Annotated in this window: 53 protein-coding genes, 1 tRNA gene and 1 pseudogene (1 of these 55 running past the window's edge); 35 read left to right on the top strand and 20 right to left on the bottom strand. The window is 70.6% G+C overall.

What is annotated here, in order from left to right:
• The first annotated feature begins 246 nt into the window (after nt 1-246).
• Nucleotides 247-420, top strand: coding sequence for an SMR family transporter (locus tag GT007_RS22800; RefSeq protein ID WP_160121846.1), 174 nt, complete (start codon nt 247-249; stop codon nt 418-420).
• Here GT007_RS22800 and GT007_RS11950 read toward each other — a convergent pair.
• From GT007_RS11950 to GT007_RS11990, 9 genes and pseudogenes are all read right to left on the bottom strand, one after another.
• Nucleotides 386-658, bottom strand: a pseudogene (locus tag GT007_RS11950) (IS3 family transposase); the annotation flags it as partial. The gene GT007_RS22800 and the pseudogene GT007_RS11950 sit on opposite strands and share 35 nt — an antisense overlap.
• Nucleotides 659-685: 27 nt before the next feature.
• Nucleotides 686-1261: a TetR/AcrR family transcriptional regulator gene (locus GT007_RS11955; protein WP_160121847.1), complete on the bottom strand. Its 576-nt coding sequence runs from the start codon at nt 1259-1261 to the stop codon at nt 686-688.
• 5 nt (nt 1262-1266) lie between these two features.
• Entirely contained in the window at nt 1267-1863 is a 597-nt protein-coding gene (locus GT007_RS11960; protein WP_160121848.1) for a TetR/AcrR family transcriptional regulator, read from the bottom strand.
• Nucleotides 1864-1922: 59 nt separating this feature from the next.
• The gene (locus tag GT007_RS11965; RefSeq protein ID WP_160121849.1) at nt 1923-4322 is read right to left on the bottom strand and encodes a xanthine dehydrogenase family protein molybdopterin-binding subunit; all 2400 of its coding nucleotides are present in this window, start codon (nt 4320-4322) and stop codon (nt 1923-1925) included.
• A gap of 6 nt (nt 4323-4328) precedes the next feature.
• Nucleotides 4329-5270: an ABC transporter ATP-binding protein gene (locus GT007_RS11970; RefSeq protein ID WP_160121850.1), complete on the bottom strand. Its 942-nt coding sequence runs from the start codon at nt 5268-5270 to the stop codon at nt 4329-4331.
• Nucleotides 5267-6256: an ABC transporter ATP-binding protein gene (locus GT007_RS11975; RefSeq protein WP_160121851.1), complete on the bottom strand. Its 990-nt coding sequence runs from the start codon at nt 6254-6256 to the stop codon at nt 5267-5269. The genes GT007_RS11970 and GT007_RS11975 overlap by 4 nt, the downstream gene beginning before the upstream one ends.
• Nucleotides 6253-7086, bottom strand: coding sequence for an ABC transporter permease (locus GT007_RS11980; protein WP_160121852.1), 834 nt, complete (start codon nt 7084-7086; stop codon nt 6253-6255). Before GT007_RS11980 ends, GT007_RS11975 begins: the two co-directional genes overlap by 4 nt.
• Nucleotides 7086-8063: an ABC transporter permease gene (locus tag GT007_RS11985; RefSeq protein WP_160121853.1), complete on the bottom strand. Its 978-nt coding sequence runs from the start codon at nt 8061-8063 to the stop codon at nt 7086-7088. Before GT007_RS11985 ends, GT007_RS11980 begins: the two co-directional genes overlap by 1 nt.
• A 7-nt stretch (nt 8064-8070) precedes the next feature.
• Entirely contained in the window at nt 8071-9678 is a 1608-nt protein-coding gene (locus GT007_RS11990; RefSeq protein ID WP_160121854.1) for an ABC transporter substrate-binding protein, read from the bottom strand.
• Nucleotides 9679-9971: 293 nt separating this feature from the next.
• Between GT007_RS11990 and GT007_RS11995 the strand changes: the two genes are divergently transcribed.
• From GT007_RS11995 to GT007_RS12020, 6 genes are read left to right on the top strand one after another with little or no spacing between them, the layout of a single operon-like run.
• Nucleotides 9972-10625 carry a TetR/AcrR family transcriptional regulator gene (locus GT007_RS11995; RefSeq protein WP_160121855.1) on the top strand — a complete coding sequence of 218 codons (654 nt, stop codon included), beginning with the start codon at nt 9972-9974 and terminating at the stop codon, nt 10623-10625.
• A complete protein-coding gene (locus tag GT007_RS12000; protein ID WP_160121856.1) occupies nt 10622-11848 on the top strand; it encodes a metal-dependent hydrolase family protein in 1227 nt (408 codons plus the stop codon). The genes GT007_RS11995 and GT007_RS12000 overlap by 4 nt, the downstream gene beginning before the upstream one ends.
• Nucleotides 11848-12672: an ABC transporter permease gene (locus GT007_RS12005; RefSeq protein ID WP_160121857.1), complete on the top strand. Its 825-nt coding sequence runs from the start codon at nt 11848-11850 to the stop codon at nt 12670-12672. The genes GT007_RS12000 and GT007_RS12005 overlap by 1 nt, the downstream gene beginning before the upstream one ends.
• 3 nt (nt 12673-12675) lie before the next feature.
• A complete protein-coding gene (locus GT007_RS12010) occupies nt 12676-13731 on the top strand; it encodes an ABC transporter ATP-binding protein (RefSeq protein ID WP_160121858.1) in 1056 nt (351 codons plus the stop codon).
• A 24-nt stretch (nt 13732-13755) separates the two neighbouring features.
• Nucleotides 13756-14796 (top strand): ABC transporter substrate-binding protein, encoded by a 1041-nt coding sequence (locus GT007_RS12015; protein WP_160121859.1) that lies wholly within the window; start codon nt 13756-13758, stop codon nt 14794-14796.
• A 34-nt stretch (nt 14797-14830) separates the two neighbouring features.
• Entirely contained in the window at nt 14831-15685 is an 855-nt protein-coding gene (locus GT007_RS12020) for an ABC transporter permease (protein WP_160121860.1), read from the top strand.
• Between the two features lie 25 nt (nt 15686-15710).
• Here GT007_RS12020 and GT007_RS12025 read toward each other — a convergent pair whose 3' ends face one another.
• Nucleotides 15711-17285, bottom strand: coding sequence for an ABC transporter substrate-binding protein (locus GT007_RS12025; protein ID WP_160121861.1), 1575 nt, complete (start codon nt 17283-17285; stop codon nt 15711-15713).
• A 138-nt stretch (nt 17286-17423) separates the two neighbouring features.
• Between GT007_RS12025 and GT007_RS12030 the strand changes: the two genes are divergently transcribed.
• Nucleotides 17424-18701, top strand: a complete 1278-nt coding sequence (locus tag GT007_RS12030) for a Zn-dependent hydrolase (RefSeq protein WP_201451898.1) — start codon at nt 17424-17426, stop codon at nt 18699-18701.
• On the opposite strand, the gene GT007_RS12035 is transcribed toward GT007_RS12030, so the two are convergent.
• Complete coding sequence (locus GT007_RS12035) at nt 18682-19650, bottom strand: Bug family tripartite tricarboxylate transporter substrate binding protein (protein WP_160121863.1); 969 nt, start codon at nt 19648-19650, stop codon at nt 18682-18684. The two genes, GT007_RS12030 and GT007_RS12035, sit on opposite strands and share 20 nt — an antisense overlap.
• Nucleotides 19651-19777: 127 nt before the next feature.
• Nucleotides 19778-20773, bottom strand: a complete 996-nt coding sequence (locus tag GT007_RS12040; RefSeq protein WP_160121864.1) for an NAD(P)H-dependent flavin oxidoreductase — start codon at nt 20771-20773, stop codon at nt 19778-19780.
• Nucleotides 20774-20891: 118 nt separating this feature from the next.
• Here GT007_RS12040 and GT007_RS12045 point away from each other — a divergent pair, with 118 nt between their 5' ends.
• The 9 genes from GT007_RS12045 to GT007_RS12085 all read left to right on the top strand — a co-directional run bounded on the left by GT007_RS12045 (nt 20892) and on the right by GT007_RS12085 (nt 29445).
• Entirely contained in the window at nt 20892-21764 is an 873-nt protein-coding gene (locus tag GT007_RS12045) for a LysR family transcriptional regulator (protein WP_236571634.1), read from the top strand.
• A 48-nt stretch (nt 21765-21812) separates the two neighbouring features.
• Nucleotides 21813-22367: an NADPH-dependent FMN reductase gene (locus tag GT007_RS12050; RefSeq protein WP_160121865.1), complete on the top strand. Its 555-nt coding sequence runs from the start codon at nt 21813-21815 to the stop codon at nt 22365-22367.
• 14 nt (nt 22368-22381) lie between these two features.
• Entirely contained in the window at nt 22382-23137 is a 756-nt protein-coding gene (locus GT007_RS12055; protein ID WP_160121866.1) for an alpha/beta hydrolase, read from the top strand.
• A gap of 44 nt (nt 23138-23181) precedes the next feature.
• A complete protein-coding gene (locus GT007_RS12060) occupies nt 23182-24510 on the top strand; it encodes an LLM class flavin-dependent oxidoreductase (RefSeq protein WP_236571635.1) in 1329 nt (442 codons plus the stop codon).
• Between the two features lie 414 nt (nt 24511-24924).
• The gene (locus GT007_RS12065; protein WP_160121867.1) at nt 24925-25554 is read left to right on the top strand and encodes a 50S ribosomal protein L25/general stress protein Ctc; all 630 of its coding nucleotides are present in this window, start codon (nt 24925-24927) and stop codon (nt 25552-25554) included.
• Nucleotides 25555-25557: 3 nt separating this feature from the next.
• Nucleotides 25558-26130 (top strand): aminoacyl-tRNA hydrolase, encoded by a 573-nt coding sequence (gene pth, locus GT007_RS12070; protein WP_160121868.1) that lies wholly within the window; start codon nt 25558-25560, stop codon nt 26128-26130.
• Nucleotides 26130-26561, top strand: a complete 432-nt coding sequence (locus tag GT007_RS12075; protein WP_160121869.1) for a hypothetical protein — start codon at nt 26130-26132, stop codon at nt 26559-26561. The genes pth and GT007_RS12075 overlap by 1 nt, the downstream gene beginning before the upstream one ends.
• A gap of 24 nt (nt 26562-26585) precedes the next feature.
• Nucleotides 26586-27680, top strand: coding sequence for a redox-regulated ATPase YchF (ychF, locus tag GT007_RS12080; protein ID WP_160121870.1), 1095 nt, complete (start codon nt 26586-26588; stop codon nt 27678-27680).
• Nucleotides 27681-27759: 79 nt separating this feature from the next.
• Nucleotides 27760-29445 (top strand): methyl-accepting chemotaxis protein, encoded by a 1686-nt coding sequence (locus GT007_RS12085; RefSeq protein ID WP_160121871.1) that lies wholly within the window; start codon nt 27760-27762, stop codon nt 29443-29445.
• Nucleotides 29446-29454: 9 nt separating this feature from the next.
• On the opposite strand, the gene GT007_RS12090 is transcribed toward GT007_RS12085, so the two are convergent.
• The 5 genes from GT007_RS12090 to GT007_RS12110 all read right to left on the bottom strand — a co-directional run bounded on the left by GT007_RS12090 (nt 29455) and on the right by GT007_RS12110 (nt 33486).
• Nucleotides 29455-30177: a 2OG-Fe dioxygenase family protein gene (locus GT007_RS12090; RefSeq protein WP_160121872.1), complete on the bottom strand. Its 723-nt coding sequence runs from the start codon at nt 30175-30177 to the stop codon at nt 29455-29457.
• 1 nt (nt 30178) lies between these two features.
• Nucleotides 30179-30961: a (Fe-S)-binding protein gene (locus GT007_RS12095; protein ID WP_160121873.1), complete on the bottom strand. Its 783-nt coding sequence runs from the start codon at nt 30959-30961 to the stop codon at nt 30179-30181.
• A 169-nt stretch (nt 30962-31130) separates the two neighbouring features.
• Nucleotides 31131-31298, bottom strand: a complete 168-nt coding sequence (locus GT007_RS12100; protein WP_160121874.1) for a hypothetical protein — start codon at nt 31296-31298, stop codon at nt 31131-31133.
• A gap of 185 nt (nt 31299-31483) precedes the next feature.
• Nucleotides 31484-32446 carry a Bug family tripartite tricarboxylate transporter substrate binding protein gene (locus tag GT007_RS12105; protein WP_160121875.1) on the bottom strand — a complete coding sequence of 321 codons (963 nt, stop codon included), beginning with the start codon at nt 32444-32446 and terminating at the stop codon, nt 31484-31486.
• A gap of 62 nt (nt 32447-32508) precedes the next feature.
• Nucleotides 32509-33486: a tripartite tricarboxylate transporter substrate binding protein gene (locus GT007_RS12110; RefSeq protein ID WP_160121876.1), complete on the bottom strand. Its 978-nt coding sequence runs from the start codon at nt 33484-33486 to the stop codon at nt 32509-32511.
• Between the two features lie 334 nt (nt 33487-33820).
• On the opposite strand from GT007_RS12110, the gene GT007_RS12115 reads away from it, so the two are divergent.
• The 16 genes from GT007_RS12115 (at nt 33821) to GT007_RS12190 (ending at nt 45614) form a co-directional block, all read left to right on the top strand.
• Nucleotides 33821-34855, top strand: a complete 1035-nt coding sequence (locus GT007_RS12115; RefSeq protein WP_408015545.1) for a glycosyl hydrolase family 8 — start codon at nt 33821-33823, stop codon at nt 34853-34855.
• 1 nt (nt 34856) lies between these two features.
• On the top strand, nt 34857-35120 hold the full coding sequence (locus tag GT007_RS12120) for a hypothetical protein (protein ID WP_160121878.1): 264 nt from the start codon (nt 34857-34859) through the stop codon (nt 35118-35120).
• A gap of 10 nt (nt 35121-35130) precedes the next feature.
• Nucleotides 35131-36648, top strand: coding sequence for a dihydrolipoyl dehydrogenase (gene lpdA, locus GT007_RS12125; RefSeq protein WP_408015546.1), 1518 nt, complete (start codon nt 35131-35133; stop codon nt 36646-36648).
• Between the two features lie 243 nt (nt 36649-36891).
• The gene (locus GT007_RS12130) at nt 36892-37533 is read left to right on the top strand and encodes a carbonic anhydrase (protein ID WP_160121880.1); all 642 of its coding nucleotides are present in this window, start codon (nt 36892-36894) and stop codon (nt 37531-37533) included.
• Between the two features lie 8 nt (nt 37534-37541).
• Nucleotides 37542-38732 carry an MFS transporter gene (locus GT007_RS12135; protein WP_160121881.1) on the top strand — a complete coding sequence of 397 codons (1191 nt, stop codon included), beginning with the start codon at nt 37542-37544 and terminating at the stop codon, nt 38730-38732.
• A gap of 93 nt (nt 38733-38825) precedes the next feature.
• Nucleotides 38826-38966, top strand: coding sequence for a hypothetical protein (locus GT007_RS12140; RefSeq protein ID WP_160121882.1), 141 nt, complete (start codon nt 38826-38828; stop codon nt 38964-38966).
• A gap of 111 nt (nt 38967-39077) precedes the next feature.
• The gene (locus GT007_RS12145) at nt 39078-39224 is read left to right on the top strand and encodes a hypothetical protein (RefSeq protein WP_160121883.1); all 147 of its coding nucleotides are present in this window, start codon (nt 39078-39080) and stop codon (nt 39222-39224) included.
• Between the two features lie 121 nt (nt 39225-39345).
• Nucleotides 39346-39678, top strand: coding sequence for an Hpt domain-containing protein (locus GT007_RS12150; RefSeq protein ID WP_160121884.1), 333 nt, complete (start codon nt 39346-39348; stop codon nt 39676-39678).
• Nucleotides 39679-39690: 12 nt separating this feature from the next.
• On the top strand, nt 39691-40251 hold the full coding sequence (locus GT007_RS12155; RefSeq protein ID WP_160121885.1) for a response regulator: 561 nt from the start codon (nt 39691-39693) through the stop codon (nt 40249-40251).
• A complete protein-coding gene (locus GT007_RS12160; RefSeq protein WP_160121886.1) occupies nt 40248-41729 on the top strand; it encodes a sigma-54-dependent transcriptional regulator in 1482 nt (493 codons plus the stop codon). The genes GT007_RS12155 and GT007_RS12160 overlap by 4 nt, the downstream gene beginning before the upstream one ends.
• Nucleotides 41730-41792: 63 nt before the next feature.
• Nucleotides 41793-42125, top strand: coding sequence for a ferredoxin FdxA (gene fdxA / locus GT007_RS12165; RefSeq protein WP_160121909.1), 333 nt, complete (start codon nt 41793-41795; stop codon nt 42123-42125).
• A gap of 115 nt (nt 42126-42240) precedes the next feature.
• On the top strand, nt 42241-43419 hold the full coding sequence (locus GT007_RS12170; RefSeq protein WP_160121887.1) for a cysteine desulfurase family protein: 1179 nt from the start codon (nt 42241-42243) through the stop codon (nt 43417-43419).
• 7 nt (nt 43420-43426) lie between these two features.
• Nucleotides 43427-43741, top strand: a complete 315-nt coding sequence (locus tag GT007_RS12175) for a ferredoxin family 2Fe-2S iron-sulfur cluster binding protein (protein ID WP_160121888.1) — start codon at nt 43427-43429, stop codon at nt 43739-43741.
• 7 nt (nt 43742-43748) lie between these two features.
• Complete coding sequence (locus tag GT007_RS12180; protein ID WP_160121889.1) at nt 43749-44438, top strand: TenA family protein; 690 nt, start codon at nt 43749-43751, stop codon at nt 44436-44438.
• Nucleotides 44435-45547 carry a tRNA 2-thiouridine(34) synthase MnmA gene (gene mnmA, locus GT007_RS12185; protein WP_160121890.1) on the top strand — a complete coding sequence of 371 codons (1113 nt, stop codon included), beginning with the start codon at nt 44435-44437 and terminating at the stop codon, nt 45545-45547. The genes GT007_RS12180 and mnmA overlap by 4 nt, the downstream gene beginning before the upstream one ends.
• A tRNA-Met gene (locus GT007_RS12190) sits at nt 45538-45614 on the top strand. Before mnmA ends, GT007_RS12190 begins: the two co-directional genes overlap by 10 nt.
• A 68-nt stretch (nt 45615-45682) precedes the next feature.
• On the opposite strand, the gene GT007_RS12195 is transcribed toward GT007_RS12190, so the two are convergent.
• The 3 genes from GT007_RS12195 to GT007_RS12205 all read right to left on the bottom strand — a co-directional run bounded on the left by GT007_RS12195 (nt 45683) and on the right by GT007_RS12205 (nt 54762).
• Complete coding sequence (locus GT007_RS12195) at nt 45683-46024, bottom strand: hypothetical protein (protein ID WP_160121891.1); 342 nt, start codon at nt 46022-46024, stop codon at nt 45683-45685.
• Between the two features lie 211 nt (nt 46025-46235).
• On the bottom strand, nt 46236-53462 hold the full coding sequence (locus GT007_RS12200) for a type I polyketide synthase (protein ID WP_160121892.1): 7227 nt from the start codon (nt 53460-53462) through the stop codon (nt 46236-46238).
• Between the two features lie 37 nt (nt 53463-53499).
• On the bottom strand, nt 53500-54762 hold the full coding sequence (locus tag GT007_RS12205; RefSeq protein ID WP_160121893.1) for a glycosyltransferase family 4 protein: 1263 nt from the start codon (nt 54760-54762) through the stop codon (nt 53500-53502).
• A gap of 201 nt (nt 54763-54963) precedes the next feature.
• On the opposite strand from GT007_RS12205, the gene GT007_RS12210 reads away from it, so the two are divergent.
• Together GT007_RS12210 and GT007_RS12215 are read left to right on the top strand one after the other, a co-directional pair.
• Nucleotides 54964-55389 carry a PaaI family thioesterase gene (locus GT007_RS12210; RefSeq protein ID WP_160121894.1) on the top strand — a complete coding sequence of 142 codons (426 nt, stop codon included), beginning with the start codon at nt 54964-54966 and terminating at the stop codon, nt 55387-55389.
• Nucleotides 55390-55595: 206 nt separating this feature from the next.
• Nucleotides 55596-55829 carry the 5' portion of a cysteine hydrolase family protein gene (locus GT007_RS12215; RefSeq protein WP_160121895.1) on the top strand. It continues 471 nt past the right edge of the window, so only the first 234 of its 705 coding nucleotides appear in the window; the start codon lies at nt 55596-55598; its stop codon lies off the right edge, out of view.

Below are 55829 nucleotides of genomic sequence, written 5' to 3' on the forward strand. Positions count from 1 at the left end.
GAGCAGCCCGGTAGCTCGTCAGGCTCATAACCTGAAGGTCACAGGTTCAAATCCTGTCCCCGCATCCATATCCAACACACAACACCCGCTCACCTCATGGTCAGCGGGCGTTGCGCGTTACAGGGCCGGTCCCGATCAGCACACGCCATGCTCCACACCGCGGTGCAGAAAGGTCCCGCTTCAAAAAAATAATGACGCTCGGCGCCGCCGGCCGCACCTTCATCTTCTCGCAATGAGGAAGTCCCGATGACGTGGGTCTATCTTCTGATCGCCATCATGGCCGAAGTCCCTGCCACTTCGGCGTTGCGGGCTTCGCAGGGCTTTACGGTGCTGCTGCCGTCGCTGGTCGTGGTCTGGCCTGCTGCCGGTTCGATGTACACCGAGTTTAGCCTGAACTGGCCAAGCGCTCGAACTCCATAGGGCTGAGATACCCGATGGTCGAGTGCCGTCGCCTGGGGTTGTAGAAGCGCTCGATGTAGTCGAACACGTCGGCCCGGGCCCGGGCCCGGGCCTGGTCGCGATTGCGATAGACGCGGGCTCTGACGCGTTCGGTCTTGAGCGACGAGAAGAAACTCTCCATCGCGGCGTTGTCCCAGACATTGCCTGATCGGCTCATCGAGCAGGTGATGCCATGATCGGCCATCAGGCGCTGGAACTGGCCATTTTATTCAAGCCAACACGACACTCACACCACAGACAGCCAGGACAACACGCGCCGGCGAATGCCGGCGGCATCCAGCGGCACCCCTTCCAGCCCCAGCAGCCCCACAGCGATCGGCCCAAAGCACAATTCGCCATGCAGGGCCCAGGCCAGTTCCATGGCGTATGGACGTGGCGCCGTCCCGGCACGGTCCAGGGCCATGGCGATGGGGGTGATGATCCGGTCCCGCACGCCGGCCATATAGTGCTGGCTGGCCGCCTCCCCGCGCAGGCCGGAAAAAGCGAAGATCCGCAGCCAGGGCCCATCCTCCAGCGCCCGCAGATAGGCCGCGTAGAACTGGGTCAGGCGCTCGGCCAGGGGCAGGGTCTCGTCGCGCAGCAGCCCATCCCAGGCACCGTGCCAGCGCGAGGTATAGAACTCGCCATACACGCGCTCGATCAGCGCCTCCTTGGTCGCGAAATACCGGTAGAACAACGGGTGCGAGATCCCCAGATGCGCCGCCAGGTCCCGCATCTGCGCATCCATGCCGTGCCGCGCGAAATAATCGATCGCGCCCTCCACGATATGCCGTTCCCGTTCGGCGGGCGGCAGGCGCCGCATGGCCTTCATGCCGGGCGCGCCGCGGCATGGCTGCGGATGGCCACCTCCAGCGCTTCCTCCAGGCTGCGCGGGCCGGCACCCCGCCAGACAGCCAGCCGCATGCCGGTGTAGAAGACCCGCCCATGCAGGGCCCAGGCCGCGGCTTCGCTCCCCAGGACCGAGGCCAGGGGCCGGATGATGCGCTCCCGCAACAGGGCCGTCAGGCCCAGGGCCTCTCCGCGCCCGGCCATCCCCACGAACAACGCCAACCGGATCCATTCGGGCGACAGGATCAGCGTCGCGGCCTGGCGGTAGAAACGCAGCAGCCGTTCTTCCAGCGCCAGGGCGGGCGCGTGCAGCGCCTGCTCCCATTCCGGCTGCCAGCGGCGGCGGAACATCTCCTCGCACACGGCCGCGATCAGCCCATCCTTGCTGGGAAAATGGCGGTACAGCACCGAATGGGAGATACCGAGCGACTGCGCCAGCAACCGTGTCTGCCCCTCCAGCCCGTGCTCGGCGAAGAAGGGGATCGCGGCCTCCAGGATCATCCGCTCGCGCTCGGCCGCGGGCACGCGCGGGCGGCGCGGCGTGGCGGTTGCGGGGGCGGCACTGAGACCGGACATACGGCTTCCTTCGCGGGCGCGCCTTATTGCCATGCGAATCACGCCCGGCCCAGCGGAACCTATGCGTCGGCGGTATTGCTCCGCGCGGCGCGAATGGCCTGCCAGACGGCAAGCGGCGTGGCGGGCATGGCGATGTCCCGCACCCCCAGCCCGGCCAGCGCATCCAGCAGCGCGTTCACGATGGCCGGCGGCAACCCCACGGAGCCCACCTCGGCGCAGCCCTTGGCCTTCAGCGGGTTGTGCTCGCAGGGCGTGCCATGGGTCAGCACGGTGTAGCTCGGCAGGTCGCTGGCCCGGGGCAGCGCGTAGTCCTGGAAACTCGCGGTCAGCATCTGGCCCGCCTCGTCGAAGCGGCATCCCTCCAGCAGCGCCTGGCCCGCGCCCTGGGCCAGCCCGCCATGGATCTGCCCATGCACGATCAACGGGTTGATGATGGCGCCCAGGTCATCTACCGCGACGATCTTCTCCAGGAACACCTCGCCGGTCTCGGGGTCCACCTCCAGCTCGCAGATGTGGCAGCCGCCGGGGAAGGTCCAGTTCTTGGGGTCGTAGAAGGCGGTCTCGTCCAGGCCGGGCTCGATCTCCTCGATCGGGTAGTCGTGCGGGGTATAGGCCGCGCGCGCCACCTGGGCGAAGGTGATGGTGCGGTCGGTCCCGCTCACGCGGAACAGGCCGGGCTCGAAGGCGATGTCCTCCAGCGCCGCTTCCAGCCGGTGGGCCGCGATGCGCCGGCCCTTGGCGATCACCTTCTCCATCGCCGCCACGATCGCCGACCCGCCCACCACGAGGGAGCGCGAGGCCGCGGTGCCGCGCCCGAAGGGCACCTGGTCGGTATCGCCCTGCACCACGCGCACGCACTCGAACGGCACGCCCAGCCGGTCGGCGACGATCTGCGCGAAGGTGGTCTCATGCCCCTGGCCATGGCTGTGCGCGCCGGAGAACACGGTGACGGCGCCGCTCGGGTGCACCCGCACCTGCGCCGATTCCGACCGCCCGCCACGCCCGCCCAACTGCCCGACCACCTTGGAAGGCGTGCCGCCCGCGATCTCGACATAGGTGGAGATGCCGAGGCCCCGCAGGCGGCCGCGCCGGCGCGCTTCCTCCCGCCGGGCCGGAAAGCCGCCGATATCGGTCGCCTCCATCGCGATCCGCAGCGTGGCCTCATGGTCCCCGGAATCGTATTCCAGGCCCAGCGGCGTGGCGTAGGGGAACTGGCCGGCCTGGATGAAGTTGCGCCGGCGCAGCTCCACCCGGTCGATGCCGGTCAGCTTCGCGGCCTCATCCACCAGCCGTTCCAGCACATAGCTGGCCTCCGGCCGGCCGGCGCCGCGATAGGCATCGACGCTGACGGTGTTGGTGAAGGTGAGCTTCACGTTGCACCAGATCGCGGGGGTCCGGTACACGCCCGGCAGCAGCGGCGCGTAGTAGTAGGTCGGGATGGCCGTGGCGCCCCCGGTCAGATAGGCGCCGACATTGGCCAGCGTGACCACGCGCAGCCCGGTGAAGTGCCCTTCGGAATCCAGCGCCAGCTCCGCCACGGTGCGGTGGTCGCGGCCCTGCACATCGGTCAGGAAGGCCTCGGTGCGGTCGCTGACCCAGCGGATGGTGCGGCCGATGCGCCGCGCCGCCCAGGTCAGGGTGGTTTCCTCCGGATACAGGAAGATCTTGGTGCCGAAGCCGCCCCCCACATCGGGCGAGATGACGCGCAGGTCGGTTTCCGGGATGTCCAGCAGGCCGCACAGCGTGCCGCGCACCGTGTGCGGGTTCTGGCTGGTGGTCCACAGGGTGGTGGTGCCCATGGCGGTGTCATGCGCGGCCACGGCCGCGCGCGGCTCCATCGGGGCGGGCACCAGCCGGTTGTTCACCAGCTCGAGCCGCACGCGATGGGCGGCGCTGGCGAAGGCGGCATCCACCGCCCCGGCATCCCCGATCTCCCAGTCGCAGCAGAGATTGCCGGGCACATCGTCCCACACGCGCGGCGCGCCGGGGTCGAGCGCGGTGCCCAGCTCGCCCGCCGCGTCCAGCACCGCGTATTCCACCGCGATGGCTTCCGCCGCGTCGCGGGCCTGGGCCTTGGTCCCGGCGATGACCACGGCCAGGGGTTCGCCCACATGGCGCGCCTTGTCCACGGCCAACGGATAGTGCGGGGGTTCGGCGTTCGGCTTGCCGTGGCGGTCGCGCACCACCCAGCCGCAAGGCAGGCTGCCGACATGGTCCGCGCGCTGGTCGGCGCCGGTGAAGATGGCGACCACGCCCGGCATGGCCCGCGCCGCGGCGGTGTCGATCGCCACGATCCGCGCATGGGCGTGGGGCGAGCGCAGGAAGGCGGCCTCCAGCGCATCCGGCACGGCCAGATCCGCCACATAGCGCCCCTGGCCGCGCAGCAGGCGCTGGTCCTCTCGCCGGCGGACGGATTTGCCCACGCTGGTGGTGCCGAAATGTTCAGTGCTGTCGGGCATGGGTGCTCAATCGGCCAGGTGGCAGGCGGCGGCGTGGCCGCCAGCGAGTTCGCGCATCGCCGGCACCTCGGTGCGGCAACGCTCGACAGCCAGCGGGCAGCGCGGGTGGAAACGGCAGCCGGCGGGCGGGTTCAACGGGCTCGGCGGCTCGCCGGTCAGGGACTGGCGTTGGGCCTTGCCGCCGCCCCGCCCCGGCAGGGCGGAGAACAGCACGCGGGTATAGGGGTGGCGCGGCCCGTTCAGCAGCGCGGCCCTGGTCCCGATCTCCACGATCCGGCCCAGATACATCACCGCGATCCGGTCCGAGAGGTACCCCACCACCGCCAGGTCATGGGAGATGAACAGGTAGGACAGCCCGAATTCCCGTCGCAGGGAGCGCAGGAGGTTCACGATCTGCGCCTGGATCGAGACATCGAGCGCGGAGACCGCCTCATCGCAGATCACCAGGCTGGGGCGCAGCGCGATGGCGCGCGCGATGCTGATGCGCTGGCGCTGCCCGCCGCTGAACTCGTGCGGGTAGCGGTCCACATCGGTGGCGCGCAGGCCCACGCGCTCCAGCAGGGCGGCGGCCATCTGGCGGCGTTCGGCGCGGGTGCCCACGCCATGCACCCGCAGCGGGTCCTGCAGGATCGCGCCCACGGTGCTGCGCGGGTTCAGCGACCCGAACGGGTCCTGAAACACCATCTGCATCTCCCGCCGGTGCGGGCGCAGGGCACGGCGGCCGAGCCCCACCAGCTCCGCGCCACGGAACTGGATGGAGCCATCATCGGCCGGGTCCAGCCCGTTCAGCGCGCGGCCGAGGGTGGATTTGCCGCAGCCCGATTCCCCCACCAGCCCCAGCACCTCGCCGGCGGCGATGTCGAAATCCACCCCATCCACCGCATGCACGGTGCCGGAGGCGGTGCGATGCCGCTTCACCAGGCCGCGCACGCTCAGCAGCGCGCTCATGCCGGCAGCCTTTCGCGGCGCGCCACATGGCAGGCGACCAGGCGGCCGGCGCTCACGGCCTCCAGCTCCGGGCGGGTCTCGGCGCAGACGGGCTCGGCCCGCGCGCAGCGCGGCGCGAAGGCGCAGCCCGGGGGCATGGCGGCCAGGGCAGGCACCACGCCCGGAATTTCCAGCAAGGGGGCGTCGGATTCCTGCCAGGGGTCGGGGCGGCAGGCCAGCAGCGCCGCCGTGTAGGGGTGCGCCGGGTCTGCCAGCACCTGCTCCGCCGGGCCTTCCTCCACCTTGCGCCCGGCATAGACGACCGCGACGCGCTGGGCGTGTTCGGCCACCAGGCCCAGGTCATGGGTGATCAGCACCACGCCCATGCCCAGCTCCTCCTTCAGGCGGTCGATCAGGTCCAGCACCTGGGCCTGCACGGTCACGTCCAGCGCGGTGGTGGGTTCGTCGGCCAGCAGCAGCGCGGGCCGGCAGGCCAGGGCCATGGCGATCACCACGCGCTGGCGCATACCGCCCGAAAGCTGGTGCGGGAATTCGTCGATGCGCCGCTCGGGGGCGGGAATGCCCACCAGGCGCAGCAGGTCCAGCGTGCGGGCGCGGGCCTGGGCAGCTGAAACGCCCGCCTCATGCAGCAGGATGGATTCCGCGATCTGCGCGCCCACCGGCATCAGCGGGTTCAGGCTGGTCGAGGGTTCCTGGAACACCATCGAGATCTCCCGCCCGCGCACCTGGCGCATGGCGGGCTCGTCGAGCGCCATGATGTCCCGCCCGCCGATCTCGATGCGCCCGGCGGCCAGCCGGCCCGGCGGGTCGATCAGCCGCATGATGGAATAGGCGAAGGCGCTCTTGCCCGAGCCGCTCTCGCCCACCACCGCCACCGTTTCCCCGCCATGCACCACGAGGTCCATGTCGGCCACGGCCGCGATCACGCCGCGCGGGGTGCGGAATTCGGTGCGCAGGCCCGTCACGCGCAGCACTTCCGGGTTCATGCCCGGCCTCCGGCGCGGGGGTTCAGTGCCTCGTTCAGCCCATCGCCCACCAGGTTGATGGACAGCACGGTCAGCAGGATGGCGATGCCGGGGATGCCGCACATCCACCAGGCGGTGCGGATGGCCGCGCGCCCGGCGCCGATCATCAGCCCCCAACTCATGACATTCGGGTCGCCCAGGCCGAGGAAGGACAGCCCGCTCTCGAACAGGATGGCGGTGGCCACCATGACGGAGGCCGCGACCAGGATGGCCGGCAGGGCGTTGGGCAGGATCTGCCGCGCCAGTACCTCGATATCGCCCATGCCGGTGGCGATGGCGGACTGCACGTAGTCGCGGCTGCGCAGCCCCGCGACCTCCGCCCGCACCAGCCGCGCCAGCGGCGCCCAGGAGACGGTGACGATCGCGATCAGCAGCGCCTCCAGCGAGGGTTCCAGGATGGCCACCAGCACGATGGCGAACAGGAAGGAGGGGATGGTCTGGAACAGTTCGGTGAATCGCATCAGCGCCGTATCCACCCGCCCGCCGGCATAGCCCGCGATGCCCCCCACCACGAGCCCGATGGCGGTGACGACCAGGGCCGCCAGCACCCCGATCAGCAGGGAGACACGCGCCCCGTGCACGATGCCGGCCGCCAGGTCCCGCCCCAGCGTGTCGGTGCCGAGCAGGAAACCATCGGTCATCGGCGGCAGGTAGGGGCGGCCCACCATCTCGAACGGGTCCTCCGGGAACAGGAGGTCCGCGCCGGCCGCGAGGCCGATGACCGCGAGCAGGATGACGGCACCCGCCACCGCGGCGGGCTGGCGCAGGAAACGGCGCAGGGCGGGCGGCATCAGGACAGCGCCACGCGGGGATCGATGATCGAATGCACGAGGTCCACCAGCAGGTTCGCCAGCACCACCACCACGGAACTGAGCGTGAGGATGCCGAGCAGCAGGTTGAGGTCGCGGGCGAACAGCGCCTCGAAGGCCAGCTGGCCGAGGCCGGGCCAGCCGAACACCGCCTCCACCACCACCGAGCCGCCGAGCGCGCCGCCCACCTGCACGCCGGCCATGGTCACGATGGGCAGCACCGCGTTGCGCAGCACATGGCGCAGCACCAGGCGCCGGGGCGCCACCCCCTTGGCCCGGGCGGTGGTGACATAGTTCATGCGAAGATTTTCCAGCACCGAGGCCCGCATCAGCCGCGTGTAGAGCGCCATGTAGAACAGCGAGAGGGTGATGGCCGGCAGGATCAGGTGATGCGCCACATCCAGCCAATGCGCGGCGCCCGCGCCCGCCCCGCCCGCCGTGGTCATGCCGCTGGTGGGCACCCAGCCCAGCTGGATGGCGAAGATCACGATGAACATCAGCCCCAGCCAGAAGATCGGGGAGGCATAGGCCAGCACGGTGACCAGCAGGATCAGCGCGGCCTCGATCCGGTCGCGCCGCATGGCCGCGATCAGCCCCAGCAGCGTGCCGAGCCCGACCGACAGCAGGATGGAGGAGCCCGCCAGCAGCAGGGTCGCGCCCATGCGGCCCATGATCAGCGACAGGTTGCTTTCCTGGTAGCGGAAGGAATAGCCGAAATCGAGCGTGAGGACGTTCCAGACATAGCGCAGGTATTGCATCAGCAGCGGCTGATCCAGGCCGAATTGGGCGCGCAGCTGGGCCATGTATTCGGGCGTGGCGGCCCCGGCCTCACCCGCCATCACGCTGGCCGGGTCGCCCGGGGCCAGGTGCAGCAGGAAGAAGTTGAAGGTGACGATCAGGAAGACGGTCGGCAGGCCCTGCATGGCCCGCCGCCCGAGAAAACGGCCGCGCCCGCCCATGCCCCGCTCAGCCTTCCAGCCGCGTATCGTACAGCCCGCCGCGCACGCCGAGCGCGGTGGTGATCAGGTTCTTCACCCGTTTGTTCTGCAGCGCGACCAGCTCCATTTCCATGATCCAGATGATGGGGCTGTCCTCCACCAGCTTGCGCTGGATGGCCTGGAAGATCCGCCCGCGCTTCGTGGCGTCGGTCTCCACCGCCGCATCGGCCCAGAGCCGGTCGTTTTCCGGATCGGAGTAGCGGGCGACGTTGTTGAACGGGATGCCCTGGCGGATGTTGCTGGACACATACTGCCGCTGCACGCCCAGCGTGGGGTCGCCCATGCCGACATACCAGCCCGAGGTCATGTCGAAGTCGTACTCGCCATAGACGCGGCGGACATAGGTCGCCTGGTCCACCGTGCGCAGGTTCAGCCGCACGCCGATGCGGTTGTAGGCCTGGCGCATGTACTCGCCCATGCGGCGGTAGTCGTCGCCATAGGGGCCGACATCCTGCGTGATCTCGAAGCGGATGCCGCCGGCGCCCCGGCGCAGCCCGGCCTGGTCCAGCAGCGCATTGGCGCGCGCCACGCGGTCCGGCACGTCATAGCGCAGCACATCGTTGGTATAGAGGCCGGAGGGGGCATAGACCGAGGAGATCGGCCCCACCGCCGGCTTGCCGAAGCCGTACCAGATATTGTCCACGATGAATTTGCGGTCGATCGCATAGGCCAGGGCCTGGCGCACGCGCTTGTCGTCCAGCGGCGCCTTGCGGGTGTTCAGTTCCAGCAGCATGACCGGGGCCAGCGCCTCATAGCCGCCCTGGGCGATCTCGATGCTGGGCAGGCCGGCCAGGCGGCGCATCTCGGCCGGGTTGATGGTGCCGAAGAAGGCCACGTCCACCTCGCCGCTCTCCAGCGCCGCGGCGCGGGTGGCGGGGTCGTTGATGAAGCGGAAGATCAGCCGGTCGAGGTAGGGCCGGCCCGGGCGCCAGTAGTTCGGGTTCTTCTCCAGCACGATGGAGGAACCGCGGTTCCATTCGGCGAATTTGAACGGGCCGGTGCCGATGGGCCGGTTGTTCGCCGGGTTGTTGCGGATATCCGTGCCTTCATACAGGTGCTTGGCGACGATCGGGCATTCCATGCTGGAAAGCCCCTTCATCATCGGCGGATAGGGGTGGGCCAGGCGCAGGATGGCGGTGTGCGTGTCGGGCGTGTCCACCGCCTCCAGCGGGCCCAGATTGCCGGGGCCGCGCGGGTGGAACTTCTTCACCACCTCCAGCAGGGAAAAGGCGACGTCGGCGCTGGTGAAGGGCTGGCCGTCATGCCAGGTCACGCCCTGGCGCAGCCTGAAGGTGACCGACTTGCCGTCGCCCGAGACCTCCCAGCTTTCGGCCAGCGAGGGCACGGGCTGCATGCCCATGTCGTATTCCAGCAGCCCGTCATAGATCTTGGTCGCCAGCTCCGCGACCGAGGGCGCGGAGTTGATGGCGTTGGTCAGCACGGTGGGCTCCGGGGTGGTGACCACCACCAGCGTGTTGCCGCGCCCCTGCTGCGCGCGTGCCGTCCCGGCACCGGCCAGGCTGGATGCGGCGCCGCCGATGGCCGGCAGCGAACCCATCAATTGACGACGAAGCATGGCCTACCTCCTGCTGTCCGTGCACGGGGCGGGTGCCTGCCTCGATGCAGGAAAACCGCCCCGGCGCCTGCTGCTGCCGTCACTGTTGACCATTTGGTTACAAGCGGCAAGGGCCTATTTCAGCCGCCCTCAGCGATGGGCGGGCGCTGCGGCGGGGCGCTTTGCCCCTTTCTTGCGCGCCGGCTGGCGCGCGGCGGGGCAGGGCGCGGGCCCCTGTCTCGCAACAGCAAAGAAACGGGCTGGACTGTTTGTTTTCTGGTGGTCCAAGCTGCGCCCAGCAACCAGGAACCCCCATGCCGCCCCGCACGCAGGAGGCCCGCAGCGACGAGACACGGCAGAAGCTGCTGCGTGCCACGCAGCGCCTGCTGCTGACGCATGGCTATTCGCGCATCACCACCCCCGACATCGCGCGTGAGGCCGGGGTGTCCCGCGGGGCGCTGACCCATCATTTCGCCAGCAAGGAAGACCTGCTGGTGCGCGCGCTGGCGCATCAATTGCAGGAAGTGACCGAGGCCCTGCACCGCTTCTGCGAGGCCCATCCCGCCCCCGCCCTCAGCACCGAGCAGGCGCTCGACTACCTCTGGAAGATGATGGCCGACGGGCTGTTCTACACCACGCTCGAATACCTGCCCGAGGCACGGCACAACCCCGCCTTCCGGGAGGCGCTGCTGCCGGTGGTGCGGGAATTCCACGCGGCGCTGGATGTGGTCTGGGGGCTGCTCGCCGCTGGCTATGGCATCGGGCAGGCCCATGCCCGCACCGCCATGAACACCAGCATGTGCCTGATCCGCGGCATGATCGCCCAGACCGTGCTGCGTGACGACCCCGCCTATTTCCAGGGCATGTTCGATTACTGGAAAGCCCAGCTGCGCGCCGATTTCCTGGGCCGGCGCACGGCGCCGACACCGCCCCTCGGGGCAGAGCCCCACCTGCAGGACACCCCATGACCAGCTATTTCTTCTCCAACGCCCGCATCGTCGATGGCACCGCCCCCGAGCCCAGCGCCCCGCAGGGCGTGGTGGTCGAGAACGGCCTGATCCGCGAGGTCTCCCCCACCGCCCGCGCGCCAGAGGGCGCGGCCACCATCGACCTGTCGGGCAAGGTGCTGATGCCCGGCCTGATCGACGCGCACGTCCATATCAACGCCATCGACGCCAGCCTGGGCAAATGCGCGACACTGCCGGACGCGCTGGTGATGGCGCGCTCCATCAAGCTGCTGGGTGAGATGCTGATGCGCGGCTTCACCACCGTGCGCGACGTGGGCGGCGGCGACCAGGGCCAGGTGCTGGCGGAGCAGGAGGGGCTGTTCGCCTCTCCGCGCCTAGTGATCTGCGGCAAGGCGCTGAGCCAGAGCGGCGGGCATTGCGACTTCCGTGGCCCCTTCGACAACAACCCGCCGCGCTTCAGCGCCCGGCTGGGCTCCCTGGGCCGGCTGGCGGATGGCGTGGCCGAGGTGCGCCGCGCCGCGCGTGAGGAAATCAAGGGCGGCGCGCGCTTCATCAAGATCATGGCCAATGGCGGCGTCGCCTCCCCCACCGACCCGATCCATTTCCTCGGCTTCTCGCGGGAGGAGATCGCGGCCGCCGTCGAGGAGGCGCGCAACGCCGGCACCTATGTCTCCGCCCACCTGTACACCGATGAGGGCATCCGCCGCGCCGTGGAATGCGGCGTCCACTCGCTGGAGCACTGCAACCTGATCACCGAGGAGACGGCGCGCTTCGCGGCCGCGCAGGGCGCGATCGCGGTGCCGACGCTCGTCACCTACGACAAGCTCTCCTCCGAGGGCGAGGCGCTGGGCATCGGGGCGGAGGCGGTGGCGAAGGTGGATGACGTGCGCCTGGCGGGCATGGAATCCCTGTCGCGCATGCAGGCCGCCGGGCTGCCCATGGCCTATGGCAGCGACCTGCTGGGCGCCATGCACCGTCACCAGTCGGAGGAGTTCGTGATCCGCGGCCGCGTGCTGCCGGCCCAGACGGTGATCGCTTCCACGACATGGATCGCGGCGAAGCTCTGCCGCCTTGAGGGCAAGGTCGGCGCCGTGGCGCCCGGTGCCTATGCGGATCTGGTGGTGGTGGACGGCAATCCGTTGGAAGACCTGTCGCTTTTGACTTTCCAGGGCCGTCACCTGCCGATGATCATGAAGGCCGGCGCTTTCGTGAAGGGCGGCTGATGGCGGCGGGGGTTTTCACCGGCAGGCGGGCGCGGCGCGCCGCGCTGACGGCGTCGGCGGGGTTGGGGCTCGGCTTCATCCTGCTGCCGCTGCTGCTCGTCATGTGGCTGGCCTTCTTCCGGCAGGAAATCCCTTCCTTCCCGCCCCAGGGCTATACGCTGCGCTGGTTCGCCGCCGTGCCCGCCAATCGCAGCTTCGCCTCGGGCTTCCTGCTCAGCGTGCAGGTCAGCGTGGTGGCGACCTTCATCGGCGTGGCGCTGGCGGTGCCGGCCAGCCTGGCCCTGGTGCGCGGCCGCCTGCCGCTCAAGCCCGTGATGAACACGCTGCTGATGCTGCCGCTGGTGGTGCCGGGCGTGGTGCTGGGGGCCGCGATCTATGTGGGAGAGCTGGAGACGGAGCTGGCGACCGAATGGCCCGTGCTCGGTTCGGTCACGGGGTTGATCGCGGCGCACACGCTCATCGTCATTCCCTGGGCGGTGCGCCTGGTCACCGCCAGCCTGTCCACCCTGAACCCGGTGGTGGAGGAAGCGGCGAAGAACCTGGGCGCCACGCCCTGGGTCACCTTCCGCCGCGTCACGCTGCCGGCCATCCGCCCCGGGCTGGTGGCGGGCGCGCTGTTCGGCTTCGTCACCTCCTTCGGCAATCTGGAGGCGAGCCTGTTCCTGGTCGGCCCCGGCCAGACGACGCTGCCCATCGCCATCCTGCAGTACCTCGCCTGGAAGATCGACCCGACGGTGGCCGCTGTCTCCCTGCTGCAGATCGTGGTGATCGCCGTGGCGATGCTGATCACCGACCGTTTCGTGAAGCTTTCCCAGGTGGTGTGACCCATGGCCCGGCTCGAACTCGAAAACCTCACCAAGCATTACGGCGGCCAGGCGACGGTCAGGGGCGTGACGCTCGACATCCCCGATGGCGAATTCCTGGTGCTGCTGGGCCCTTCGGGCTGCGGCAAGACCACCACGCTGCGCATGATCGCGGGCTTCATCGAACCCAGCGGCGGCAGCGTGCGCCTGGGCGGGCAGGACATCACCCACCGCCCGCCCTGGCGGCGCAACACCGGCATGGTGTTCCAGAGCTACGCCCTGTTCCCGCACATGACGGTCGCGCAGAACGTCGCCTTCGGGCTGGAGATGCGCAAGATCGGCCGGGCGGAGCGCGAGGCGCGCGCGCTGGAGGCGCTGCGCATGGTCCGCCTCGACGGGCTGGCCGACCGGCTGCCGCGCCAGATGTCGGGCGGGCAGCAGCAGCGCGTGGCCCTGGCCCGCGCGCTGGCCATCCGCCCCGATGTGCTGCTGCTGGACGAACCGCTGTCCAACCTCGACGCCAAGCTGCGGGAGGAAGTGCGCATCGAGATCCGGCAATTGCAGCAGCAGCTGGGCCTGACCGCCATCATGGTCACCCATGACCAGGAGGAGGCGCTGACCGTCGCCGACCGGCTGGTGGTGATGGCCGAGGGCGAGATCCGCCAGATCGGCAGTCAGCAGGACCTGTATGAGCGACCGGCGGACCGCTTCGTCGCGGGTTTCGTCGGCCGCAGCACCGTGATCACAGGCCAGGTGCGCGAACCCGGCCTGTTCGAGAGCGCGGGCGGGCTGCGCCTGCGCTGCCAGGGCGCCACCGCCCCCGGCGCGGCCAGCCTGGTGCTGCGCCCCGAGGCCATCCACCTCGACCCGCCGCCCGATGAGCACAACCGCCTGGAAGGGGAGGTGACCTTCGCCTCCTATCTGGGCCCCGTCCTCGAACTGCATCTGCGCCTGTCGGCGGAGGACCGGATCACGGTCCACCTGCCCAATCGCGGCGGGGCCGGGCTGATCCGCGCCGGCGACCGCGTGAGCATCGGCTGGCCGCAAGACACCGGCATCGTCTTCGCCGGCACTGCCTGAAACCCGTTACCAAGGAGCCCCTGCATGAGCACCGTGACTTCATTCTCGCGCCGTCAGGCGCTTCTGGGCCTCGGCACCGCCGCGGCCGTCCCCCTGGCCGCCCGCCCCGCCCAGGCCGCCGGCCGTGTCGTGGTCGGCACCTGGGGCGGCGACTACGCCCGGTTGCTGACCAAGAACATCGAGGATCCCATCCTGAAGCCGCGCGGCTGGGAGGTGGTGCAGGACCAGGCCTCCGACGCGCCGCGCCGGGCCAAGATGCTGGCCGAACGCCGCCTGCCGCGCGGCACGGTCGATATCCAGGGCCTGTCGGCCGCCAATATCCATGAGGTGGGTGAGGCCGGCGCCGCCGAGGAGATCGACTACTCCAAGCTGTCCAACGCCGCGAACATCATCCCGGCGATGCGCTACAAATACGGCATCGGCCACATCTTCTCGGGCAAGGTGGTGCTGTACAACCCGGGCATGGTGGACCGGCCGGCGGGCTTCGCCGCGGCGCTGGACCCGCGCCACGGCAACAAGATCGGCTTCATCGACATCCAGTACCAGTTCGTGATGGTCGCGGCGGCGCTGGCGGCGGGCGGCAGCGTGTCCAACATCGAGCCGGGCAAGGAAGTGCTGCTGGCCGCCAAGCGGGCCGGCGCGCGGCTCTATCCCACCAACGAGGCCTTCGCCCAGGCCATGCAGACGCAGGAAATCGCGATCGGCATGATGTGGAAGGCGCGCGGGGTGCAGTGGCAGAACGCGGGCATCCCGCTGCAGATGGTGGCGCCCGTCGAGGGCGTGCCGATGTATGTCTCGGGCTTCGCCATCCAGAAGAACGCGCCGAACAAGGCCGGTGCCTACGCCTATATGGATGCGATGCTGGAGAAGTCGGCGCAGGAGGCCTTCGCGGTCGATATGGGCTTCAACCCGACCGTGACCAACGCCGTGGTGCCGCCCGAGCTGCACGCGCGCATCGGCTTCACGCCGGAGGAAACGGCGCGGCTGGTCGATCTCGACTACGCCTACCTCGCGCGGGAAAACGCCGCGATGAAGGATTGGTGGGACAAGGTGTTCAAGGCGTGATGGCGGGGCACGCGCTGCGCATCGGGCAGGCGCGGTGACCCGCGCCGCCCGAAAGGCCGGGGCGGCGGGGCTGATCGCCCCCGCCACCCTGGTCGTCGCGCTCGGCCTGCTGCTGCCGCTGGGGCTGCTGTTCCGCTACAGCCTCAATCGCTTCGTGCCGGGCGAGTTCATGGTCGATGCGCTGACGGTCGAGAACTACATCCGCTTCTTCACCGACCCCTTCTACACCACGGTGCTGTGGCGCACGGTGCGCATCGCGGCCATCGTGACGGTCATCTGCCTGGTGATGGGGTTTCCGCTGGCCTATGTGCTGGCCCGCACGCAGAGCCGCTTCAAGAACCTGCTGCTGATGGCGGTGGTGCTGCCGCTGTTCGTGGGCAACGCGGTGCGGGCGGCGGGCTGGATGGTGGCCTTCGGGTCCCGGGGCGTGCTCAATGCCTCGCTGATGGGGCTCGGCGTCATCAGCACGCCGATCGACATCATGTTCACCGAAACCGCGGTCATCATCGGCATCACGGCGGTGAACCTGCCCTTCATGGTGCTCAGCCTGCAGAGCGTGATCGAGGGCATCGACCGTTCGGTGGAGGAAGCGGCCTTCAACCTGGGCGCGCCGCCCCGGCTGATGCTGTGGCGGGTGCTGCTGCCGCTGGCCATGCCGGGCGTGCTGGCGGGCGGCATCCTCACCTTCATCCTCGGCATGAACGCTTATGCCACGCCGGTGCTGATCGGCGGGCCGCGATTCCAGACCATGGGGCCGCTGGTCTATGGCCAGTTCATCGAGCAGAACAACTGGCCGTTCGGCGCCACGGTGGCCTTCGTGCTGATGGCCGCGACCCTGGTGCTGACCAGCCTGTCGAACATCCTGGTGCACCGGCGCCTGCACCGGTAGCGGGCGCAGGCGGTGGGCTTCGCGCTTAGCCCGCCTTCTTCAGGTTCCAGAAGGTGGCGAAGTTCGGGATCAGATCGCTCAGTGAGTTGCGATAGGCCGTCGCCTGGAAATACTGCCCCAGCGGGATGAAGGGCACCGACTGGAAGGCCTGGCGCTGGATCTGCCGGGCCACCTCCCGCTGCGCCGCCAGGTCCGGCGCGTCGAACCAGCGGTCGCGCAGGGATTCCAGTTCCTGGTCCTCCGGCCAGCCGAACCAGCCGCTCTGCCCCTGGGCGCGCAGCTGGGTGTTGGCGGCGGGGGTGGCATTGTCCGCCCCGGCGCTGAAGGTGACGAAGCCGCTCCAGCCGCCCTGCGCGGGGGCGGCCTTGCTGACGCGCCGGGTCAGCACGCTGCCCCAATCCATGGCGCGGTAGTCCACGGTCATGCCGATCTTCTTCAGCGTGTCGGCCATCACCTCGCTCATGGCGTTCACATGCGGCAGGTCGGTGGGCACGATGAACACCACCGGCTCCCCCCGATACCCCGCCGCGGCCAGTTCCCGCTTGGAGCGTTCCAGGTCCCGCGCGCCGGACAGCACATCCAGCCCCGCGTCGCTGGCCAGCGGGCTGCCCGGGGTGAACACGCCGCAGGGCACGCGCCACATCGCCTGGTCGCTGCCGGCGCCCGCGATCATCATGTCCGTCTGGTTCACCGCCCCCAGCACCGCGCGCCGCACCGCCGGGTTGTCGAAGGGCGGGTGCAGGTGGTTCATCCGGAAACTGGCCATGTAGCCCGCGCGGTCGAGCACGGAGACGGTCAGGTTCCGGTTCCGCCGCAGCAGCGGCAGCAGGTCCGGCGTGGCGAAATCCCACCAATCCACCTCGCCCGCCTGCAGGGCGCTGGCGGCGGTGGAGGGGTCGGGCGTGGTCAGCCATTCCACCCGGTCCAGATGCACCACCTTGGCACCCGCCGTGCCGCTGGGCGCGCCCTCGGCCGGCACATAGCGTTCGTTGCGCGCATAGATGGCGCGCGCGCCCGGCACGCGCTCATTGGCCAAAAAGCGGAAGGGGCCGCTGCCCACCATCTCCGTCACCTGGGTGGTGGCGGGGGTGTTGGCCAGGCGCTCGGGCATCATCGCGGGCATATAGACGCCGAACTTGCCCAGCGCGTTCGGCAGCATGGGAAAGGGGCGCTTCAGGCGGAACACGATGCGCCGGTCATCGGCGGCCGAGAGCTCGTCCACCGCCGCCATCAGCGTGGCGCCGAAGCCGTCGCGGCTCGCCCAGCGGCGGATGCTGGCCACGCAATCCCGCGCCAGCACCTTCTCCCCGTCATGCCACAGCAGGCCTTCGCGCAGGGTCAGGGTCCAGCGCTTGCCGTCATCCTCCACCACATGGCCGGCCACCATCTGCGGGCGCGGCATGTAGTCGGCATCGGTGCCGTACAGGGTGTCGAACACCATGAAGCCGTGGTTGCGGGTGACATAGGCGGTGTTCCAGTGCGGATCGAGCGTGGAGAGATCGGCCTGGGGGATGAATTTCAGCACCCGCCCCGCTTGGGCCCGCGCCAGACCAGGGGCCGCCACCGCCGCCGCGCCCATCACGAAATGCCGACGCTTCATGTCCTTGATCCCGCCATCTGTTCCCGGCCATGGCAGCATGCCCGGCCGGCAGCGTCCACAGCGGCGGGGCGCCAAGGGGGTAATGGTCATCGCTTTCCGGCCCTGCCACTCTGCCGCCAGGCAAAAGGAGCATCCCCCTTGCGGCTGGCAGAAGCGGTGACGGCGCAGACCCCCCTGGTGCAGCGCCTGCTGGATGGCGTGGCGCGGATCGGCGCCGACCCGCCGGGCATCACGCGCGATGCCTATGGCCCCGGCGAGAACCAGGCCCAGGCCCTGATCGCCGAGGCCGGCCAGGCCCTGGGCATGCAAGCCGGCACCGACGCGGGCGCCAACCTGATCCTGACCTGGCCCGCCCGCGATCCCTCGGGCCCGCCCATCCTGATCGGCTCGCATCTGGACAGCGTGGTGCAGGGCGGGAATTTCGACGGCGCGGCGGGCGTCATCGCGGGCATCGGCGCGGTGGCAGCATTGCGGGCCGCGGGCATCGCGCCCCGGCGCGACATCCAGGTGCTGGCCCTGCGCTGCGAGGAAGCGGTGTGGTTCGGCCTGGGCCTGATCGGCAGCCGCTGCCTGCTGGGCCGCCTGCCGCCCGGTGCGCTGGAACTGCGCCACGCCCGCACCGGCCTGACACTGGCCGAGAGCATCGCCGCCTGCGGCGGAAACCCCGATCGCCTGCGCGCCAACACCCCCTTGCGGGACCCGCGCGGCATGGGCGCCTATCTGGAGGCCCATATCGAACAGGCGCCCCAGCTGGTCGAGGCCGGGGCGCCGCTGGCCGTCTGCCTGGCCAACCCCGGCAATCTGCGCCACCCCTTCATCCGCATCGCGGGTGAGGACGCGCACACCGGCCTGCCGCACCGCTTCCGGCGCGATGCCGCGCTGGCCGGGGCGGATCTGTCGCTGGCGTTGGAACGATTGTGGCTGGCGGAGGAAGCGGCCGGCCGGCCCATGGCCGTCACCATCGGGCGCTTCTTCACCCCCACCGCGCGGCACAGCCTGACGGCGGTCTCCGGCGGGTTCGAGATGAGCCTGGACCTGCGCGCCTACAACGCCGCCCATCTGGCGGCGCTGGAGGGCGAATTGCACCGCATCGTGGCCGAGGTGGCGGCCCGGCGCGGCGTGACCATCGAACTGGGCGAACGCAGCGCCGCCGCCCCCGGCCCGATGGACCCCGCGCTGATCGAGGGCCTTTCGGCCGCCGCCGCCCGCTGTGGCCAGCCGGCCCCGCGCCTGAACAGCCCCGGCAGCCACGACGCCAACAATTTCGCGGCCAGCGGCGTGCCCACCGGCATGCTGCTGGTCCGCAACCGCAACGGCAGCCACAACCCGTTCGAGGCGATGGACACCCCGGACCTGATGGCCGCCATCGGCGTGCTGGCGGACTGGATCGCCGGCCTCAGTCCAGCACCAGGCTGAGGTCCCGCACCACCGCGCCATAGGCGTCGCGTTCCTGGCGTTGCAGGGCCAACAGCTCGGCGGGCGTGCCCGGCTCGGGCACCGCGCCCTGGGCGCGCATCGCCTCGACGAAGCTGGGGGCCTGCGCCGCTTCCCGCACCGCGGCGTTCAGGCGGGCGATCACCGGTTCGGGCGTGCGGGCCGGGGCGTACATCGCCTGCCAAAGCCCCATGGGCAGGTCCAGCCCCTGTTCCTTCAGCGTGGGCACCTGCGGCAGCAGGGCCAGGCGTTCCGGCGCCACGCTGGCCAGCACCCGCACCCGCCCATCGCGAGAGGCCGCCTCGGCCGAGCCCGCGCCCAGCATCATCACATCCACCTGGCCCGCCGTGATGGATTGCAGCGCCGGGGCCATGCCGTTGAAGGGCACGTGCAGCATCTCGAACCCCTGGGCCTTGGCCAGGCGCAGCAGCGCCAGATGCGGCGTGCTGCCCACGCCCCAGCTGGCATAGGTGAACTGCCCGGGCGCGGCCTTGCTGGCCGCGGTCAGGCCCGGCAGGTCCCGGATGGTGGGATGGGCGGGGCCCAGCACCATCACGAAGGGAATGTTCGTGACCAGCGAAACCGGGGCGAAATCGCGCTCCGGCTCATAGCCCGGCTGGCGGTAGACCAGCGGGTTGATGGATTGCGTGTCCACGATGCCGAGGAACAGCGTGTGCCCGTCCGGTGCCGAGCGCGCGGCGGCGGCGGCGCCGATGCAGCCCCCGGCGCCGGGCCGGTTCTCGATCACCACCGGCTGGCCCAGCACCGCCGAGAGCGGCACCGACAGCGCGCGGGCCACGATGTCGTTCGTGCCGCCGGGCGGATAGCCGGAGATGATCCGCACCGGGCGGTCGGGATAGGCGGCCATGGCGGGCCCCGCCATGAGCAGGGCCGGGGCCGCGAGAAGCGTGCGGCGGCGAAGAGGGATCATGCGGGCATCCTGGGTGGGAGTTGCGCCGCGCGACCTGCGTTCCGGCCAGGGATCTGCGCCCCCGGTCCAACCCTGTGTGTTGTGGAAACCTTATACCGTATTCGGTGTGCGAAGAATGGCGAAAATATCAGATGGCCACTTCCTCATGCGTCGGCGCATTGCTGCCGGGCTGCCAGCGCCGGAGGCTGGCGCGCGCGTCCTCCACCACGCGGGCGACGATGGCCCCCGCCGGCTCGATGCCGCCGATCAGCCCGGCGCCTTCGCCCGCGATCACCGCCGCGATGTCGAAATCCCCGGCCGCCCGGGCCGCGGCATAGTCGTCCGCCCCGGATTGCAGGTGCTGCATCAGCGCCCCCTCCCGCCCTTGCCAGCGATCGGCATGGGCATTGCGCAGCACCCGGCCAGTGAAGGGCGCGGGCCAGACGTTGCGGCGGGAGATATCGAACAGGATGCCGCGCACCGTGTCCTCTCCCCGCGCGGCGGCGATGCGTTGCTTGGCGGCCGGGTGGCCCGCCGCTTCCTCGCTGGCGTAGAAGCGCGTGCCGAGCAGCACGCCCTGCGCCCCCAGCATCAGGGCCGCGGCCAGGCCTCGGCCATCGGCGATGCCGCCCGCCGCCACCACCGGCACGCGGGCGCCCACCGCATCGGCCACCGCCGGCAGCAGCGGGAAGGTGGAGCAGGCGGCCCCATGCCCCCCGGCCTCCGTGCCCTGGGCCACGATGATGTCGGCGCCCTGGGCCACGGCGTCGCGCGCCATGGCGGCGGTCTGCACCTGGCAGATCGCCAGCGCGCCCGCCGCGTGGATGCGCGGGATGAAGGGCGCCGCATCCCCGAAGGAGAGCATGATGGCCGCCGGCCCGTATTCCAGCGCCACATCCAGCAGACGCGGCTGGCGCGCCAGGCTCCAGGTGATGAAGCCCACGCCGAAGCGTGTGCCGGCCATCGCGCCGGCCTCCCGCCGCAGCCAGGTTTCCTCGCCATAGCCGCCGCCCAGCAGGCCGAGCCCCCCGGCCTGCGACACCGCGCGCGCCAGCCGGGCATCGGCCACCAGGTCCATCGGCGCCAGCAGCACCGGGTGGCGGATGCCCAGCAGGCGGGTCAGGGGGGTCTCGAACGGGTCCATGCGGCGCGCTCCGGCGGTGGCTGGCGGCAAGGTAGGGGGTGTCGATCTTCTGAAAAAATGAATTGTTCAGATCGGAGTCATCGTTGATGGTGATGGCCTGAGCCCCGGGAGCCCGCCCATGATGGATGCCGACACGCTGCTGACCTTCGCCGCCGTGGCCCGCGCGGGCGGCATCACCCGTGCCGCGCAGGTGCTGAACACCGTGCAGTCCAACGTCACGGCCAAGGTGAAGCAGCTGGAGGAGGAGCTGGGCGTGCCCCTGTTCCAGCGCCACAGCCGGGGCGTGACGCTGACCCCCGCCGGGGCCCAGCTGCTGCCCTATGCCGACCGCATCGGCCATCTGCTGGCCGAGGCCCGGCGCGCCGCCACCGACGCCCCGGAACCGGCGGGCGAGCTGTGCATCGGCTCCATGGAAACCACCGCCGCGCTGCGCCTGCCGCCCATCCTGCGCGCCTATGCCGGCGCATGCCCGGGGGTGGACGTGATCCTGCAGACCGGCACCAGCCAGGCCCTGACGCGGGAGGTGCTGGACCGCCGCCTGGAAGGCGCCCTGGTCGCGGGCCCGGTGGACCACCCGGACCTGCTGGCCACCCCGGTGGTCGAGGAGGAGCTGGTGCTGGTCACCGCCCCCTGGGTCTCGCGCCCCGAAATGCTGGGGGAGGCGCCGGTGAAGATCCTGGTCTTCCGCGCCGGCTGTTCCTATCGCGCCCGGCTGGAGGCGCTGCTGACCGGCCTGCGCATCCCCACCCTGCGCCGGCTGGAGCTGGGCACGCTGGAGGGCATCATCGGCTGCGTGGCCGCGGGGCTGGGCGTGACGCTGCTGCCCCGCGCGGTGGTGGCCGCCCAGGCCCAGGCCGGGCTGGTGGCGCTGCACGCCCTGCCGCCGCCCGGCGAGGCGCGGGTGAGCACCATGTTCATCCGCCGGCGGGACGGCTTTGCCTCTCATGCGCTGACACGTTTTCTGGAATGCTGTCTGACATCAAATGGCTGAGCGCGATTTCGCGCTATGCTGCGCGCCGCGAACACGAAGGGACATGCCATGTCGCAGTTCAAGGTCGGCTATCTGGTCGGCAGCCTCGCCACCGCCTCCATCAACCGCAAGCTGGCCAAGGCGCTGGTGAAGCTGGCCCCCGCAGGGCTCTCGCTCACCGAGATCCCGATCCGGGACCTGCCGCTCTACAGCTATGACTACGACGCCGATTTCCCCGCCGTGGCCAAGGCCTTCAAGGCGGCGCTGGCGGCCTGCGACGCGCTGATCTTCGTCACGCCGGAATACAACCGCTCCATCCCCGGCGGGCTGAAGAACGCGATCGACTGGGGTTCCCGGCCCTATGGCACCAACTCCTTCACCGGCAAGCCGACGGCGGTGCTGGGCACCTCGCCGGGCACCATCGGCACGGCCCTGTCGCAGCGCGACCTGCGGGCGGTGCTGAATTTCTGCGGCGCGCCGCAGCTGTTGCAGCCGGAGGTCTATCTGCACTTCACCCCGGGCCTGATCGACGATGAGGGCGAAGTGACCGTGGACGGCACCAAGCAGTTCCTGGCCAAGTTCATGACCACCTTCGAGGCCTTCGTGGTCAAGACTCTGGGTTGAGGTCTGGGGGCCTGATGGACGCGCGCTGGCAGTATATGGAGGGGCAGCTGCGCCCCGGCTTCCCCGCGCTGTTCGAGGCCTTCGCCGCCGAATCCGGGGCCGTGGCGGGTGAGTTCGACATCCCCTACGGCCCCCACCCCCGCATGGTGTTCGACGGGTTCCGCGCTGCCCGCAGCCAGGCGCTGCTGGTGTGGTTCCACGCGGGCTACTGGCAATCCCGCGACAAGGCGGGCTTCCGCTTCCTGGCGCCGCCGCTGCTGGCGGCAGGGTATGATGTGGCGTTGGCGAACTACCCGCTGTGCCCTGAGGCCACGATGCCAGAACTGTTGGCCGCCACCCGCGCCGCCATCCCGGCCATTCTGGGCTGGGCCGGGCGGGACAGCCTGATCGCGGCCGGGCATTCGGCGGGCGGGCATATCGTGGCGGAGCTGGCCCTGGCCGGCGTGCCGGGCATCGCGGCGATCGCGGCGTTTTCCGGGATCTATGACCTGGTGCCGCTGGTGGGCATTCCCTTGAACGACAGGCTGGGGCTGACGGAGGAGACGGCGCGGGACCTCTCGCCGATCCATCGCGTCCGGGCGGGGCTGCCGCCCGCGCTGTTCGCGGTGGGGGGCGCGGAAACCCCGGCCTTCCTGGAGCAGAACGCGGCCATGGCCGCGGCCTGGGCGGCGGCGGGCAACCGGGCCGCGCGGCATGAGGAAGCGGGGGCGGATCACTTCACCCTGCTCAGGGCGCTGCCTGCGATGTTGGCGCTGACCCCTTCCGGCTGATCCCCTCGCACCGCAGAATATTGTGCGACGAGAAGGAGATGCCCATGCCCCCGCAAATGATCCTGGCCGTGATGGCCAGCGGCCCGGGCTCTCACGTCGCTTCCTGGCTGCATCCCGCAACGCAAGCCGATGCCGGCATCGACATCCGCAACCACATGCGCGTGGCACAGCTGGCCGAGGCCGGCCTTTTCCACCTGTATTTCGTCGCCGACACCCCCGCCGCGCGCACCAGCAACCTCGAAGCCTACAGCCGCATGCCGCTGTTCATGAACCAGCTGGAGCCGATCACGCTGCTCTCGGCGCTCTCCGCCGTGACCAGCCGCATCGGCCTGGGCGGCACGGCCAGCACCAGCTTCTATGAACCCTACAACCTGGCCCGCCTGTTCGCCTCGCTGGACCATATGAGCCACGGCCGCGCGGCCTGGAACATCGTCACCTCCGCCAACGACTTCGCCGCCCGCAATTTCGGCCAGGACAAGCTGGCCCCCCATGGCGAGCGCTACGAACGCGCCACCGAGTTCACCGAGCTGATGCTGAAGCTGTGGGACAGCTGGGAGGACGACGCCTTCATCAACGACCGTGCGCGGGGCCTGACCTTCGAGCCCGCGAAGCAGCACGCGGTGGACCATGACGGCAAGCACTACCGCCTGCACGGCGCGCTGAACCTGCAACGCTCGCCGCAGGGCCGGCCGGTGATCATCCAGGCCGGGGCGTCCGACACCGGCATGGATTTCGCGGCCCGCTTCGCCGAGCTGGTCTTCGGCGCCAATGCCACGGCGGCCGAAAGCCGCGCCTTCTACGACCAGTTGAAAGCCCGCCTGCCGAAATTCGGCCGCTCCACGGCGGATATGCGCCTGCTGGCCGGCATGCCCACCATCGTCGCCGAAACCGAGCAGGAAGCCGAGGACCAGTTCCAGACCCTGCAGGCGCTGATCCAGCCCATGGTCGGGCGCATGCGCCTGGGCATGGACCTGGAGGCCGACCTGTCCGACCTGCCGCTCGATGAGCCGGTGCCGGAGGAGCTGATCCCGTCCTCCGCCAACCTGCACAAGAAGTTCTTCGACAGCATCGTCCACATGATCCGGGTGGAGAAGCTGACGCTGCGCCAGATGTACATGCGCTATGAGCGCGGGCGCAGCACCATCCGCGGCAACCCCGCGCGCATCGCCGATATCCTGGAGGAATGGTTCAAGGCCGGGGCCTGCGACGGCTTCATGCTGACCTTCCCGCTGCTGGAGGAAGGGCTGGGCGTGTTCGTGCGGCAGGTGGTGCCGGAACTGCAACGCCGGGGGCTGTTCCGCACCGAGGCCCCCGAAAGCACGCTGCGCACCCAGCTGGGGCTGGCCAGGCCGAAGCATCCGGCGGCGGCGTAAGGCCGAGGGGCTCTGCCCCCAGGGGCGCAAAGACCGAGGGGCTCTGCCCCTCGGGCACCCCGCCAAAGGCCGAAAGGCCCTTGGAACCCATCCGTCTGGCACTTTGTCCTGGCAGGCCGGGTGCCAATTATATGATAAAAATCAATGGGAAACACCTTCCCGAGGCCAGCGCCAAACTGATGGGGTCCAGGGGCCTTTCGGCTCCTGGCGGGGGAGCCCGAGGGGGCAGAGCCCCCTCGGTCCTTTACGTCCTTCGGGGGGCAGCACATCCTCGGTCATTCCGGTGCTCCCACCCATGCGCGATCCCAGGTTGCGCCTGGGCTTTTCCCCCGCTAAACCCGCCCCGCGCCGGCACCCCTGGAGGCCGGCGCAGCCGTTTCAACACGGCTACACCCAAAATAAGGAGCTACCGCAATGATCCAAACCATCAGGATCGAGGCTGCGGCGCGCGAGCGGGCTGGTAAGGGGGCGGCGCGTGCGACCCGGCGTGAGGGCTTTGTGCCCGGTGTGATTTATGGCGCGAAGAAGACGGCGAATCTGATTCAGATCGACCCGCGCGTCATCATGAAGGAACTGCACAAGGGCACCTGGCAGTCCCATCTGTATGAAGTGGTCGTCGAGGGTGGCGAGACGGAGACCGTGCTGATGCGCGAGATCCAGTTCCACCCCGTGAGCGACCGCCCCATCCATGTGGACTTCCAGCGCCTGTCCCCGGGTGCCCGCGTGAAGATGCGCGTGCCGGTGCACTTCCTGAACGAAGAGACCTGCCCGGGCCTGAAGGCCGGCGGCACCCTGAACGTCGTGCGCCGCGCGCTCGAAGTGCTGGTCGCCCCGGATGCCGTGCCCGAGATCTTCGAGATCGACCTGGCGAACGCCCAGATCGGCGACAGCCTGCGCTGGTCCGCCGTGAAGGACCAGTTCGGCGCCAAGGCCGTGATCGAGCGCGACTTCGTGGTGGCGACCATCGCCGCCCCGATCGTCGAGGAGATCGTGGCCCCGCAGGCCGCCGCCCCCGCCAAGGGCAAGGGCAAGGGCAAGAAGTAAGCCATGCTGCTTTGGGTCGGGCTCGGTAATCCCGGCCCAGAGCACGCGCGCCAGCGCCATAACATCGGTTTCATGGCGCTGGATGCGCTGGCCTCGCGCCATCGCTTTCCGGCCTGGCGCCGCCAGTTCAAGGGCGAGGCCACGCTGGGCCAGATCGGCCAGCAGCGCGTGCTGCTGCTGAAGCCCCACACCTACATGAATCTGTCTGGCGATGCCGTGCAGGCCGCCGCCAGTTTCCACAAGATCCGCCCCGAAGCCATCTGGGCCTTCCACGATGAGCTGGACCTGGCGCCGGGCAAGCTGCGCGTGAAGCGCGGCGGCGGCACCGCCGGCCACAATGGGCTGCGGGACATGCAGCGCGCGCTCGGCAGCGCCGATTTCTGGCGCGTGCGCCTTGGCATCGGGCACCCAGGCGACAAGGGCCGCGTGACCGGGCATGTTCTGGGCAACTTCGCCAAGGACGAGGGCTGGGTCACCCCGCTGCTGGATGCCGTGGCGGATGCCGCCGGCCTGCTCGCCGAGGGCAAGCCCGAGGATTTCATGACGCGCGTGGCGTTGCTGACACAGGAGCGGTGATGGAAGAGGATTTCGGTTTCGGCGGTCCGGGCCCAGAGGACCGGGCCAACGCGGCGGCCGCCCTGTCCGCCGCGCTGCGGCGGGAAGCCGCGACCCTGGCCCAGGCCGCCGCCGGCCTGCGCGCCTGCCTGCCCGGCCCCACCGATGGCGGGCCCATCAGCGATGTGCGCCGCGCGCGCTCGGTGGCCGATGCGGCTTCCGACGCGGCGCTGCTGGCCGCGCTGCTGCTGGACGCGGCCTCGGCCATCGCGGAGCTGCCTTCCGACCTGCCGGCGCGGTTGCAGCGCGCGGCCCAGCGGGTGGGGCTCGGCCCCGCCATGCTGGTGCCGGCCATCCGCGCCGCCGCCTTGGCGCTGCCCACCGACGATGGCTCCGCGCGGATCGCGGCGGCGCTGATCGCTGACGAACTCGGCTCCGCGCTGGCGGGCTGACCCCTTTCTTTCAGGACCAATTCCATGGGTTTCAACTGCGGCATCGTCGGGCTTCCCAATGTGGGCAAGTCCACCCTGTTCAACGCGCTGACGGAAACGGCGGCGGCGCAGGCGGCCAACTATCCCTTCTGCACCATCGAGCCGAATGTCGGCCGCGTGGCGGTGCCCGACCCGCGGCTGAATGAGCTGACGCGCGTGGGCAAAAGCCAGAAGACGGTGCCCACCAGCCTGGAATTCGTGGACATCGCGGGGCTGGTGCGCGGCGCCAGCAAGGGCGAGGGGCTGGGCAACCAGTTCCTGGCGAATATCCGGGAAACGGACGCGATCATCCATGTGCTGCGCTGCTTCGAGGATGGGGACATCACCCATGTCGAAGGCAGCGTGGACCCGGTGCGCGATGCCGCGACCGTCGAGACCGAGCTGATGCTGACCGACCTGGACAGCCTGGAGCGCCGGGCCCAGGGGCTGGTGAAGCGCGCGCGCGGCGGAGACAAGGAATCGCAGGCGCAGATGGCGCTGATCGAGCCGCTGATCAAGGCGCTGTCCGAGGGCCGGCCCGCCCGCACCGCCGTGCCGAAGGGCGAGGAAGCCAACGCCGCCAAGCTGCAACTGCTGACCACCAAGCCCGTGCTGTATGTGTGCAATGTCGAGGAGGCCTCGGCCGCCACCGGCAACGCCCACAGCGCCCGGGTGGAGGAAATGGCCAAGGCCGAGGGTGGCCGCGCCGTGATCGTCTCGGCCGCCATCGAGGCCGAGATCAGCCAGATGCCGCAGGAGGACCGGGGCGATTTCCTGTCCTCGCTGGGGCTGCATGACAGCGGCCTCGATCGCATCATCCGCGCGGGCTACGACCTGCTGGGCCTGATCACCTATTTCACCGTGGGCCCGAAGGAGGCCCGCGCCTGGACCATCATCAAGGGCACCAAGGCCCCGGGCGCGGCGGGCGTGATCCATGGCGATTTCGAGCGCGGCTTCATCGCGGCGGAAACCATCGCCTATGCCGACTATGTCGCCCTGGGCGGCGAGGCGGGCGCCAAGGAAGCCGGCAAGATGCGGGTGGAAGGCAAGGAATACGTCGTGAAGGACGGCGACGTGATGCTGTTCCGCTTCAACGTCTGAAGCGCCTTTCACGCGGCGGCTTACGATTTCTTAGTTACCGGCTGGGTAATTCCTCCTTCAGTCAATCTGGAGGAAGCCCATGTCCCGCTGGTTCGCCGTGTCGCTGTCCCGCCAATTGGGGGTGCTGCTGGGGCTGCTGGCCCTGGTCGCCCTGGGCGGCGCCCTGGCCTCCGCCCTCGTGATCCGCACCTTGGGTGAGGATCTGCACGAACAGCGCCGCGTCGCGGAAATGGCCCTGCGGACCGAGGCGTTGAACGGCGCCGTCTATGCCGCGGTGGCCGAAAGCCGGGGCCTCTACATGGCCCGCTCCGCCGAGGAGATCGAGCGTTTCGGCCAGGGGCTGACCACCCAGCTGGACCGGCTGCGCCGCGATGGCGAGGCCCTGCTGGCCCTGGCCGACGCGACCGAGCGCGCGACGCTGGCCCCCCTGGTCGCCACGGCCGAGCAGTTCCGCCGCTTCCGGCAGGAGGTGCTGCGCACCGCCCGGGCTGAGGGCGCCGCGGCCGCCGACCGCGTGGGCAACAATGACGCGAACCGGGCCAACCGCCTGGCGCTGAACGCGGCGCTGGAGGCGGAGCTGCGCCGCATCGCCGCCCGCAGCCGCGCCGTGCTGGAACTGGCGGAGCGGCAAATGGCGACGACCCAACGGGCCCTGCCCGGGGGCGTGGCTGTCTGCTCGGTGCTGCTGTTCGTCCTAGCGCTGCTGGTGATGCGCCGCCGCGTGGCCGCCCCCTTGCTGGACGCGACGGACCGCATCCGCGCCATCGCCGCCGCGGACCTGACGGAACGCCCCATGCCGCCCGCCCGCGCCGATGAGGTGGGCCAGCTGCTGGTGGCCGCCGAGGCGCTGCGCGCCCGCCTAGCCCAGCTGACGCTGGAGGAAGCCGCGGCGCGGGAGGCAGAGGCCCAGGCCCAGCTGCGCCGCGCCGCCCGCGATGCCGCGCTGACGGCCTTCGAGGGCGAGATCGGCGGCGCCATGGGCCGCCTGCAGGACGCCGCCGGCGGGCTGGAGGATCTGGCGACCAGCCTGTCCGGCGCGGCGCGGCAGGGCACGGAGGCCGGCGGCGCCATGAGCCGCGCCGCCGATGGCGCGGCCCATGATGTGGGCACCGTCGCCTCCGCCGCCGAGGAATTGACCGCCAGCATCCAGGAGATCTCGCGCCAGGCGGCCTCGGTGGCCGAGGCCGCGCGTGGCGCCACCCGCGCCGCGGAGGCCAGCGACGGCACGGTCCGCGCCCTGGCCGAGGGCGCGAACAAGGTGGGGGAGGTGGTGCGGCTGATCGAGAGCATCGCCGCTCAGACCAACCTGCTGGCGCTGAACGCCACCATCGAGGCCGCGCGCGCGGGCGATGCCGGCAAGGGCTTCGCGGTGGTGGCCGGGGAGGTGAAGGCGCTGGCGGCCCAGACCGCCAAGGCCACGGATGAGATCGGGGGCCAGATCGCCGCGATGCGCGATGCGACGGGGGCGGCCGTGACCGCCATCCAGGGCATCACCCACACGATCGGGGAGCTGGGCAATATCAGCCAGGGCATCGCCGACGCGGTGGAGCAGCAGCGCGAGGCGACGAACGAGATCGCCCGCGCGGCGGCCGCCGCCGCGGGGGGCACCAGCCAGGTCAGCGTTCAGGTGGCATCCCTGCGGGAAACGGCGGGCAGCACCGAGAGCAATGCCGGCGCCGTGCTGCGCGCCGCCTCTGGCCTGCAGGAGGAAACGCACGGCATGGCCGGGATCGTCGGGCGGTTCCGGGCGGCGATGGCCGCCTGAGCGAAGGCGCTACAGCCCCTTCCAGGTCAGCACCAGCACATCCCGGCAGGAGGGGCGGGTGGCATCGGCGGGCTTCACGGGGGAAACCCCGTGCATCACCCGGGCATCGTCCACGAAGGCGGTGTCCAGCAGCCCGTCCAGGGTGAAGCGCGCCAGCTCGTCGCCCGCGTCGTTGGTGATCACCGTCTCGCCGCCCGCCAGGTTGGTGCGGGCGATCATGGCGATCATCACGAAATCCACGCCGTCATGGTGCACGCCCTCGGGCGTCGGGTAGCCGGGGAAGCCGGCGGCGGCCTCGATGCGGAACTGGTGCATCTCGATGAACCAGGGCGTCGCGGGGCGCAGGTCGTTCACCACGCCGGTGCCGAAGGCCAGCAGCGCCTCCAGCGCCGGGCCATGGGCGATGGCGTCCTCCACCGGGGCGAACCAGCGGTCCAGCCCGCCATTCAGGCTGTTGTGCACGGTGGCCTGGAAATGCGGGCGGTGCAGGTTGCGCAGCGCGGGCCGGCCGGGCAGGGCGTTGAAGCTGGTGTGACGGCGGCGGCGATAGCGCCCGCCATCGGCCATGAAGCGGTCGGTTTCCAGCCGGTTCCAGCTTTCCGCGAACTCCGCCAGCGCCGCGGCGGGCACGGGCAGGCTGGCGGCCATCTGCGCCGGGCGCAGGCGGGTGAAGCCTTGCTCCCGCAGCAGAGACACGGTGTCGGGCTGCTGGAAATCCTCTGCAGCGGCCATGTTATGAACCCTCCCCGATCGGCGGCACGGTCGCGGTGCTGCCAGCCAGCACTTCCGCCACATGCCGCACGCGAACCCCCATATGGCCTTCGCGCTTCAGGCGTCCGGCCATGTTGAGCAGACAGCCCATATCCCCGGCCAGCAGCGTGTCGGCGCCGGTGGCGGTGATGTCCGCCACCTTGTCCGCCACCATGCGGGTGCTGATCTCCGGGTACTTCACGCAGAAGGTGCCGCCGAAGCCGCAGCACAGTTCCGTGTTGGGCAATTCCTTCACCGCCAGCCCCTCGATGCCCGAGAGCAGGGCGCGCGGCTGCGCGCGCACCCCCAACTCCCGCAGGCCGGAGCAGCTGTCGTGATAGGCCGCGACCCCCTGATAGGTGCCGGCCACGCGCCTGACCCCCAGCACATCGTGCAGGAAGGCGGTCAGTTCGAAGGTGCGCCCGGCGAGTTCCACGGCGCGGCGGTGCCACTCCGGGTCCTCATGCGCGAACAGGGCGGGGTAGTGGTGGCTGATCATGCCGGCGCAGCTGCCGCTGGGCGCCACCACGTAATCGAAGCCGGCGAAGGCGCCGATCACCTGGCGGGCGATCTCCTGCGCGGTGCGGCGGTCGCCGCCGTTATAGGCGGGCTGGCCGCAGCAGGTCTGGCTGGGCGGCACTTCCACCGCGCAGCCCGCATCCTCCAGCAGCTTGATGGCGGCGAAGCCAACGCTGGGGCGGTGCAGATCCACGAGGCAGGTCACGAACAGCGCGATGCGCGGCTGTCCGCCTTGGGGCTTGGCCATAGTGGGCAGCATAAGGCGCTGTGCGCATGAGGGAAATGCCCGCCTTGCGGCCCAGACTGGACCGTGGCGCGGGGCGCCGCCCCTGAGAGGGGGGAGGCGGCGGCCCGATGGGCCCTGGCCGGCTGGCGGCGAGGGCTGCGGCCTGTGGCCCGGATGGGCCGGGGCCGTATCAGGCCGAGATGATCTTCCAGGCCACATGGACCAGCACGCCGCCCAGGGCGACGACGCAGCCCATCAGCACGACGCGCAGGCCGAACAGCACGACATTGCCGGCGCCAGCCTGCGGGGGCTCGGCGACCATGGTGGAACGGGGGGGGGACATACGGGCACCGCTCACGCTGAAAACCTCCTGTTTTGCGGCGCTGGAACCCCGAATGGTCCACCGTCGCGGTAAGCTTTCTCAGCATGCCGCCCTGCTGGCATGCAACCGAATATTTGGTGAGATTGTCTCAAAATACGAGACTGCGCCTGAAATAGAGCTATTCTCTCGCGGATGTGATTGGGGCGGTTGCAACGCCCCGCTCAATCGATCGACAGGTTCATTCGCGCGACTGCTTCCCGCTCATAGGCCGTCCTCTCCCGCGCGAATTCCAGATAGGCCTGCGGGTCCAGATATTCGTCCGGCAGGTCCCATTGGCGCATGATGCGCTGGCTCTGTTCGTCCAGCAGCGCCTTGCGCAGGGCGCGGTGCAGGAAATCCACCACCTCCGGCTCCATGCCGCGCGGCCCGGCGATGCCATAAGGGCTGGTGACGCTGATGCCATAGCCCAGATCCTTCAGCGTGGGCACATCGGGCAGGTCCGGCAGGCGGGTGGGGGTCCACACGCTCAGCGCGCGGAACTGCCCGGCCAGCACCTGTTCCCGCCAGGTCTGCGAGTCGCTGATGGCGTGGATCTGCCGGCCCAGCAGCGCCGTCACCCCCTCCTGGCTGCCGCGGAAGGGGACATGGGTCATCGACCCGCCCTCCCGCTCCAGCAGGCTTTCCATGGCGATGTGGTTGGTGGTGGCGATGCCGGAGGTGGAATAGGTCAGTTCCCCCGGGCGGCGGCGGGTGGCCTCCATCAGCTCCGCCCAGCTGCGCCAGGGCGAGTCGTTGCGCACCACCGTGCCGAACACGAAACCCGTGACCTGCATGATGTAGGTGAAGTCCGTCACCGGGTCCCAGGTGGGCTGCCGCGTCAGGAAGGGGTGGCGGATGATGGACAAATGGTGGTGCGCCAGGGTGTAGCCGTCGGGCCGGGCCTGCTGCACCAGCTGGATGGCGGCCCGGGTGCCGCGCGCGCCGGCCACGTTCTCGATCACGATGGATTGCCCGTGATCCTGCTGGAACACGTCGAACATGCGCCGATGCAGCGCGTCCAGGCTGCCGCCGGGCGGCCACGGGATCAGGAAGCGGATGGAGCGGTTGGGAAAACGCGCCTGGCCGAAGGCGGGCGTGGCGAGTGCCAGCACGCCGCCGAAGGCGGCACGGCGGGGGATGAGCATGCGGAAGACCTCCCTGTAAGGGCGCGGGCCCTCTTGTGGGGCCCTGCGCGAGGCGGTGGCGGCTATTCCATGCGGATGCCGAGGCGGGTGATGATCGCGCGTTCCTGCTCGGCCCGCTGGCGGATGAAATCCGTGTATTGCTCGGTGCTGAGATAGACGAGCGGCATGTCGAACTGTTCGCGCACGCGGGTGTTGTCGGGGCTGAACAGCCCTTCCTTCAGCACGTCGTGCAGCACGCGCACCACGCCATTGTCCATGCGCGGCGGGCCGCTGACGCCGTAGTTGCTGGTGACGACCATGTCGTGCCCCAGCTCCCTCAGCGTGGGCACGGTGGGGAAGCGCCGGGCGCGCTCGGCGCTCCAGACGCTCAGCAGGCGCATCTGCCCCGCCTCCACCTGCGGCGCCCAGGCGGAGCTGTCGGCCACCATGTCCACCTGGCCGCCGAGAGCCGCCGTCACGCCCTCATTGCTGCCGCGGAAGGGCACGTGCAGCAGCTCGATGCCTTCCTTGGCCGCGATCTCCTCCATCGCCAGATGGTTGGTGGTGGCGATGCCGGAGGTCGAATAGGTCACCTTGCCCGGGTTCGCCTTGGCATAGGCGACCATGGCGCGGAAATCCGCGAAGCGCGAATTGGCGGGCACGGCCATGCCGAACAGCCAGCCGGTCAGGCCGATGATGTGGGTGAAATCGGTCGTCGCATCCCATTGCGGGCGGCTGACCAGCATGGGCCGGCGCACGACGGACAGGTGCATCTGCCCCAGCGTGTAGCCATCGGGCCGGGCCTCCCGCGCCAGATACACGGCATGCAGCGTGCCCCCGGCGCCCGAGCGGTTTTCCACCAGCATGGGCTGGCCCAGGGCGCGGGTCGTCAGGTCCGACAGGCTGCGCAGCTGTGCGTCGGCGCTGCCGCCGGGCGGCCAGGGCACGATGAGGCGGATGGGGCGGTCGGGGCGCCAGGCCCCCTGGGCATAGGCCGGGGCGCACAGCCCAGCGGCCCCAAGGGGCAGCGCCAGCGCTGCCCGTCGGGTGATGATCGACATCGTTTCCTCCTGCGGGGTTTGTCCCGCTTGGCGGCTATCAGGCCATGCCCGGGCATGGCTTGCCAAGCGCGAAGCGCGGCGCGCGTGGCGATGTGTTGTTGCGGTATGTCAATTGTTGCGATGCGCAAATTTGCGGCGATGCAGAAATCGTCGGCGAGATGATTCATGCCTTGAAGTCCAGCATCGATTCATGTTGAGTCATCAACATATCGTTATCAAGAAATTCTGATCCACAGAAAGTCATTGACGGTACGGAGGGTATGGAATGAGAATTCCAGCGCCTTTGGTGAATGCTGATGAACCGGAAAGCCGGAGATGTTTCAACATCGGGCTGATGTCTGTCAGTATATTATTGTATTCATTTACTAATTATGGCTATGGCGCCCAGATGGGGTGGTGGAATTTTTTCCAAAATTCCTACTTGTCTGCGGATGGCGCGGTCCGGGATACCGGAAATGAGAATGTTTCCCACTCCGAGGGCCAGGGCTACGGCATGCTCCTGGCCGTGGCCTTCGGCGACCGCCCGGTCTTCGAGCGCCTGCTGCGCTGGACCCAGGGCAATCTGGGCGTGCGGGACGATGGCTTGTTCGCCTGGCGCAAATATCCCGGCCGCCCGGTGCAGAGAGACGACAGCAACAACGCCACCGATGGCGATATCCTGATCGCCTGGGCGCTGCTGCGCGCCGCCCGGGCCTGGCAATCCGAGGAATACCGCCGCCTCGCGGCCCGGATCGCGCGTGAGATCCTGACCAAATGCGTGGTGGAGATCGAGGGCGATCTGGTGCTGCGCCCCGGCAGCGGCGGCTTCGACCGCCCGACCCATCTGGTCGTCAACCTGTCCTACTATGTGTTTCCTGCCCTGTACGAATTCGCGGCGCAACTGCCGGACCGGCGGTGGAACCGCCTGATCGCCCATGGGCTGACCATGATGGACCACGCCCGCTACGGCCGCAGCCGCCTGATCCCGGATTGGGTGGCGCATCCGCGCGGCGTCGGGCGGATGGTGCCCGCGGCCGGATGGCCCGCCCGCTTTTCTTGGGATGCGGTGCGCATCCCGCTTTACATGGGCTGGGCGGGCCATGCGGCGGACCCGGCGCTCGATCCGGTGATGGAGTTCTGGTTCGATCCGCGCTGGGCTAGGGGCAGCCCCGCCTGGTGGGATCTGCACCAGGATATCCCGGCCCCTTATGGCGCGACCTCCGGCATCAGGGCCGTGGCGGCGCTGATGCTGGCCTTGCGGCTGAACACGCGGCGCGAACCGCTCTTTCCCCGCATTTCCGCCAGCGAGGACTACTACAACTGCGCCCTGAACGTGCTGTCGCGCCTGGCCTGGGCGGAGGCGCGCCCCACCGGCACCCCGATGTCCTGAGATGCGGGAACCGCCATCCCCGGCCGAGCAGGCCCGTGTCGACGCCCTGGTCACCCATGTGCTGCGGGATGATCAGCAGGAGCTGATCTGCCGGCCCTGCGAATGGGTGCAAGGGCTGGCCATCATCGCGCTGGTGCTGCTGGCGCTGGTGTTCCGGGGCTGGTTCCGCACGGTCTATGCCGTGTCCAACGTCTCGGTGCCGCTGCTGGCCGGCGGGCTGGTCCTGTGGGAATGGGTCGCCGCCAGGCTGCGCCGGTCGCGCTGAAAACCCATGCATGCGAAGGCCGCACGGCTGCCCCGCTGCGCGTTCAGCGGGCTTTTGCGGCCATGGGCGATGCCCCGCCTTGCGCGGCGCGCCGGCTTTCGCCACTTTCCGCCCACATCACGCAAGGGTTGCCTCCATGTCCGAAAGCTTCGACCTCATCGTCATTGGCGCCGGTCCCGGCGGTTATGTCTGCGCCATCCGCGCGGCGCAGCTGGGCATGAAGGTCGCTTGCGTCGAGAAGCGCGCCACCCTGGGCGGCACCTGCCTGAATGTGGGCTGCATCCCCTCCAAGGCGCTGCTGCAATCCTCCGAGCATTATGAGGAAGCGCTGCACAAGTTCGCCGACCATGGCGTGACGGTGGGCTCCGTTGGCTTCGACCTGGCCCGCATGCAGGCCCGCAAGGGCGAGGTGGTGTCCGCCAACGTCAAGGGCGTGGAATTCCTGTTCAAGAAGAACAAGGTCACCTGGCTGAAGGGCAACGGCACCATCGTGAAGCCGGGCGTCGTCGCCGTGGACGGCACGGAATACGCCGCGAAGAACATCGTCATCGCCTCCGGCAGCGAGAGCATCCCGCTGCCCGGCGTCGAGGTGGACGAGAAGCAGATCGTGACCAGCACCGGCGCGCTGGAGCTGGAGAAGGTGCCCGGCCACCTGGTCGTCATCGGCGGCGGCGTGATCGGGCTCGAGCTCGGCTCCGTCTACAAGCGCCTCGGCGCCGAGGTGACGGTGGTGGAGTTCCTGGACCGCCTGGTGCCCAGCATGGACAATGAGGTGGGCAAGCAGTTCGAGCGCATCCTCTCCAAGCAGGGGATGAAGTTCAAGCTGAAGACCAAGGTGACGGGCGCCAAGAAGTCCGACGCGGGCGTGGAGCTGACGGTGGAGCCCGCCGCCGGCGGCGCCGCCGAGACCATCCAGGCCGATGTGGTGCTGCTGGCCATCGGCCGCCGCCCCTATGTCGCGGGCCTCGGCCTCGACAGCGCGGGCGTGGCGCTGGATGAGCGCGGCCGCATCAAGACCGACGGCCACTTCGCCACCAACGTGCCCGGCATCTACGCGATCGGCGATGTGATCGTCGGCGCCATGCTGGCCCACAAGGCCGAGGATGAGGGCGTGGCGGTGGCCGAGCTGATCGCCGGCCAGAAGCCGCACATCAACTACAACGCCATCCCCTCCGTCGTGTACACGTGGCCCGAAGTGGCCGCGGTGGGTGAGACGGAGGAGCAGCTGAAGGCCCGTGGCGTCGCCTACAAGGTCGGCAAGTTCCCCTTCACCGCCAATGGCCGGGCCCGCGCGATGGGCGACACCGATGGCTTCGTGAAGATCCTGTCCGACAAGGCGACGGATGCGGTGCTCGGCGCCCATATCCTGGGCCCGGATGCCGGCACGCTGATCGCGGAGCTGGCGCTGGCCATCGAATTCGGCGCCAGCGCCGAGGATGTGGCCCGCACCAGCCACGCCCACCCCTCGCTGAACGAGGCGGTGAAGGAAGCGGCCCTGGCCGTGGATGGCCACGCGCTGCATATCTGAAGCATACGGCCGGGGGTTCGCCCCTGTGCCGGCATGAATCGGCGCCCGGCCCCGCAGGCCGGGCGCCTTTTTCATGGCCGTGGCCTGTCTTGATTTTTTGCTGCGCCGCACCAATGTGTCGCCGCTGGGGGGTGGTCGAGCCGGGCTTGCCGCCCCTGTCCGACATCTTAGATCGAGCCCCGACATGAGCCCCTTGGGCCGGGGCGGCATATCCGCCCGCGACGGGCGCAGGGAGCCACCGCCATGACTGACGAGACCGACCCGGCCCAGGACGAGGTGCTGGCCACGCTGTTCGCCGGTTATCACCAGTTCCGCGAAACCGTCTGGCCGGAGCGCCGCAAGCTGTTCCAGGCCCTGGCCCGTGACGGGCAGAAGCCGCGCGCCCTGGTGATCAGCTGCTCCGACAGCCGGGTGGACCCGGCGATGGTGTTCGGCGCCGGCCCGGGTGAGCTGTTCATCGTGCGCAACGTCGCCAACCTGGTGCCGCCCTATAAGCCGGACGGCGACTATCACGGCACCTCCGCCGCGCTGGAATTCGCGGTGCGGGTGCTGCAGGTGCCGCACATCATCGTGTTGGGTCACGCCATGTGCGGCGGCGTGCACGCGCTGTTGAACGGCTTCCCCGATGCCGCGAAGGATTTCGTGGCGCCTTGGATGCAGATCGCGCGGCAGGCCCGCGCCCGCGCCCTGGCCTGCGACCCCGTGGACCCGCAGACGGCCTGCGAGCAGGAGACGGTGAAGCTCTCGCTCGACAACCTGATGACCTTCCCCTGGGTGGCGGAGCGCGTGGCCGAGGGCTCGCTGCGGCTGCATGGCGGTACCTTCGACATCCGCTCCGGCCTGCTGGCGCTGCTGGCCGGGGACGGCACCTTCCGCCCGGCGTGAGAGCGGGCATGCCCGGCACTGTCCGCCCCTTCTGGGTGATCCTGGCCCTGGCGATCGGCGCCTTCGCCATCGGCACCACCGAATTCGCCACCATGTCCCTGCTGCCCTATTTCGCGCCCGACCTGGGCGTGGATGAGCCGGCGGCGGGCCATGTCATCAGCGCCTATGCGCTGGGCGTGGTGGTGGGCGCGCCGCTGATCGCGGTGCTGGGGGCGCGGGTGCCCCGGCGCACCATGATCGTGGCGCTGATGGCTGTCTTCGCCCTGGGCAACGGGTTGAGCGGGCTGGCCGGTTCCTACACCGCCATGCTGGTGTTCCGTTTCCTCAGCGGCATGCCGCATGGGGCGTTCTTCGGCTTCGCGGCGATGGTCGCGGCCTCCCTGGTGCCGCCGCACAGGCGCACCCAGGCGGTGGGGCAGGTGTTCCTGGGGCTGACGACGGCCACCATCATCGGCGTGCCCATGGCCAGCTGGCTGGGCCAGGCGGTGGGCTGGCGCTGGAGCTTCCTGCTGGTCGCGGCCGCGGCCCTGGCCTGTGCCGTGCTGGTCGCCCTGCTGGCCCCGCGCGACGTGCCGGACCGCCGAGCGAGCCCGAGGCGGGAGCTGTCGGCCCTGGCGCGGCCGCAGGTGTGGCTGACGCTGGGGATCGGCGCGATCGGCTTCGGCGGGCTGTTCGCCATCTACACCTATCTGGCCAGCACCCTGCTGGAGGTGACGGGCGTGTCCGACGCGGTGGTGCCGCTGGTGCTGGCCGCCTTCGGCGTGGGCATGACGATCGGCAATATCGTGGTGCCGCGCTTCGCGGACCGGGCGCTGATGCCCACCGCCGGGGTGGTGCTGGTCTGGACCGCCCTGGCGCTGGCGGTGTTCCCGCTGGTGGCGGGCAATATCTGGCTGCTGACGCTGGATGTGTTCTGCATCGGCCTCGGCGGGTCGCTGGGCACGGTGCTGCAGACGCGGCTGATGGATGTGTCTGGCGCGGCGCAGGCGCTGCCGGCGGCGCTGAACCATTCGGCCTTCAATTTCGCCAATGCGCTGGGCCCTTGGCTGGGCGGGCTGGCCATCGCGGCCGGGTATGGGCTGACCTCCACCGGCTGGGTGGGGGCGCTGCTGGCGCTGGGCGGGCTGGCGATGTGGCTGTTCTCCCTGCTGGTGGAACGCGGGGCGATGCCCGCCCAGGCGCCCTCGCGTGGCGCCTGATATCGTGGATTGCGTCGCAATTTGCGATGCAATTTAGGAATAGAGCTGGCATGGCGGCTGCAAGGTGATGTCCGACACTGAAGGGACATCGCCATGACCACACTGATCGCCGCTTCCTCCGCCGCCCCGGTTCGTCTGAACGCCGACGCCCATGTGGGCATGCTGGGCTATGCCCTGCGCTCCGGCGTGTTCCTGGCCGGGGTGATCGGCCTGTTCGTGATCGCCGGCTTCTGAGGCGCCTCCCCCCTCCCTGGGAGCGTATCGCGTCGCAAATCGCGAAAAATGCGGGCCTGGCACTGGCATGCCGGATGCATGGCCCGCCGCGACGCCAAAAAGGACGCCGCCATGACCAGACTGATCGCCGCCTCCCAGGCCTTGCCCACCCGCCGCAACGGCGGACGGCGTTCCGGCGGCCTGCGCTATGCCATCGGCGCGCTGGTCTTCCTGGGCGTGGTGGTGGGGCTGTTTCTCATCGCCGGCTTCAGGCTCTAGAGCCATGATCCCCGCCGCCGGCACAGGGCCGCGGTCCGATTGGGTGCCCCAGCGGGCCACCGAGAGGGTCGCCCAGAAGGTCATTGACCGGACGCGGGCGAAAATGCGACCTCTCTTTGCCGTGAGCGCCATCGACCCTTCCATCGCCGGACAATTGGCCGAGGACCTTCCGCCCGAGGTCTTCCGCCGCATCATTTCCACCTTCGAGGCCGACCTGTCGCGCCTGACCGGGGAGCTGACGGCCTCCGCCAGGCTGGGCGACACCAACGGCTATCTGCGCGCGGCCCACAGCCTGGCCGGCGCCGCCGCCGCCGTGGGTGCCCGCAGGCTGGAGGTGGAGGCCCGCCTGGCCATGGACCCGGCCCAGCCGGCCCCGCCCGCCGAGGTGCTGCCCCGGCTGTCCATGGAAAGCCGGGCCGCGTTGGAGGAGCTGCATCAGCTCGCCCGTGCATAGGGGCCCGCATCGATGACTGAGCCCGCCGGGCGCATCCTGCTGGTCGAGGACACGCCGACCCAGGCGGAGGTGGCCAAGGCCATGCTCGCCACCATGGGCCATGAGGTGCGCCACGCCGCCACGGGGGCGCAGGCCCTGGCCATTGCGCAGGAATGGCCGCCCGACGCCGTGCTGGTCGATCTGGACCTGCCCGATTTCTCCGGCTTCGAGGTGATGCGCCGGCTGAAGGCCAGGGGCAGCAAGGCCGCGCTGATCGTGCTGACCGTCAACAACAGCGTGGACACGGTGGTGGAGGCGATGCGCGAGGGCGCGATGGACTTCATCGCCAAGCCCTATGGCAAGGCGCGGCTGAAGGTCACGCTGGACAACGCGCTGGAAAACCGCGCCCTGCGCGCGGAGCTGACGGCGGTGAAGGAGCAGCTGAGCGGCTTCGTCGCCGCGGCCGCCAGCCCGCCGCCCCGCCGGCATGGCGGCGACCGGGCCAGCCCCCTGCGCTATGCCATCGGCGCGCTGATCTTCCTGGCCGCCGTGCTGGGGCTGTTCTTCATCGCGGGCTTCAGCTTCGGACCATGAGCGAGCCCTCCGGCCGCATCTTGCTGGTGGAGGACACGCCGACCCAGGCGGAGGTGGCCAAGGCCATGCTGGCCGCGCTGGGGCATGAGGTGCGCCACGCCGCCAACGGTGCCGAGGCGCTGGGCATCGCCCAGGACTGGCCGCCCGACGCGGTGCTGGTCGATCTGCAATTGCCCGATTTCTCCGGCTTCGAGCTGATGCGCCGGCTGAAGGCGGAAGGCAGCGAGGCCGCGCTGATCGTGCTGACCGCCAATGGCAGCGTGAACACGGCGGTGGAGGCGATGCGCGAGGGCGCGATGGACTTCATCGTGAAGCCCTATGGCAAGGCGCGGCTGAAGGTCACGCTGGACAACGCGCTGGAGAACCGCGCCCTGCGCGCGGAATTGACGGCGGTGAAGCTGCAGCTGCACCGCGGGCGGTTCTTCGGCTTCGTCGGTGCCTCGCCGCCGATGCAGGCGGTGTACCGCACCATCGAGAGCGTCGCCCCCTCCCGCGCCAATGTGTTCATCACGGGCGAGAGCGGCACCGGCAAGGAACTGGCGGCCGAGGCCGTGCACAAGGCCAGCCCCCGGGCCAAGGGGCCTTTCGTGGCGCTGAACTGCGGCGCCATCCCCAAGGACCTGATCGAGAGCGAGATCTTCGGCCATGTGAAGGGTGCCTTCACCGGCGCCACCGACAACCGCGCCGGCGCCGCCCGCCAGGCCGAGGGCGGCACCCTGTTCCTGGACGAGATCGGCGAGATGCCGCTGGACATGCAGGTGAAGCTGCTGCGCTTCCTGCAGACCGGCAGCTTCCAGCCCGTGGGCGCCGCCCGACCGGAAAAGGCCGATGTGCGCATCGTCTCCGCCACCAACCGCGACCCGCTGGCGGAGGTGGAGGCCGGGCGCTTCCGCGAGGACCTGTATTACCGCCTGTATGTGGTGCCCATCGCCCTGCCGCCCCTGCGGGAGCGCGGGGAGGATGTGCTGCTGGTCGCCCGGCATTTCCTGGCGCAATTCGCCAGGGAGGAAGGGCGGAAGTTCCGTGCCTTCTCGCGGGAGGCGGAGGCGGTGATCGCGGCCTATCCCTGGCCCGGCAATGTGCGGCAGTTGCAGAACGCCATCCGCAACGTGGTGGTGCTGCATGACGGCGATGCCGTGACGCCGGAGATGCTGCCGCCCCTGCCCGCGCCCCATGTGGCCCCGCCCGCGCCGCCGCCGAGGGAGGAGCCGCGCCCCGCCCCGGCGGCCCCGCCGCCCGTCGAGGCGCCGCCCCCGGTTTGGTCCGCACCGGTTTGGTCCGCCCCGGCCTGGACGCCCCCGGCGCCGGTGGCGCCCCCCGTGATCGAGCCCCTGGCGCAGGTCGAACGGCGGTGCATTCTGGCCGCTCTGGACCACACCGGCCAGGATGTGCCAAAGGCTGCGGCATTGCTGGGGGTGAATCCCTCCACCATCTATCGCAAATTGGCGGCGTGGCGCTCGGAACCGGCCGGGCCCTAGTTGCTTTCCGCCGCGTGCCGGGCCATCCATGCCCGCCGCGTCATGCCTGTGGGAGTTGCCGTCGTGACCTATGTCGTCACCGAGAACTGCATCAAGTGCAAGTTCATGGATTGTGTGGAAGTCTGTCCGGTGGATTGCTTCTATGTGGGCGCCAATTTCCTGGTGATCCACCCCGATGAGTGCATCGACTGCGGCGTGTGCGAACCCGAATGCCCCGCCGAGGCGATTTTCCCCGACAGCGACGACAAGACCGCCGACTGGCTGGAACTGAATCGCACCTACGCCGCGCAGTGGCCCAACATCACCCGCAAGGGCGAGCCCCCGGCGGATGCCGAGGAATGGAAGGGCAAGCCCGGCAAGAAGGATCTGCTGGACCCGGCGCCCGGCAAGGCCTGACGCAAAGGCCCGGGGAGGGGGCCGGACGGCCACCTCCCGGGTGCCCCGCCTGCATGGATGCCATGCGGCACGCGCCGCATTGCCGGTTCCGCCCGATGGCGCCACATAATCCTCCATGCGCCCGAACCGCCCCATCTACCTCGACCATCACGCCACCACGCCGATCGACCCGCGCGTGCTGGCCTGTATGCGCCCGTGGTGGGAGGAGAACTTCGCCAACCCCGCCAGCGTCGAGCACGGCATGGGCCGCGCGGTGGGCGAGGCCGTGGAGGAAGCCCGCGCCCATGTGGCCGAGTTGATCGGCGCGGGGCCGATGGAGATCATCTTCACCTCCGGCGCCACGGAATCGAACAACATCGCCATCAAGGGCGCCGCCCGCTTCGCCGGCACCGAGGGCCCCCGCCGCGTCATCACGCTGGCCACCGAGCACAAATGCGTGCTGGAGAGCGTGAAGGAGCTGGAGCGCGAGGGTTTCGAGCCCGTGATCCTGCCCGTGCGCCCCGATGGCCTGGTCGACCTCGACCTGCTGCGGGAGGCACTGGCCGTGCCCACCCTGCTGGTCTCCGTCATGGCGGCCCACAATGAGATCGGCGTGCTGCAGCCGCTCGCCGAAATCGGCGCCATGGTGAAGGAGGCCGGCGCCGCCTTCCATGTCGATGCCGCCCAGGCCGCGGGGCGCATCCCGCTGGATGTGGAGGAGATCCGGGCCGATCTCGTCTCCCTTTCCGGCCACAAAATGTATGGGCCGAAGGGGGTGGGGGCGCTGTATGTGCGCCGGCGCCCGCGCATGCGGCTCGCGCCCCTGTTCTCGGGCGGCGGGCAGGAGCGGGGCTTGCGTTCCGGCACGCTGCCCGCGCCGCTGCTGATCGGCATGGGTGAGGCCGCGCGGATCGCCGCCGCCGAGGGCATGCTGGACAGCGGCCGCATCGCCGGCCAGCGCGACCTGTTCCTGGAGACGCTCTCGGCCCTGGTGCCGGGCCTGCGGGTGAATGGCAGCCGGGAGCACCGGGTGGCCGGCAATCTGAACCTGACATTCCCAGGTGGTATCGACGCCCAGGCGCTGATGCGCGCCGCCCCGGATGTGTGCGTTTCCTCTGGCTCCGCCTGCTCTTCCGCCTCGATCGAGCCCAGTTATGTGCTGCGCGCGATGGGTATCCCGGAGGATGAGGCCCGTGCCACCTTGCGCGTGGGGCTGGGTCGCTTTACCTCGCCCGCCGAGGCCAGCCGTGCCGCCGAAATCCTTGGCGCGGCCTGGGCTCAACTGGTAGCCACCCGACCTCAAGCTGCGGAATAGGAAGCCCATGCCGAAGATGGTGTTCATCGAGCGCGACGGAACGCGCAAGGAAGTGGAAGCCCCCTTGGGCCTCTCCGTGCTCGAGATCGCGCATCGTCATGGTGTTGATATCGAAGGGGCGTGCGAAGGCAGCCTCGCCTGCGCCACCTGCCACGTGATCGTGGACAGCGGCTGGTTCGCCAAGCTGGCGGCGCCGACCGAGGATGAGGAAGACATGCTCGACCTCGCCTTCGACCTGCAGGAGACCTCGCGCCTGGGCTGCCAGATCGTGATGACCGAGGCGCTGGACGGGCTGACCGTCAAGCTGCCCGGCAAGGCCTGAAGGCGCGATGGGCGCCTGGAACGATTACGGGCGCCCCGGCGGGCTGTACCGGCGCATGCGCGACGCCTGCGCCGAGGAATGGCAGGCCTATACCTGGCACCCCTTCGTGCGCCAGCTGTCGGCCGGCCAGCTGCCGCTGCCGGCCTTCCAGACCTATCTGGTGCAGGACTACCTGTTCCTGATCCATTTCGCCCGTGCCAAGGCGCTGGCGGTGGTGAAGGGCGAAAGCCTGGCCGCCATGCGCGGCAAGGCGGCGGCCGTGCTCGCCATTTTGGACGAGACAAAGCTGCATCTGAAATACTGCGCCGGATGGGGGCTGGATGAGGCCGCCGTCGTCGCTACCCCCGAAAGCACCGAGACGGTCAGCTACACCCGCTGGGTGCTGGACCGCGGCCTGCATGGGGATATCCTGGACCTGGAAGTGGCACTCGCCCCCTGCACGGTGGGCTATGGCGAGGTGGCGCTGCGCATCCTGGCCGACCCGGCCCGCCAGGCCGAGGGCCATGCCTATCAGAGCTGGATCGACACCTACGCCGCCGAGGATTACCAGGCCCTGGCCCGCGCCGCCGCCGAGCGGCTGGACGCGCTGGGCGACAGCCATGGCGGCGAGGCGCGCTTCGCCTCCCTGGCGCGGGATTTCCGCGAGGCCGCGCGGCTGGAGGCGCGCTTCTGGCAGCAGGGGCTCGATGCCTCATGAAGATCCTGGTCGCCATGTCGGGCGGGGTCGATTCCTCGGTGGTGGCGGCATTGCTGCATGCTGAGGGGCATGAGGTGATCGGCGCCACGCTGCAGCTGTACGACCATGGCGCGGCGGTGAAGAAGAAGGGCGCCTGCTGCGCGGGCCAGGACATCCATGATGCCCGCCGCGTGGCCGACCATATCGGCATCGCCCATTACGTGCTGGACCGCGAGGAGCGCTTCCGCGAGGCCGTGATCCAGGATTTCGCCGATACCTACGCGCGCGGCGAGACACCCATCCCCTGCATCCGCTGCAACCAGACGGTGAAGTTCACCGACCTGATCGAGCTGGCCGCCGATATGGGCTGCGACGCGCTGGCCACCGGCCATTACGCCCGGCGCCTGGATGGCCCCGCCGGCCCCGAGCTGCACATGGCGGCCGACCCCACGCGCGACCAGTCCTATTTCCTGGCGCACACCACCCTGGCGCAGCTGTCGCGCACGCTGTTCCCGCTGGGCGGCATGGACAGCAAGGCGGAGGTGCGGGCCCTGGCCGCGCAGTACGGCCTGCCGGTGGCGGAAAAGCCCGACAGCCAGGACATCTGCTTCGTGCCCACCGGCGACTACAGCGCCATCGTCGCCCGCCACCGCCCCGATGCGCTGGAGCCGGGCGAGATCGTGGACGAGCAGGGCCGCGTGCTGGGCCGGCACCAGGGCATCGCGCGCTATACGGTGGGGCAGGGGCGGGGCTTGGGCATCGCGGCCGGCGAGAAGATTTTCGTCACCGCCATCGACGCGCCGCGCCGGCGCATCGTGGTGGGGCCCAGGCCCGCGCGGGAGGGGGAGGCGATCACCTCCGCCGAGGTGAACTGGCTGGTGCCGCCGCCCGCCGGTGAGTTCCGCGCGATGGTGAAGCTGCGCGCGCGGGAAGCGGCGCACCCGGCCACGCTGACGGGCGATGCGGGCCATGTCTCGGTGCGGCCGGATGCGGCCAGTGTCTCGGCCCCCGGGCAGTCCGTCGTGGCCTATGACGGCACGCGGGTGCTGTGCGCGGGCGTGATCCGGGGCGGGGCGGCGTTGACAGGCACGGCAGGCCAGAATACACGCTCGGCCACCGTGGTGGTGTAGCTCAGCTGGTTAGAGCACGGCACTCATAATGCCGGGGTCGGCGGTTCAAGTCCGCCCACCACTACCACCCCTTTTCATCCAGAAGCGGCAGCCGGGGCACGCCACGCATCGCGTGCGCGCCCCAGGCCTTTCGCATCAATCCGCGGCGATGCCGTTGCCGCGCACGGTCACGGTGCTGACCGAGCACAGGTCGATGCCCCGGCGCTCCACCGAGCGGCCATTGTCGAACACCACGCGGAAGTCATAGCGCCCGCCCGGACGCGGCTGGTAGCTGGCCTGGCGGCCGGCCGGCAGCACGTTGCTGCCCAGGCGGTCGTTGCCCCAGTTGGAGCTGTTGGCGCTGCTGAAATACAGCTCGTTGATGGTGGTGCCGGAGGCATTGACCAGCGTGAAGGAGGTGTCGCACTGCGCGAAGGCAGGCGAGGCCATGGCGGTGACAGCGGCGATGGCGGCAGTGGCGAAGAAGCGACGAAGCAAGATCTTTCTCCTTGGATGGTATCAGCGCGAGGGCTGATGGAGAAAATCCATACGCTGCCATCCCCGAACAAAAAATGTGCGCGGAGGCCGTCCGTGTTGTATTTTTAAAATTAAAATCAGTAAATGTTGATGCGGTCCCGCGATCGGGCGCTACTTCAATTCCAGGGCATTGTGCGCCACCGCAGTCCGGCGGGGGCCTCATTCAAACGGGTTATTCCGCCGCATCCTTTGTCCTGACATCCATGTTCGCCACCCGGCCAGGCACGGTCCGCGGCTCATACACCGCCAGCCGCGCTTCCAGCCCCGCCTGCTCACCGGATTCGTGGCTCAACGCCTCCATCATCCGTTGTGCCAGCGCATCGCTGGTCAGGTCCTCCGTCACCGCCGACAGCGCCACCGCCATGCCCATGCGCCGTTCCAGCGCCGTGCGCAGCTCCATGCCGCCCAGGCTGTCCAGCCCCAGCCCCGGCAGCGGCGCGTCCGGCGCGATGGACCCGGGCGGCAGCCGCAGGATGCGCCCCAGCTCCGCCCGCACGGCGTCCCGCAGCAGGGGCAGGGCCTCGCCCTCCGGCAGGCCACGCACCTTGGCGGCCAGGTCGGCGCCCTCGCCCTCGGCTTCCACCGCCAGGCCGCTGCGCACCGCCTCGAAGACGGGTTCCTTCAGCACCGGCAGCGCGCCGGCCGCCTGCTGCCACTGGATACGCGCCACACCGGCCACGGCCAGGCCGCTGTCCAGGATGGCGGGCAGGGTGGCCAGGCATTGCGCGGCGGGCAGCGCCACGGCGCCCAGGCGGCGGCCCAGCCCGGCGGCGGTGGCGGCATCGGCCGCCAGCACGCCAGCATCCAGGATGGGCCCCCAGCCCACGGCCAGGGCCGGGCGGCCCTGGGCCTGGCGGCGGCGCGCGATCGCCTCCAGCCCCGCATTGGCGGCCACATAGGCCGCCTGGCCCGGGCTGCCCACCGGCACGGTGGCGGAGCTGAACATCAGGAACATCCGCAGCGGGTCGGCCTCGGTCAGCGCGTCCAGATTCCCGGCGACCGACAGCTTGGCGGCCAGCACCCGGGCCACCCGCGCGGGTTCCAGCGCGGCGGCCGTGCCGTCGTCGAACACGGCGGCCGCGTGGATCACCGCGGTGATCGGGCCCATCTCCGCGCGGATTTCGGCCAGCGTGGCATCCAGCGCCGCGCGGTCCGTGGCGTCCACGGCAAAGGCGCGGGCGCCCTCGCCCAGGGCGGCCAGCGCCTCGGCCGCGCCCGGCGTGGCCCCGCCCCGGCGGGAGAGCAGGGCAAGCCGCCCCACCCCCAGCCCATGCAGCCAGCGCGCGGCGGCATGGCCGAAGCCCTGCACGCCGCCCACCACCACCGCCACGCCCTCACCAGGGTGCCATTGCGGGGCGGGTTGGGCCTGGGCGTTGGCGGGGGGCGTGATCACCAGCTTGCCGATATGGCTGCTGGCCTGCAGCGCGCGGAAAGCGGCGTCCACCTCCTCGGCGGCGGTCACGGCGAAGGGCAGCGGCTGGAAGGCCCCGCTTTCCAGCCGCTCCGCGATGCCGGCCAGCAGCCGGGCGGCCACCGCCGGGCGCGCGCGCGGCAATTCGTCCACATCCACCGCGAAATAGGTCACGTTGCGGCGCATCGGCCGCAGCGCCACGCGGCGGTTCTCGGCATAGTCGCGCTTGCCCAGCTCGATGAAGCGCCCGAACGGGTTCATCAGCGACAGGGTGCGTTCCATCCCCTCCCCGGCCAGGGAGTTCACGGCGACATCCACCCCCTCGATGCCGGCGGCGCGCAGCGCATCGGCGAAGCCTGGGTCGCGGCTGTCCAGCACCAGCTCGGCCCCGGCCTCCCGCAGGAAGGCGCGCTTGGCCGCGCTGCCGGCGGTGGCGACCACGCGGGCCCCCGCGTTCAGCGCCACCTGCAACGCCGCGAGCCCCACCGCCCCGGCGCCGCCATGGATCAGCACCACCTCGCTGGGGTCGATCCGCGCCATTTCCTCCAGCGCGTAGACCGCCGTCATGAAGGCGACGGGCACGGTGGCCGCGGCGGCGGGCGCCAGGCTGGCGGGGCGGCGGACCAGCGCGTCGGCCCGCGTCAGCACCCGGGCGGCGATGGCGCGCGGAGCGAAGCCGAACACCGCGTCGCCGACCCGCCAGGGGCTGTCCGGTCCCACCGCCTCGACCACGCCGGCGCATTCGATGCCCAGCCCCGGCCCGGCGAAGCCCGGCAGCAGCGTTTCCTCCGGCAACAGGCCCTGGGCCCACATCACATCGCGGAAATTGAGGCCGGAGGCCTCGACCCGCAGCAGCACCTCGCCGGGGCCAGGCGCGGGCGCCGCGGGCATCGGCACCCAATGCAGGGAGGACAATTGCCCCGGATGCGCCACCGCCAGCATGCGCGGCCCGGGGGCGGGCGGCGGGGCCGGCAGGCCGGGGCGCAGGCGCGGCACCAGCCTCGCACCGGGGGCCAGCGTCACTTCCGCCTCGGCCTCGTTCTCGGCCAGCAATTCGGCCAGCAGGCGGCGCGCGGCCTCCTGCGGCGGCAGGCCGCGCGCGATGTCGATGCGGCGCAGCTTCAGGCCCGGCATCTCGTTGCACAGCACCCGGGCCATGGCCTGGGCGGCGGCGGAGCCGGTGCCGTGTTCCGCCCCCAGCGTCACCAGCCGCATGGCGGCCACGCTGCCCTGGGCGGCGGCGGCCAGATGCGCGCAGGCCGCCAGCTCCCTCGGCAGGGCGGTTTCGGGCGGGTCCATCAGCACCACCAGATGCGCGCCCTGCATGGCGCGGGGCGCGATCTCCCCCGCCCTGGCCAGCTCGGCTGGGCCGGGCAGCACCTCGCCGCCGCGCGTCTGGATGGCCTGGGCCAGCTCCGCGCGGGCGGGCATGGCCCCGGCATCGGCCAGCAGCAGGAATTTGCGCGCGGGCAGCGGCACGCGCACGGGCACCGTGGGCGCGGCACGGCCCGCCAGCAGGGCGGCGGGCAGCACGCTGCTGGCCATGCGCCGCACCTGTGCATCCTGCCAGCCGGTCTCGGCCAGGGCCTGGTTCCAGCCTCCCTCGTCGGGGGGGGCGCCGGCTTCCCAGCCGGCGGCATCGCGGCCCAGCGTGAAGTCCCAGACCGGGCCGGGCAGGGCCTCGGCCAGCAGCAGGGCGCCGCCGGGTGCCACGGCCTGGCGCAGCGCGGCCAGCAGGCCCAGCCCATCGCGCAGGCGCAGCCCGGCCAGCAAGCCCACCACCAGATCCGCCTGCAGCGGCGCCGCTTCCTGCCCCAGCGGGTTCCAGGCGGAGGTGGCGAATTCCACCCCCTCGCCCGGCGCCTGGGGCGGGCGGCCTTCCGGCAGGCTGGCGGCGTGCAGGATCACGCGGCGGCCGCTGGCGGCCAGCGCCTGGGCCAGCCGGCGCGTCAGCGGTCCGGGGCCGGCGCCCACCTGCAACACGCGGAAGGGCCGGCCCTGGGGCCAGCTTTCCGCCATCCGCGCCGCGCCCTCGGCCAGCAGGGCCGACAGGGTCTCGAAACTCGCGGCCTCGGCCGAGGGCCAGGCGGCGGCGCCGAGGCGGTGTTCCGCCGCCTCCGCCAGCCAGGCCAGCTCATGCGACAGGGCCGGCTGCTCGATCAGCACCTGGCGCCAGATATCGGCGCGCGGGGGCAGTTCCTCCGCGCCGTCCTCTCTGTCCCCGTCCTTCTCCGCCCCGTCCTTTTCTGCCTCGGCGGCGGCGACATAGCCTTCCAGCAGCAGCGCGGTTTCCGAGACATCCCCCGCCGCGTCGCGGGTCATCAGCGCGGCCAGGGCGGGGGCGGGGTCCAGCGCCGGCCCGGGCTCCGCCAGGGCGGAGGCCGGGGGCAGGGCCGGGATCTGGCGCAGATGGAAGATATCCTGCGCGGCGTCGGCATGGTGCGGCAGGCGCAGCTTCTGCACCCAGCAGCCTTCCAGCACCGCCACCGGTTCCTGCGCGCCGTCGCGCAGCACCAGATCGGCCGAGGCCGAGCGTTCGCCGCGCACCGTCAGGCATATATCGGCGCTGACGGCGGCGGGCGCGCCGCGCCGCACCACCAACCGCGTCATGCGCACGGGCACGAAGCCGTGCCCGGCCTCGATGCCGCCATCCTCCAGCAGGCCGATCATGCCTTGCATGGCGCCGTCCAGCCGCACCGGATGCAGCAGGAAGGGGGTGTCCTCCGGCGCCTCGGCGGGCAGGGAGAGGCTGGCGCGGGCGCTGCGCGCGGCCGCGTCGATCGCCAACCGCGCCACGGGGCGGAAGGCCGGCCCGTAATCCAGACCGGCGGCGGAGGCAGCGGCCACCAGATGCGCGGTGTCGATCGCGCGCGGGGCCTCGGCCGGCAGGGCCGCGCCGGAGGCCGGCAGGCGCGGCACCTCCGCCACCCGACCGCGCGCATGCAGGCCCCAGGGCTCGTCCGAGAGGCGGCGGCGGGATTCCAGGGTGAACTGGCCGTCCTCATCCAGCCGGCTGCGCAGCTGGCGGGTGCGGTCCTTCTCCAGCGGCAGGGCGCGCAGGATCTGGAACTCGCTCACCTCCAGCGCCGCGGCGTCGGGGTGGCGGGCGGCGCCGGCGGCCAGCGCCATCTCCAGCATGCCGGCGGCCGGGAAGACGGGTTCGCCCGCCAGCTTGTGGTCCGCCAGCCAGGGTTCCAGCATCAGGTCCAGGTCGCGCACCCATTCGCGGGCCTCGGGCCCCTGGCGGAAGCCCAGCAGCGCATGGTCCCGCACCGGGTCGGCGAAGCGCAGCCGCTCCGCGCTGTGCGGCATGGGGGTGGGCACGCGCTCCAGCGGTGCGGCCGGCAGGCCCTGGCGCAGGGTGGGGCCCGCGAAATGCGCGGCCTCGCGCGGGTCCGCGCCCTGGGCGGTCGCGCGGTCCGCGATGGGGGGAAAGGGGTCCCCCGCGCTGTCCCGCTTGGAAAGGGTGGAGCCGAAGCCCGCCTCGCTGCCCGCCGCCCGCAGCCCTTCCCGCAGATAGGATTGCAGCACCGGGTTGGGGCCGATTTCCAGGAACAGGGCGGGCTGGAAGGCCAGCGCCCGTTGCAGCGCGGCCGAAAAGCGCACCGGCTCGCGCAGGTTGCGCCACCAGTAGGCGGCGGTGCACTCGCCGGCCTCCAGCACTTCTCCGGTCACGGTCGAGACGATGGGGATGCGCGGCGCGCGGCCCTTCAGCCGGCGCAGATCGGCCAGCAGCCCGCCCCGCACCGGGTCCATGTAGCTGGAATGGAAGGCATAATCGAGGCCGAGGGGGATGAAGCTCCAGCGATGCTCGCGGGAGGCGATGTCGAGCCGCGCCAATGCCTCCGGCGGGCCGGCCACGGTGATGGCGCCGGGGGCGTTGATCGCCGCGATCTCCAGCGGCCGTTCCCCGGGCATGGAGCATGCGGCCAGCACCGGTGCGGCCTGTTCCGCGCCGGCGCCGAGCGCCGCCATGCGGCCCTGGCCGCGCGTGCTGTGCTGGTGCTGGCTGCGCGCCACGATCAGCCGGCAGGCGGCCGGCAGGCCCAGCATGCCGCAGGCCCAGGCCGCCGCCACCTCGCCCACCGAATGGCCCAGCACCAGAGCGGGCCTGATGCCCTGCTCGGCCAGGGCGGCGACCACGCCGACCTGCACGGCGAACAGCAGCGGCTGGGCGCGGTCGGTGGCGGCCACCGTCTCGGCATCCGCGCCCTGGGCCAGCACCCGCGCGACGGACCAGCCGAGCAGCGGTTTCAGATGGGTGTCGGCCTCACGCACGGCGGCGCGGAAGGCCGGGTTCCGCAGCATGGCCGATTGCGCCATGCCCGCCCATTGCGCGCCATTGCCGCTGAACACGAAGGCCACGCCCTGCCCGCGCGGGGCGGTGCCGTGGAAGGCGCCGGGCACGTCCTCATGCCGGGCGAATTCGCCCAGCCGGGCCGAAAGCTCCGCCGCCGTGCCCGCGCGCAGCGCCAGGCGGTGCGCCAGCCAGTCCCGGTGGCGCAGCTGGCCGCGGATCAGCCCGCCCGCCTCGGTGGCGGAGGCACCCGCGAGCCGGTCGGACCAGGCCCGGGCCAGGCCGCGCAGCGCGCCCTCGGTGCGGGCCGAAAGCAGCAGCGGCGGCAGGGCGCGCGCCTGCGCGGCGGCGGCGCGCGGCCGCGCGGGCCCGGCCGTGACCAGCACGCCCGCATTGGTGCCGCCGAAGCCGAAGCTGTTCACGCCCAGCACCGCGTCGGCCCGGCCCGGCAGGGGCTGCGCCTTCGCCGCCACCTTCAGCCCCAGCCGGGCGAAGTCGATATGCGGGTTGGGCGTGTCGAAATGCAGGCTGGGCGGGATCCGGCCATGGCGCAGCACCAGCAGCGCCTTGGTCAGCCCCACCAGGCCGGAGGCGGCCTCCGTATGGCCGATATTCGTCTTGGCGGAGCCGATGAGCAGCGGCGCCTGGGGCCCCGTGCGGCGGGCCGTCACGGCCTCGGCGATCGCGTGCGCCTCGATCGGGTCGCCGGCGGCGGTGCCGGTGCCGTGCGCCTCGTAATAGCGGATGCGGGCGGGATCGACGCCGGAACGCTCGATCAGCCCCGAGATCAGCGTCGATTGCGCCTTCTGGTTCGGCAGGGAGAGGCCGATGGTGCGCCCGGCGGCGTTCACCCCGCTGGCCAGGATCACGCCATGCACGGTGTCGCCATCGGCCAGCGCGTGGTCGAGCCGCTTCAGCAACATCACCACGCCGCCCTCGGCGCGGACATATCCGTCCGCCCTCGCATCGAAGGCATGGCAGCGCCCGGTGGGGGAGAGCATGGACGCCCGCGCGAAGCCCCCGAAGGGCAGGGGGCTGAGCAGCATGTTCACCCCGCCCACCACGGCGGCGGGGATGCGCCCGGCCGACAGGGCCTCCGCCGCGTGATGCAGGGCGACGAGGCCGGAGGAGCAGGCGGTGTCGATGGTCTGGGCCGGGCCGCGCAGGTCGAACACGTTGGTCACGCGGTTGGCCACGATGGACAGCGCCGCGCCGGTCATCATGTAGCGGTCCGCGCTGGACGGGTCGAACTGGCGCAAATCGCTGTGATCGGTGGTGCTGACGCCCATGTAGACGCCCAGCTCCCGCCCCGCGACGCTGGCCTCGGGCCAGCCGGCATCCTCCAGCGCCTCACGCACCAGTTCCAGGATCAGGCGCTGCTGCGGGTCCGCCTCGGCCGCTTCGCGCGGGGAAAGGCCGAAGGCGGCGGCGTCGAAATCATGCACCTCCCCCAGCGTGCCGGCGGCGTAGGTGTAGCTGCGCCCTGGCTCTCCGCGGCGGGGATGCAGCCAGAAATCCTGGTTGAACCGGTCCTTGGGAACGGTTGTGACGGCATCGCGCCCTTCGGCCAGCAGGGACCAGAACGCCCCCGGATCGGGCGCGCCCGGCAGCCTGCAGGCCAGGCCAACCACGGCCACGGCCTGTTGTGCGGGGGTCGCGGCTGTCGCGTCGGGGCGGGGCCTGACGGTCATGCGCGGGTTATAACGCCATGATGGAGCATCTGTTCTGTCATCGCACGCCCAGGCTTTGCACTGCAACAGAAGCTGCCATGGCGGTCGCCTGCCGTGGGGCCGGCCGCGCCAGCACCTGTTCCAATGTGTTGAAGTGATGATCCCAGCCGGGTTGTAAAAAGCCGGTGATGCGGGCGAGTTGCGCGGCGCGCGCGGCGCTGCCCGGCTGGGCGTAGTCCAGCACCGCGTCGCGCCAGCCCAGCCCGTCGATCGGGTGCAGATAATCGGGCACGCCCGCCCCCACTTCCCGCAGGGTGGGGATGTCGGCGCAGATGGCGGGGGTGCCGAGGCTCAGCGCCTCGATCAGCGGGATGCCGTAGCCCTCGGTGAAGCTGGGGAACAGCAGGGCGCGGGCGTGGCGCAGGGTGGCCGCGACCTCCGCGTCACTGGCGCGGGGGCGTTCCTCCACCAGGCCCTTCAGGCCCGGGGTGCGGTCCAGCATGCGGAACACCGTCTCATTCTGCCAGCCGCGCCGGCCCAGGATGATCAGGCGCGGGGCCCGTGGGCCCAGGCGCTCCGCCAAATCCCGCCACAGGTTCAGCAGCAGCAGGTGGTTCTTGCGTGGTTCGATGGTGCCGAGCGTGACGAAATACGGGTGCGGCGGGGGCGGGGTGTTGGGGATGCTGCGCAGCGGCGGCAGGTCGAAGCCCGGCGGGGCCACGAGGACGGGCGGAACCTCTCCGCCGCCGCCGGCGAAATGGCCGACCAGTTCCACCCGCGTGGCGCCGCTGACCACCAGCACCGCGTCCGCCAGGGCCGAGGCCACCGCCAGCCGCCGGGCATGGGCGCGGGTCTGGCGCGGGCGGGCGTATTCCGGGTGGGTCAGGGGGATCAGGTCATGGATGATGGGCACGAAGCGGGCGCCGCGCCGCTTCAGCGCCGCGATCGGCGCGGCCTCCGACATGGATTGATGGGCCGTCAGCAGCAGCGCCGCCCGAGGCATCCGGGCGATGCGGCGCAGCAGGGCCGGGTGGCCCAGCCCGCTCAGCAGCCAGGCCCGCGCCGCCAGGCTGATGCCGCGCAGCCGCGCGCGCACCGCCTCTCCGCGGGTCACGCCCAGCCAGGCCTCCAGCAGCGCCATGGCCAGCGCATCGGGCAGCAGGCTGAAATGGCCATAGGGGGAGAGCGCCACGAAGCAGCGGTCCCGCGGTGGCAGGGTGGCGCAATGCCGCACATAGGCCAGTTCCACCCGATCGAGGCCTGACAGGGAGGCACGCCCGGCCGAGGAAAGCAGCCGGGAGATGTCCAGAAGCGGTTGCAAGACCTCCAGGACTCCTGGGCTGATGGGGTGAGCGGCGAAAGAATAACACCTTAACGCTTGGTTGCCCCTAGCGCGCGGGTCAGGAAAATTCAGTGTTCTCCAACACCATGTCGCGTATTTCGCTGATGAAAGTGGCAGAATGGCGGCCTGGACGGTCCCGGCGGCACCTGCTCAACTCTCCGGCAGACGACGGAGATCGACATGGCCATCTGGAAACGCCACCCCGACATCGCCGAGGTGCATGGCCGCCAGGAAGGCACTGTGAACGGACTGCTGGGCCTGCGCATCACCGAGGTGGGGGATGACTGGCTGCGCGGCGAGATGCCGGTGGATGAGCGCCATGTGCAGCCCTTCGGCATCCTGCATGGCGGGGTTTCCGTGGTGCTGGCCGAGACGCTGGGCTCGCTCGCCTCCATCCTGTGCTGCGAGGAGGACCAGATGGCCGTGGGCCTCGAGATCAATGCCAACCACCTGCTGCCGGTGCCCAAGGGCGACCGCATCACGGGCGAATGCCGCGCCGTGCGGGTGGGGCGCGCCGTGCATGTCTGGAATATCGAGATCCGGCGCGGGGATGGCCGGCTGTCCTGCGTCTCGCGCCTGACCACCGCGATCGTGGAGCGCAGATAGTTCATTCGCATGAAGCGCCGGATGAAGCGCCCGCAATATTGCGTTGCAATATCACGGAGTTGTGGGCCACGCTCCCGTGATTGCACGCGCTGGTGGCGATCTGGTGGGCGGGTTGCCGGTCTCTTTGGCGCAGGCGTGATGGGGGGGGCGATTCGTCCCCCGCAATCCAGGATTGCAGGCCGCCGCCGGATGGTAGCGTGCCGGTCATGCACAAGTTCACCATCCCGCCTGAGATCTCCGCACGGGTCACGGCGCGCTGCGGCACGCCGCACCCCTTCGCCACGCTGAAGGGGCCACGCACCGCCCTGCTGGTGGTGGACATGCAGAACGCCTTCATGGATTCCAGCGTGGGCCATGCGGTGTGCCCCAACGCGCCCTTCATCGTGCCCGCCATCAACCGCCTGGCCACCGCCACGCGCGCGGCCGGCGGCGCCGTGTTC

The sequence above is a fragment of the Rhodovarius lipocyclicus genome (assembly GCF_009900765.1).
GTDB lineage: Bacteria > Pseudomonadota > Alphaproteobacteria > Acetobacterales > Acetobacteraceae > Rhodovarius > Rhodovarius lipocyclicus.

Coding starts and splice junctions, on each gene's coding strand:
- GT007_RS22800 (WP_160121846.1), top strand. CDS start 247: ATGACGTGGGTCTATCTTCTGATCGCCATCATGGCCGAAGTCCCTGCC.
- GT007_RS11955 (WP_160121847.1), bottom strand. CDS start 1,261: ATGCGGCGCCTGCCGCCCGCCGAACGGGAACGGCATATCGTGGAGGGC.
- GT007_RS11960 (WP_160121848.1), bottom strand. CDS start 1,863: ATGTCCGGTCTCAGTGCCGCCCCCGCAACCGCCACGCCGCGCCGCCCG.
- GT007_RS11965 (WP_160121849.1), bottom strand. CDS start 4,322: ATGCCCGACAGCACTGAACATTTCGGCACCACCAGCGTGGGCAAATCC.
- GT007_RS11970 (WP_160121850.1), bottom strand. CDS start 5,270: ATGAGCGCGCTGCTGAGCGTGCGCGGCCTGGTGAAGCGGCATCGCACC.
- GT007_RS11975 (WP_160121851.1), bottom strand. CDS start 6,256: ATGAACCCGGAAGTGCTGCGCGTGACGGGCCTGCGCACCGAATTCCGC.
- GT007_RS11980 (WP_160121852.1), bottom strand. CDS start 7,086: ATGCCGCCCGCCCTGCGCCGTTTCCTGCGCCAGCCCGCCGCGGTGGCG.
- GT007_RS11985 (WP_160121853.1), bottom strand. CDS start 8,063: ATGGGCGGGCGCGGCCGTTTTCTCGGGCGGCGGGCCATGCAGGGCCTG.
- GT007_RS11990 (WP_160121854.1), bottom strand. CDS start 9,678: ATGCTTCGTCGTCAATTGATGGGTTCGCTGCCGGCCATCGGCGGCGCC.
- GT007_RS11995 (WP_160121855.1), top strand. CDS start 9,972: ATGCCGCCCCGCACGCAGGAGGCCCGCAGCGACGAGACACGGCAGAAG.
- GT007_RS12000 (WP_160121856.1), top strand. CDS start 10,622: ATGACCAGCTATTTCTTCTCCAACGCCCGCATCGTCGATGGCACCGCC.
- GT007_RS12005 (WP_160121857.1), top strand. CDS start 11,848: ATGGCGGCGGGGGTTTTCACCGGCAGGCGGGCGCGGCGCGCCGCGCTG.
- GT007_RS12010 (WP_160121858.1), top strand. CDS start 12,676: ATGGCCCGGCTCGAACTCGAAAACCTCACCAAGCATTACGGCGGCCAG.
- GT007_RS12015 (WP_160121859.1), top strand. CDS start 13,756: ATGAGCACCGTGACTTCATTCTCGCGCCGTCAGGCGCTTCTGGGCCTC.
- GT007_RS12025 (WP_160121861.1), bottom strand. CDS start 17,285: ATGAAGCGTCGGCATTTCGTGATGGGCGCGGCGGCGGTGGCGGCCCCT.
- GT007_RS12035 (WP_160121863.1), bottom strand. CDS start 19,650: ATGATCCCTCTTCGCCGCCGCACGCTTCTCGCGGCCCCGGCCCTGCTC.
- GT007_RS12040 (WP_160121864.1), bottom strand. CDS start 20,773: ATGGACCCGTTCGAGACCCCCCTGACCCGCCTGCTGGGCATCCGCCAC.
- GT007_RS12045 (WP_236571634.1), top strand. CDS start 20,892: ATGATGGATGCCGACACGCTGCTGACCTTCGCCGCCGTGGCCCGCGCG.
- GT007_RS12050 (WP_160121865.1), top strand. CDS start 21,813: ATGTCGCAGTTCAAGGTCGGCTATCTGGTCGGCAGCCTCGCCACCGCC.
- GT007_RS12055 (WP_160121866.1), top strand. CDS start 22,382: ATGGACGCGCGCTGGCAGTATATGGAGGGGCAGCTGCGCCCCGGCTTC.
- GT007_RS12060 (WP_236571635.1), top strand. CDS start 23,182: ATGCCCCCGCAAATGATCCTGGCCGTGATGGCCAGCGGCCCGGGCTCT.
- GT007_RS12065 (WP_160121867.1), top strand. CDS start 24,925: ATGATCCAAACCATCAGGATCGAGGCTGCGGCGCGCGAGCGGGCTGGT.
- pth (WP_160121868.1), top strand. CDS start 25,558: ATGCTGCTTTGGGTCGGGCTCGGTAATCCCGGCCCAGAGCACGCGCGC.
- GT007_RS12075 (WP_160121869.1), top strand. CDS start 26,130: ATGGAAGAGGATTTCGGTTTCGGCGGTCCGGGCCCAGAGGACCGGGCC.
- ychF (WP_160121870.1), top strand. CDS start 26,586: ATGGGTTTCAACTGCGGCATCGTCGGGCTTCCCAATGTGGGCAAGTCC.
- GT007_RS12085 (WP_160121871.1), top strand. CDS start 27,760: ATGTCCCGCTGGTTCGCCGTGTCGCTGTCCCGCCAATTGGGGGTGCTG.
- GT007_RS12090 (WP_160121872.1), bottom strand. CDS start 30,177: ATGGCCGCTGCAGAGGATTTCCAGCAGCCCGACACCGTGTCTCTGCTG.
- GT007_RS12095 (WP_160121873.1), bottom strand. CDS start 30,961: ATGGCCAAGCCCCAAGGCGGACAGCCGCGCATCGCGCTGTTCGTGACC.
- GT007_RS12105 (WP_160121875.1), bottom strand. CDS start 32,446: ATGCTCATCCCCCGCCGTGCCGCCTTCGGCGGCGTGCTGGCACTCGCC.
- GT007_RS12110 (WP_160121876.1), bottom strand. CDS start 33,486: ATGTCGATCATCACCCGACGGGCAGCGCTGGCGCTGCCCCTTGGGGCC.
- GT007_RS12115 (WP_408015545.1), top strand. CDS start 33,821: ATGTCTGTCAGTATATTATTGTATTCATTTACTAATTATGGCTATGGC.
- GT007_RS12120 (WP_160121878.1), top strand. CDS start 34,857: ATGCGGGAACCGCCATCCCCGGCCGAGCAGGCCCGTGTCGACGCCCTG.
- lpdA (WP_408015546.1), top strand. CDS start 35,131: ATGCGAAGGCCGCACGGCTGCCCCGCTGCGCGTTCAGCGGGCTTTTGC.
- GT007_RS12130 (WP_160121880.1), top strand. CDS start 36,892: ATGACTGACGAGACCGACCCGGCCCAGGACGAGGTGCTGGCCACGCTG.
- GT007_RS12135 (WP_160121881.1), top strand. CDS start 37,542: ATGCCCGGCACTGTCCGCCCCTTCTGGGTGATCCTGGCCCTGGCGATC.
- GT007_RS12140 (WP_160121882.1), top strand. CDS start 38,826: ATGACCACACTGATCGCCGCTTCCTCCGCCGCCCCGGTTCGTCTGAAC.
- GT007_RS12145 (WP_160121883.1), top strand. CDS start 39,078: ATGACCAGACTGATCGCCGCCTCCCAGGCCTTGCCCACCCGCCGCAAC.
- GT007_RS12155 (WP_160121885.1), top strand. CDS start 39,691: ATGACTGAGCCCGCCGGGCGCATCCTGCTGGTCGAGGACACGCCGACC.
- GT007_RS12160 (WP_160121886.1), top strand. CDS start 40,248: ATGAGCGAGCCCTCCGGCCGCATCTTGCTGGTGGAGGACACGCCGACC.
- GT007_RS12170 (WP_160121887.1), top strand. CDS start 42,241: ATGCGCCCGAACCGCCCCATCTACCTCGACCATCACGCCACCACGCCG.
- GT007_RS12175 (WP_160121888.1), top strand. CDS start 43,427: ATGCCGAAGATGGTGTTCATCGAGCGCGACGGAACGCGCAAGGAAGTG.
- GT007_RS12180 (WP_160121889.1), top strand. CDS start 43,749: ATGGGCGCCTGGAACGATTACGGGCGCCCCGGCGGGCTGTACCGGCGC.
- mnmA (WP_160121890.1), top strand. CDS start 44,435: ATGAAGATCCTGGTCGCCATGTCGGGCGGGGTCGATTCCTCGGTGGTG.
- GT007_RS12200 (WP_160121892.1), bottom strand. CDS start 53,462: ATGACCGTCAGGCCCCGCCCCGACGCGACAGCCGCGACCCCCGCACAA.
- GT007_RS12210 (WP_160121894.1), top strand. CDS start 54,964: ATGGCCATCTGGAAACGCCACCCCGACATCGCCGAGGTGCATGGCCGC.